Annotated in this window: 58 protein-coding genes and 2 tRNA genes (2 of these 60 only partly in view); 33 read left to right on the top strand and 27 right to left on the bottom strand. The window is 67.5% G+C overall.

Translation table 11 applies throughout. The features are described from left to right. Together nrdI and nrdH are read right to left on the bottom strand one after the other, a co-directional pair. Positions 1–273, bottom strand: partial view of a class Ib ribonucleoside-diphosphate reductase assembly flavoprotein NrdI gene (nrdI, locus tag ACIQTX_RS07725; RefSeq protein ID WP_028503263.1) — the 5' portion only. It extends 189 nt beyond the left edge of the window; 273 of the gene's 462 nt are visible here — the first part of the coding sequence; the start codon lies at positions 271–273; its stop codon lies beyond the left edge, outside the window. 6 nt (positions 274–279) lie between these two features. Next, positions 280–513, bottom strand: a complete 234-nt coding sequence (gene nrdH, locus ACIQTX_RS07720; RefSeq protein WP_028503264.1) for a glutaredoxin-like protein NrdH — start codon at positions 511–513, stop codon at positions 280–282. A gap of 435 nt (positions 514–948) precedes the next feature. Here nrdH and ACIQTX_RS07715 point away from each other — a divergent pair, with 435 nt between their 5' ends. The 6 genes from ACIQTX_RS07715 to ACIQTX_RS07690 all read left to right on the top strand — a co-directional run bounded on the left by ACIQTX_RS07715 (position 949) and on the right by ACIQTX_RS07690 (position 6,966). After that, positions 949–2,112, top strand: coding sequence for an MFS transporter (locus ACIQTX_RS07715; RefSeq protein ID WP_051251191.1), 1,164 nt, complete (start codon positions 949–951; stop codon positions 2,110–2,112). After that, positions 2,109–3,029, top strand: a complete 921-nt coding sequence (locus tag ACIQTX_RS07710; RefSeq protein ID WP_402970838.1) for a sugar kinase — start codon at positions 2,109–2,111, stop codon at positions 3,027–3,029. Before ACIQTX_RS07715 ends, ACIQTX_RS07710 begins: the two co-directional genes overlap by 4 nt. A gap of 65 nt (positions 3,030–3,094) precedes the next feature. Further along, positions 3,095–3,853, top strand: a complete 759-nt coding sequence (locus tag ACIQTX_RS07705) for an alpha/beta fold hydrolase (RefSeq protein ID WP_402970831.1) — start codon at positions 3,095–3,097, stop codon at positions 3,851–3,853. After that, positions 3,850–5,025, top strand: coding sequence for an acyl-CoA dehydrogenase family protein (locus ACIQTX_RS07700; RefSeq protein ID WP_402970828.1), 1,176 nt, complete (start codon positions 3,850–3,852; stop codon positions 5,023–5,025). Before ACIQTX_RS07705 ends, ACIQTX_RS07700 begins: the two co-directional genes overlap by 4 nt. An 82-nt stretch (positions 5,026–5,107) precedes the next feature. Continuing rightward, positions 5,108–5,575, top strand: a complete 468-nt coding sequence (locus ACIQTX_RS07695) for an Lrp/AsnC family transcriptional regulator (RefSeq protein WP_028503269.1) — start codon at positions 5,108–5,110, stop codon at positions 5,573–5,575. Further along, positions 5,572–6,966: an aspartate aminotransferase family protein gene (locus ACIQTX_RS07690; RefSeq protein WP_028503270.1), complete on the top strand. Its 1,395-nt coding sequence runs from the start codon at positions 5,572–5,574 to the stop codon at positions 6,964–6,966. Before ACIQTX_RS07695 ends, ACIQTX_RS07690 begins: the two co-directional genes overlap by 4 nt. Positions 6,967–6,984: 18 nt before the next feature. On the opposite strand, the gene ACIQTX_RS07685 is transcribed toward ACIQTX_RS07690, so the two are convergent. Further along, on the bottom strand, positions 6,985–8,529 hold the full coding sequence (locus ACIQTX_RS07685) for a PucR family transcriptional regulator (protein ID WP_402970825.1): 1,545 nt from the start codon (positions 8,527–8,529) through the stop codon (positions 6,985–6,987). 98 nt (positions 8,530–8,627) lie between these two features. On the opposite strand from ACIQTX_RS07685, the gene ACIQTX_RS07680 reads away from it, so the two are divergent. Both ACIQTX_RS07680 and ACIQTX_RS07675 read left to right on the top strand, forming a co-directional pair. Continuing rightward, a complete protein-coding gene (locus ACIQTX_RS07680) occupies positions 8,628–10,112 on the top strand; it encodes a CoA-acylating methylmalonate-semialdehyde dehydrogenase (RefSeq protein ID WP_028503272.1) in 1,485 nt (494 codons plus the stop codon). An 18-nt stretch (positions 10,113–10,130) separates the two neighbouring features. Further along, on the top strand, positions 10,131–11,519 hold the full coding sequence (locus ACIQTX_RS07675) for an aspartate aminotransferase family protein (protein ID WP_402970822.1): 1,389 nt from the start codon (positions 10,131–10,133) through the stop codon (positions 11,517–11,519). A gap of 76 nt (positions 11,520–11,595) precedes the next feature. Here the strand turns inward: ACIQTX_RS07675 and ACIQTX_RS07670 are convergent, their stop codons facing one another. The 5 genes from ACIQTX_RS07670 to ACIQTX_RS07650 are packed head-to-tail and all read right to left on the bottom strand — an operon-like array spanning position 11,596 to position 17,365. After that, positions 11,596–13,257 carry an amidohydrolase gene (locus ACIQTX_RS07670; RefSeq protein WP_402970819.1) on the bottom strand — a complete coding sequence of 554 codons (1,662 nt, stop codon included), beginning with the start codon at positions 13,255–13,257 and terminating at the stop codon, positions 11,596–11,598. 2 nt (positions 13,258–13,259) lie between these two features. After that, entirely contained in the window at positions 13,260–14,150 is an 891-nt protein-coding gene (locus ACIQTX_RS07665; protein WP_402970816.1) for an ABC transporter permease, read from the bottom strand. Further along, the gene (locus ACIQTX_RS07660) at positions 14,147–15,031 is read right to left on the bottom strand and encodes an ABC transporter permease (protein ID WP_105527014.1); all 885 of its coding nucleotides are present in this window, start codon (positions 15,029–15,031) and stop codon (positions 14,147–14,149) included. The genes ACIQTX_RS07665 and ACIQTX_RS07660 overlap by 4 nt, the downstream gene beginning before the upstream one ends. Continuing rightward, entirely contained in the window at positions 15,024–16,202 is a 1,179-nt protein-coding gene (locus ACIQTX_RS07655) for a spermidine/putrescine ABC transporter substrate-binding protein (protein WP_402970812.1), read from the bottom strand. Before ACIQTX_RS07655 ends, ACIQTX_RS07660 begins: the two co-directional genes overlap by 8 nt. Further along, the gene (locus ACIQTX_RS07650; protein ID WP_402970809.1) at positions 16,199–17,365 is read right to left on the bottom strand and encodes an ABC transporter ATP-binding protein; all 1,167 of its coding nucleotides are present in this window, start codon (positions 17,363–17,365) and stop codon (positions 16,199–16,201) included. Before ACIQTX_RS07650 ends, ACIQTX_RS07655 begins: the two co-directional genes overlap by 4 nt. 204 nt (positions 17,366–17,569) lie before the next feature. On the opposite strand from ACIQTX_RS07650, the gene ACIQTX_RS07645 reads away from it, so the two are divergent. Then, positions 17,570–17,938, top strand: coding sequence for a hypothetical protein (locus ACIQTX_RS07645; protein ID WP_402970806.1), 369 nt, complete (start codon positions 17,570–17,572; stop codon positions 17,936–17,938). Between the two features lie 34 nt (positions 17,939–17,972). Here the strand turns inward: ACIQTX_RS07645 and ACIQTX_RS07640 are convergent, their stop codons facing one another. From ACIQTX_RS07640 to ACIQTX_RS07620, 5 genes are read right to left on the bottom strand one after another with little or no spacing between them, the layout of a single operon-like run. Beyond that, positions 17,973–18,701 carry a FadR/GntR family transcriptional regulator gene (locus ACIQTX_RS07640; RefSeq protein ID WP_402970803.1) on the bottom strand — a complete coding sequence of 243 codons (729 nt, stop codon included), beginning with the start codon at positions 18,699–18,701 and terminating at the stop codon, positions 17,973–17,975. A gap of 33 nt (positions 18,702–18,734) precedes the next feature. Next, the gene (locus ACIQTX_RS07635; RefSeq protein ID WP_402970800.1) at positions 18,735–19,514 is read right to left on the bottom strand and encodes a 3-oxoacyl-ACP reductase; all 780 of its coding nucleotides are present in this window, start codon (positions 19,512–19,514) and stop codon (positions 18,735–18,737) included. 39 nt (positions 19,515–19,553) lie between these two features. Beyond that, positions 19,554–20,915: an aldehyde dehydrogenase family protein gene (locus ACIQTX_RS07630; protein WP_402970797.1), complete on the bottom strand. Its 1,362-nt coding sequence runs from the start codon at positions 20,913–20,915 to the stop codon at positions 19,554–19,556. Next, positions 20,912–21,664, bottom strand: coding sequence for a gamma-glutamyl-gamma-aminobutyrate hydrolase family protein (locus tag ACIQTX_RS07625; RefSeq protein WP_402970794.1), 753 nt, complete (start codon positions 21,662–21,664; stop codon positions 20,912–20,914). The genes ACIQTX_RS07630 and ACIQTX_RS07625 overlap by 4 nt, the downstream gene beginning before the upstream one ends. Further along, on the bottom strand, positions 21,645–23,000 hold the full coding sequence (locus ACIQTX_RS07620) for a glutamine synthetase family protein (protein ID WP_402970792.1): 1,356 nt from the start codon (positions 22,998–23,000) through the stop codon (positions 21,645–21,647). The genes ACIQTX_RS07625 and ACIQTX_RS07620 overlap by 20 nt, the downstream gene beginning before the upstream one ends. Positions 23,001–23,156: 156 nt before the next feature. Between ACIQTX_RS07620 and ACIQTX_RS07615 the strand changes: the two genes are divergently transcribed. Continuing rightward, positions 23,157–24,707, top strand: coding sequence for an amino acid permease (locus tag ACIQTX_RS07615; protein ID WP_105527022.1), 1,551 nt, complete (start codon positions 23,157–23,159; stop codon positions 24,705–24,707). Positions 24,708–24,768: 61 nt separating this feature from the next. Here the strand turns inward: ACIQTX_RS07615 and ACIQTX_RS07610 are convergent, their stop codons facing one another. Then, positions 24,769–25,041 (bottom strand): metal-sensitive transcriptional regulator, encoded by a 273-nt coding sequence (locus ACIQTX_RS07610; protein ID WP_028503286.1) that lies wholly within the window; start codon positions 25,039–25,041, stop codon positions 24,769–24,771. A gap of 105 nt (positions 25,042–25,146) precedes the next feature. On the opposite strand from ACIQTX_RS07610, the gene ACIQTX_RS07605 reads away from it, so the two are divergent. The 6 genes from ACIQTX_RS07605 (at position 25,147) to ACIQTX_RS07580 (ending at position 30,194) form a co-directional block, all read left to right on the top strand. Next, positions 25,147–26,424 (top strand): DUF445 domain-containing protein, encoded by a 1,278-nt coding sequence (locus tag ACIQTX_RS07605; protein ID WP_028503287.1) that lies wholly within the window; start codon positions 25,147–25,149, stop codon positions 26,422–26,424. Between the two features lies 1 nt (position 26,425). Then, the gene (locus ACIQTX_RS07600) at positions 26,426–27,358 is read left to right on the top strand and encodes an agmatinase family protein (protein ID WP_402970787.1); all 933 of its coding nucleotides are present in this window, start codon (positions 26,426–26,428) and stop codon (positions 27,356–27,358) included. Positions 27,359–27,416: 58 nt separating this feature from the next. Further along, the gene (locus tag ACIQTX_RS07595) at positions 27,417–27,965 is read left to right on the top strand and encodes a hypothetical protein (RefSeq protein WP_402970784.1); all 549 of its coding nucleotides are present in this window, start codon (positions 27,417–27,419) and stop codon (positions 27,963–27,965) included. 120 nt (positions 27,966–28,085) lie between these two features. Further along, positions 28,086–28,655, top strand: coding sequence for a hypothetical protein (locus tag ACIQTX_RS07590; protein WP_402970781.1), 570 nt, complete (start codon positions 28,086–28,088; stop codon positions 28,653–28,655). 64 nt (positions 28,656–28,719) lie between these two features. Further along, entirely contained in the window at positions 28,720–29,241 is a 522-nt protein-coding gene (locus ACIQTX_RS07585; RefSeq protein ID WP_402970778.1) for an SdpA family antimicrobial peptide system protein, read from the top strand. Further along, positions 29,238–30,194, top strand: coding sequence for a sporulation-delaying protein SdpB family protein (locus ACIQTX_RS07580; RefSeq protein WP_402970775.1), 957 nt, complete (start codon positions 29,238–29,240; stop codon positions 30,192–30,194). Before ACIQTX_RS07585 ends, ACIQTX_RS07580 begins: the two co-directional genes overlap by 4 nt. 346 nt (positions 30,195–30,540) lie before the next feature. Here the strand turns inward: ACIQTX_RS07580 and ACIQTX_RS07575 are convergent, their stop codons facing one another. From ACIQTX_RS07575 to galU, 5 genes are all read right to left on the bottom strand, one after another. Continuing rightward, the gene (locus ACIQTX_RS07575; RefSeq protein WP_402970772.1) at positions 30,541–31,125 is read right to left on the bottom strand and encodes a DUF3887 domain-containing protein; all 585 of its coding nucleotides are present in this window, start codon (positions 31,123–31,125) and stop codon (positions 30,541–30,543) included. Between the two features lie 187 nt (positions 31,126–31,312). Next, positions 31,313–31,385 (bottom strand) — tRNA-Ala (locus ACIQTX_RS07570). Between the two features lie 52 nt (positions 31,386–31,437). Beyond that, on the bottom strand, positions 31,438–32,283 hold the full coding sequence (locus ACIQTX_RS07565; protein ID WP_402970769.1) for a hypothetical protein: 846 nt from the start codon (positions 32,281–32,283) through the stop codon (positions 31,438–31,440). Positions 32,284–32,376: 93 nt separating this feature from the next. Continuing rightward, a complete protein-coding gene (locus ACIQTX_RS07560; protein WP_036274542.1) occupies positions 32,377–32,988 on the bottom strand; it encodes a GNAT family N-acetyltransferase in 612 nt (203 codons plus the stop codon). A gap of 43 nt (positions 32,989–33,031) precedes the next feature. After that, complete coding sequence (galU, locus tag ACIQTX_RS07555; protein WP_028503291.1) at positions 33,032–33,919, bottom strand: UTP--glucose-1-phosphate uridylyltransferase GalU; 888 nt, start codon at positions 33,917–33,919, stop codon at positions 33,032–33,034. Positions 33,920–33,960: 41 nt separating this feature from the next. Here galU and ACIQTX_RS07550 point away from each other — a divergent pair, with 41 nt between their 5' ends. Genes ACIQTX_RS07550 through mscL form a run of 3 tightly spaced genes read left to right on the top strand, consistent with a single transcriptional unit; the run spans position 33,961 to position 35,279 of the window. Continuing rightward, entirely contained in the window at positions 33,961–34,557 is a 597-nt protein-coding gene (locus ACIQTX_RS07550) for a 5-formyltetrahydrofolate cyclo-ligase (RefSeq protein WP_402970764.1), read from the top strand. 14 nt (positions 34,558–34,571) lie between these two features. Further along, positions 34,572–34,844, top strand: coding sequence for an FmdB family zinc ribbon protein (locus tag ACIQTX_RS07545; RefSeq protein WP_028503293.1), 273 nt, complete (start codon positions 34,572–34,574; stop codon positions 34,842–34,844). 27 nt (positions 34,845–34,871) lie between these two features. Next, positions 34,872–35,279, top strand: a complete 408-nt coding sequence (gene mscL, locus ACIQTX_RS07540; protein ID WP_402970761.1) for a large conductance mechanosensitive channel protein MscL — start codon at positions 34,872–34,874, stop codon at positions 35,277–35,279. 88 nt (positions 35,280–35,367) lie between these two features. On the opposite strand, the gene ACIQTX_RS07535 is transcribed toward mscL, so the two are convergent. Together ACIQTX_RS07535 and ACIQTX_RS07530 are read right to left on the bottom strand one after the other, a co-directional pair. Further along, positions 35,368–35,574, bottom strand: coding sequence for a hypothetical protein (locus ACIQTX_RS07535; RefSeq protein WP_402970758.1), 207 nt, complete (start codon positions 35,572–35,574; stop codon positions 35,368–35,370). Continuing rightward, entirely contained in the window at positions 35,567–39,289 is a 3,723-nt protein-coding gene (locus ACIQTX_RS07530) for an AAA family ATPase (RefSeq protein ID WP_402970755.1), read from the bottom strand. The genes ACIQTX_RS07535 and ACIQTX_RS07530 overlap by 8 nt, the downstream gene beginning before the upstream one ends. Before the next feature lie 180 nt (positions 39,290–39,469). On the opposite strand from ACIQTX_RS07530, the gene ACIQTX_RS07525 reads away from it, so the two are divergent. The 3 genes from ACIQTX_RS07525 to ACIQTX_RS07515 all read left to right on the top strand — a co-directional run bounded on the left by ACIQTX_RS07525 (position 39,470) and on the right by ACIQTX_RS07515 (position 41,382). Then, positions 39,470–39,982 carry a methylated-DNA--[protein]-cysteine S-methyltransferase gene (locus ACIQTX_RS07525; RefSeq protein WP_402970752.1) on the top strand — a complete coding sequence of 171 codons (513 nt, stop codon included), beginning with the start codon at positions 39,470–39,472 and terminating at the stop codon, positions 39,980–39,982. Positions 39,983–40,104: 122 nt separating this feature from the next. After that, on the top strand, positions 40,105–40,962 hold the full coding sequence (locus ACIQTX_RS07520; RefSeq protein WP_105527030.1) for a LuxR C-terminal-related transcriptional regulator: 858 nt from the start codon (positions 40,105–40,107) through the stop codon (positions 40,960–40,962). A 75-nt stretch (positions 40,963–41,037) separates the two neighbouring features. Further along, positions 41,038–41,382, top strand: coding sequence for an Lsr2 family protein (locus tag ACIQTX_RS07515; RefSeq protein ID WP_402970749.1), 345 nt, complete (start codon positions 41,038–41,040; stop codon positions 41,380–41,382). A gap of 29 nt (positions 41,383–41,411) precedes the next feature. On the opposite strand, the gene ACIQTX_RS07510 is transcribed toward ACIQTX_RS07515, so the two are convergent. Then, entirely contained in the window at positions 41,412–42,062 is a 651-nt protein-coding gene (locus ACIQTX_RS07510; RefSeq protein ID WP_402970746.1) for a MarR family winged helix-turn-helix transcriptional regulator, read from the bottom strand. Positions 42,063–42,150: 88 nt separating this feature from the next. On the opposite strand from ACIQTX_RS07510, the gene idi reads away from it, so the two are divergent. From idi to ACIQTX_RS07465, 9 genes are all read left to right on the top strand, one after another. Beyond that, complete coding sequence (idi, locus tag ACIQTX_RS07505) at positions 42,151–42,672, top strand: isopentenyl-diphosphate Delta-isomerase (protein WP_402970744.1); 522 nt, start codon at positions 42,151–42,153, stop codon at positions 42,670–42,672. A 3-nt stretch (positions 42,673–42,675) separates the two neighbouring features. Next, positions 42,676–43,758: a polyprenyl synthetase family protein gene (locus tag ACIQTX_RS07500; RefSeq protein WP_402970741.1), complete on the top strand. Its 1,083-nt coding sequence runs from the start codon at positions 42,676–42,678 to the stop codon at positions 43,756–43,758. Then, on the top strand, positions 43,755–44,663 hold the full coding sequence (locus tag ACIQTX_RS07495) for a phytoene/squalene synthase family protein (RefSeq protein ID WP_402970738.1): 909 nt from the start codon (positions 43,755–43,757) through the stop codon (positions 44,661–44,663). Before ACIQTX_RS07500 ends, ACIQTX_RS07495 begins: the two co-directional genes overlap by 4 nt. After that, complete coding sequence (gene crtI / locus ACIQTX_RS07490) at positions 44,660–46,261, top strand: phytoene desaturase family protein (protein WP_402970735.1); 1,602 nt, start codon at positions 44,660–44,662, stop codon at positions 46,259–46,261. The genes ACIQTX_RS07495 and crtI overlap by 4 nt, the downstream gene beginning before the upstream one ends. Continuing rightward, positions 46,261–46,608, top strand: a complete 348-nt coding sequence (locus ACIQTX_RS07485; protein ID WP_402970732.1) for a lycopene cyclase domain-containing protein — start codon at positions 46,261–46,263, stop codon at positions 46,606–46,608. Before crtI ends, ACIQTX_RS07485 begins: the two co-directional genes overlap by 1 nt. Further along, on the top strand, positions 46,605–46,949 hold the full coding sequence (locus tag ACIQTX_RS07480; RefSeq protein WP_402970729.1) for a lycopene cyclase domain-containing protein: 345 nt from the start codon (positions 46,605–46,607) through the stop codon (positions 46,947–46,949). Before ACIQTX_RS07485 ends, ACIQTX_RS07480 begins: the two co-directional genes overlap by 4 nt. Continuing rightward, positions 46,946–47,839, top strand: a complete 894-nt coding sequence (locus ACIQTX_RS07475) for a prenyltransferase (RefSeq protein WP_402970726.1) — start codon at positions 46,946–46,948, stop codon at positions 47,837–47,839. The genes ACIQTX_RS07480 and ACIQTX_RS07475 overlap by 4 nt, the downstream gene beginning before the upstream one ends. A 32-nt stretch (positions 47,840–47,871) precedes the next feature. Next, positions 47,872–50,058, top strand: a complete 2,187-nt coding sequence (locus tag ACIQTX_RS07470; RefSeq protein WP_402970723.1) for an MMPL family transporter — start codon at positions 47,872–47,874, stop codon at positions 50,056–50,058. A gap of 40 nt (positions 50,059–50,098) precedes the next feature. Then, positions 50,099–50,171, top strand: a tRNA-Arg gene (locus ACIQTX_RS07465). A 220-nt stretch (positions 50,172–50,391) separates the two neighbouring features. Here the strand turns inward: ACIQTX_RS07465 and ACIQTX_RS07460 are convergent. The 3 genes from ACIQTX_RS07460 to ACIQTX_RS07450 form a co-directional block, all read right to left on the bottom strand. Next, on the bottom strand, positions 50,392–50,889 hold the full coding sequence (locus ACIQTX_RS07460; RefSeq protein WP_028503307.1) for an HNH endonuclease: 498 nt from the start codon (positions 50,887–50,889) through the stop codon (positions 50,392–50,394). Between the two features lie 309 nt (positions 50,890–51,198). Further along, complete coding sequence (locus ACIQTX_RS07455; RefSeq protein ID WP_036274530.1) at positions 51,199–51,948, bottom strand: M23 family metallopeptidase; 750 nt, start codon at positions 51,946–51,948, stop codon at positions 51,199–51,201. A 361-nt stretch (positions 51,949–52,309) separates the two neighbouring features. Further along, positions 52,310–53,011, bottom strand: coding sequence for a metal-dependent transcriptional regulator (locus ACIQTX_RS07450; RefSeq protein WP_028503309.1), 702 nt, complete (start codon positions 53,009–53,011; stop codon positions 52,310–52,312). A gap of 101 nt (positions 53,012–53,112) precedes the next feature. Between ACIQTX_RS07450 and serC the strand changes: the two genes are divergently transcribed. Beyond that, positions 53,113–54,225, top strand: coding sequence for a phosphoserine transaminase (serC, locus tag ACIQTX_RS07445; RefSeq protein ID WP_402970718.1), 1,113 nt, complete (start codon positions 53,113–53,115; stop codon positions 54,223–54,225). Between the two features lie 10 nt (positions 54,226–54,235). Here the strand turns inward: serC and ACIQTX_RS07440 are convergent, their stop codons facing one another. Together ACIQTX_RS07440 and ACIQTX_RS07435 are read right to left on the bottom strand one after the other, a co-directional pair. Further along, positions 54,236–54,841 carry a DUF3027 domain-containing protein gene (locus ACIQTX_RS07440; RefSeq protein ID WP_402970715.1) on the bottom strand — a complete coding sequence of 202 codons (606 nt, stop codon included), beginning with the start codon at positions 54,839–54,841 and terminating at the stop codon, positions 54,236–54,238. Continuing rightward, on the bottom strand, positions 54,825–55,205 hold the full coding sequence (locus ACIQTX_RS07435) for a cold-shock protein (RefSeq protein ID WP_028503312.1): 381 nt from the start codon (positions 55,203–55,205) through the stop codon (positions 54,825–54,827). The genes ACIQTX_RS07440 and ACIQTX_RS07435 overlap by 17 nt, the downstream gene beginning before the upstream one ends. A gap of 118 nt (positions 55,206–55,323) precedes the next feature. On the opposite strand from ACIQTX_RS07435, the gene ACIQTX_RS07430 reads away from it, so the two are divergent. Then, positions 55,324–55,420: the 5' end (the start) of a multidrug ABC transporter ATPase gene (locus ACIQTX_RS07430; protein ID WP_105527042.1), read on the top strand. The gene runs 179 nt beyond the window's last position; only the first 97 of its 276 coding nucleotides appear in the window; the start codon lies at positions 55,324–55,326; the stop codon falls past the right edge of the window.

Here is a 55,420-nt window from a genome sequence, read left to right as displayed (position 1 = left end):
GATCACGCCGCGGATGTGACGCCGGTTGCGCTCGTCATTGAGAAACCGGATCACCTGTTTGGGAACGGACCCCTTCTCGACGCCGCGACCCTCTCCCCCGCCGTAGGTGGGGGTGACCAGCACGAAGGGCTCGTCGATGACGAGTTCTTCTTCGTTTCGGTGGAGGGGTATGCGCCGGGCCGGGAGCCCGAGCTTCTCGATGAACCGCGCGGTGTTACCCGACACGCTCGAGAAGTAGATCAGGAGCGGCGCTGCGGTCGCGACGGCGCTCATGGGGCGTCACGCCAGACGGGAGGCGAGCTCGTCGATCTTGTCGGGACGGAAGCCCGACCAGTGTCCCTCGTCGGTGACGACGACGGGCGCCTGCAGGTAGCCGAGCGCCTTGACCTGCTCGAGCGCCGTCGGGTCTTCCGACAGGTCGAGGATCTCGTACTCGATGCCCTTGGCATCGAGGGCGCGGTAGGTGGCGTTGCACTGAACGCAGGAAGGCTTTGTGTAGACCGTGATCGACATCTTTTCGTAACCCCTCAAATCTCTGGCCTGCATCTCATCAGGCTGTTTCCCGGTAGACCCCCTGCCGGGACTTCAATACTACATATGGGGACCGACATTGGGGGCGACCACAAGGGGTAGTAGTTACATCCATGTAGTTATCCACCGTTCTCCACCGTTACAACACAGGTTCTCCACCGTTTCTTCCACAGGCCGAGCCTCCTCGGAGAGACACTCGAACCGCATGAAATCGCGGCTGGGAAGCCCCTGTGAGCGATCCATCCACAGGGGGCACGCTACGCCGGGCATCCGACATTCCGATTCCTGTGGAAATCGCCTTTCGGCGTGTCGTGGGCGTGTCGCCTCGGCACCTCTTCGACGGCCGACCCCGAGGCCCGGTACCGTTGTCTGGTGGCGGGATATCGGGATCTTCTTCGCACGCCTGGAGTGGCGCGCATGATCGCGGCTCAGCTGACCGCGCGCTTCCCCAACGGGATGATGTCCTTGGCCATCCTGCTGCACGTCGAGCAGCAGACCGGGTCGTACGGATTCGCCGGTCTCGTCCTCGCCGCGACCAGCGTGGGGCAGGCCGTAGCCGGCCCCATCACGAGCCGGTGGATGGGCGTCTGGGGTATGCGGCGCGTGATCACCCTCACACTCTCGGTGTGCGTCGTCGCTGTGCTGTGCCTCGCCACTCTTCCTCTCGACGTGCCGGGCTACATGGCGTTCGGGATGGTCGCCGGCCTGTCGACCCCGCCGATCCAGGCCGCCGTCCGCACGATCTACCCGAAGCTCGTGAACTCCTCGAACCTCACTCCGCTGTTCTCCCTCGACGCCTCGCTGCAGGAGATCATCTGGGTCCTGGCCCCGGTCGTCATCACTCTCGTCTCCACCCAGATCGGCACGACGGAGGGCCTGCTGCTGGTGGCGATCGTCCTCGTCGGCGGCGGCGCCTGGTTCATCCTCTCCCCCGAGGTCGGCCGGGTGCGGATCCCGCGCAGCCGCAATGCGCTCGGCAAGGTCGTACTCAAACCGCCCGTGCTGCTGGCGACCGTGATCGGCTTCCTCCTGATCGGTGCGTGCTCCGCCGTGGAGGTCGGTGTCGTCGCGACCTTCGAGCACGGAAGCCTCACGGCCGGTCTCGTGCTCGCCGTGTTCTCAGCGGGAAGCCTCGCCGGAGGTCTGGCGTTCGGGCACATCCCCATCGGCCCGTGGGCCATGGCGCGCCGGCTGCTGATCGTCACGATCGGACTCGGCCTGACGATGGTCATGCTCAACGTCTTCTGGCTGGGCGGCACTCTGATCCTCGCCGGCATCGGCATCGCTCCGGCTCTCGCCGTGCTCTTCGCCATCACCTCGGCGAGTGTGAAATTCAGTGAGACGGCGGAAGCATTCGGCTGGGCAGGCACCGGCCAGCTCATCGGTGCCGCCGCCGGATCCGCCGTGGCCGGCTTCCTCGTCGACGTCGGCGACTGGCGCGGCGCCTATCTCGCCGCCACGATCTTCGCGGCGGTCGGATTGCTCGTCTCCATCGTCTTCGTACGTTCCTTCCCCGACCTGCGGCACCGCGACGCGAGCCCGCATCCCGACACCGAACCCTTGGCGGTCACACCTTCATGAGCTCTCCTTCTTCTCCGGCCTCTGCCCCCGCGATCGTCTGCATCGGCGAGACCATGGCGCTGATCACCCCCACAGACGCCCGCCTCGCCGACGCCGCAGAGGCGACGATCGGTCTCGCCGGCGCGGAGTCCAATGTGGCTGCCGGCGTGGCATCCAGCGGACACCGCGTCGCCTGGGCATCGCGTGTGGGCGCCGACCCGCTCGGCGAGCGAGTCGCCTCGGAGCTCGATCGTCGCGGCGTCGAGCTGTGGGTCGAGCGGGATGATGCCGCCCCGACCGGAGTCATGTTCAAGGATCCGGGAGCCGAGTCGTCCTCGGTCTACTACTACCGCCGAGGGTCAGCCGCCTCACGGATGGAGCCTGGTTTCCTGACTGCGGAGCGGCTCACGGGCGTGCGGATCGTGCACACCACCGGTATCACCCCCGCCCTCTCCGCATCCTGCCGCGAGATGGTCGATCGGCTCTTCGCCGACGCGCGCGAGGCGGGCGCCCTCGTGTCGTTCGATGTGAACGACCGCCGCCCGCTGTGGAGCCGGGAAGACGCCGCAGAGACTCTCGCCCGCCTCGCAGACGCCGCCGACATCACCTTCGTCGGCCGCGACGAGGCCGAGCGCATCTGGGGAACCGAGACACCTGCCGAGATCCGTGCCTTCCTGCCGAACTGCGCCTTGCTCGTCGTCAAGGACGGTGAGGTCGGTGCGACCGCCTTCGACGGCGACGCCGAGCCGGTGTTCGTTCCAGCCCCCGTGGTCGACGTCGTCGAACCGGTCGGCGCAGGTGACGCGTTCGCCTCCGGGTTCCTGGCGGCGACGCTCGACGGAGCCGACCTCGCCGCACGTCTCTCCGCCGGTCACGCGGCCGCAGAGCGCGTGCTGAAGATCGCCGCCGACCTCCCACCGCTGGCGCCGCTCGGCTGACAGACCGCACCGCACCGCACCGCCCCGCAAGGGCTCGTGTGTTCGACCGGTCGTAGGCTGGTGCCATGCCTGCACCGCTCACACTCCCGCGCATCTCATGGGGTTCCCCGTCGGCACCTCGTCGAGCTCTCCTGGTTCACGGTCTCGGCTCGTCCGGCGCGTTGATGTGGCGCCTCGGTGACGCGCTCGCCCAGGCAGGATGGCAGGCGACGGCGGTCGATCTCAGAGGTCATGGCGACGCCCCGCGCTCCCTCGACTACTCGGTCGGCGCATACGGTGCCGACCTCGCCGTCACACTCCCGGAGGGCGGCGGAGCCTGGGACGCGGTCATCGGCCACTCGCTCGGCGGCGCCTCCAGCACGGTCGCCGCGGCCGCCGCCCCGCAATGGACCCGGCGTCTCGTGCTCATCGACCCGGCCATCCACGTCGACGGGCGCGATGCGGCGATCGTCCGCCGGAGCCAGGAGCGCGCATTCGCCGACACGAGGCTCGAGGTCGTGCAGCAGGAGCATCCGCACTGGCACCCGGAGGATCAAGAGCTCAAGGTCGATGCCGTGCTGCGGGCGAGCGCCTGGGCAGTGGAGCAGACCAGCGTCCAGAATCAGCCGTGGGACGTACGTGCCGAGGCTGCGCGCCTGACCGTGCCCACGCACGTGATCGGCGCCGATCCCGCCGTCTACAGCATCTTCACCGGCGACCTCGCCGACGAGGTTCTCGCCGCGAATCCGCTGATCACCCTGTCCATCGTCGAGGGTGCGGGACACTCCCTTCATCGCGACCGGCCGGACGAGTCGATCCGTCAGCTTCTGGAGGCACTCGTATGAGCACGTTCGACCCCGCACAGTTCGACCCCGCGGCTTTCCTTCCCGACGACCTTCTCGAGCGCATCCGCGAGCGTGCACCGATCCACGACCGCGAGAACACCTTCCCCCAGCAGGATCTCGACGAACTGCGGGCGGCCGGCTACCTGTCGATCCTGGTCCCGACCGCGCGCGGTGGTGCAGGGCTCGGCCTCGCCGAGGCCGCGATCCTGCAGCAGCGTCTCGCCGGGGCAGCCCCGGCGACGGCCCTGGCGATCAACATGCACCTCGTGTGGACCGGAGTGGCGAAGGTCTTCTCCGATCGAGGCGTTCCCGGTCTCGAGTTCGTGCAGGACGGCGCGGTGGCGGGCGAGGTCTTCGCCTTCGGCATCAGCGAGGGCGGCAACGACCTGGTGCTGTTCGGCAGCGACACCGCGGCGGTGCCGGACGGCGAAGGCGGCTATGCGTTCACGGGCACCAAGATCTTCACCTCCCTCGCTCCGGTCTGGACGCGACTGGGCCTGCATGGCCTCGACACCACAAGCCCCGACGGGCCGAAGCTCGTCTTCGCCTTCGTGGAGCGCACGGATGCGGTCACGACCGCCGACGACTGGGACACCCTCGGCATGCGGGGTACGCAGAGCCGGACCACCCGACTGAACGGCGCTGTGGCGGATAGCGCTCACGTGGTGCGGCGCATCGATCCGGGCCCCAGCCCCGATCCGATCGTGTTCGGCATCTTCTCGGTCTTCGAGATCCTTCTCGCCTCGGTGTACACCGGCATCGCCCGACGCGCGCTGGAACTCGCGGTGGCGACGGCGCAGAAGCGGCATTCGAAGAAGACGGGCCTCGCCTACAGCCAGGACCCCGACATCCGCTGGCGCATCGCCGACATGGCCATCGCCTACGACGCTCTGCCTCCGCAGATCGCCGCTCTCGCGTGTGATGTCGACGACCGCATCGACCACGGCGCGCTCTGGTTCCCGCAGTTGTCGGGGGTCAAGCACCGGGCGATCACGATGGCCAAGCATGTGGTCGACGAGGCGATGCTCGTCGCGGGCGGTGGCTCCTACTTCTCCGCCAACGAGCTCTCGCGTCTCTACCGCGACGTGCTGGCAGGCGCGTTCCATCCCTCCGACCCCGAATCCGCGCACTCGACCGCGGCGAGCGCCTGGTTGGGACCACTCGAGTCCTGATCTTCTGCCGATTCCGCTGGATGAATAGCTCAATTCTGCGAAATCGGTTGCCGGGAGCCTCGCGGAGTGCCAGGATCGCACCATGAGCCCGGCGAAGAAACACCCTTCCCTCGATGCGGTCTCGAAGACGATCGTCGAACTCCTTCAAGAAGACGGTCGTCGTTCGTACTCCGACATCGGCCGCACCGTCGGGATGAGCGAGGCCGCCGTGCGCCAACGGGTGCAGCGGCTGACCGAGTCGGGGGTCATGCAGATCGTCGCGGTCACCGATCCGATGCAACTGGGCTTTCACCGCCAGGCCATGATCGGCGTCCGCGTCTCCGGCGATGCGCGTCGCGTCGCCGAGGCCATCGCCGCGATCGAGGCCGTCGACTACGTCGTGATCACGGTCGGCTCGTTCGACGTGCTCGCCGAGGTTGTCTGCGAAGACGACGACGACCTGCTCGCGCTCATCAACGACGTCATCCGCCCCATCGAGGGCGTCCTCTCCACCGAGACCTTCATCTACGCCAAGCTGCAGAAGCAGCTCTACAACTGGGGGACCAGATGAGCACCGCACGCACCATCCCGTCGGAGTCCGAGCTGCAGAAGATGGCGAAGGACCATCTCTGGATGCACTTCACCCGGCAGTCCACGATGGCCGAGTCCGGTGTGCCCATCATCGTCAAGGGCGACGGACACCGGATCTGGGACGCGAAGGGCAAAGAGTACTTCGACGGTCTTGCGGGCCTCTTCGTCGTGAACGCCGGCCATGGTCGGCGTCGACTGGCCGAGGCCGCGGCGGCGCAGGCATCCGAGCTGTCGTTCTTCCCGCTGTGGTCCTACGCGCACCCGGCGGCGATCGAGCTGGCAGACCGTCTTGCAGACGAAGCCCCCGGCGACCTCAACAAGGTGTTCTTCTCCACCGGCGGCGGCGAGGCGGTCGAGACCGCGTTCAAGCTCGCCAAGCACTACTGGAAGCTGCAGGGCAAGCCTGCCAAGCACAAGGTCATCTCTCGTGCTGTGGCCTACCACGGCACTCCGCAGGGGGCTCTGGCGATCACCGGCATCCCCGCGATGAAGTCGATGTTCGAGCCGGTCACCCCCGGCGGCTTCCGCGTGCCCAACACGAACTTCTATCGCGCAGCCGAGATGGGCGGACCGTCCGACGACCTCGAAGCGTTCGGCCGCTGGGCAGCCGACCGCATCGAGGAGATGATCCTGTTCGAGGGCGCAGACACCGTCGCCGCGGTCTTCCTGGAGCCTGTGCAGAACTCCGGCGGCTGCTTCCCGCCCCCTCCCGGCTACTTCGCCAGGGTGCGCGAGATCTGCGACCGCCACGACGTGCTGCTCGTCTCGGACGAGGTCATCTGCGCGTTCGGCCGCCTCGGCCACACCTTCGCCTGCACCGGTCTCGGGTATGTGCCCGACATGATCACGTGCGCCAAGGGCATGACGAGCGGGTACTCCCCGATCGGCGCCACCATCATCAGCGACCGCATCTACGAGCCGTTCTCGAAGGGCGACGTCTCGTTCCCGCACGGCTACACGTTCGGCGGACACCCGGTGTCGGCCGCGGTCGCGCTGGAGAACCTCGCGATCTTCGACGAGGAGGGGTTGAATGCGCATGTGCGCGAGAACTCCCCGTTGTTCCGCGCCGAGCTCGAGAAGCTGCTCGACCTGCCGCTGGTCGGAGACGTGCGTGGTGACGGGTACTTCTTCGGCATCGAGCTCGTCAAGGACAAGGCCACGAAGGAGACCTTCGACGACGCCGAGTCCGAGCGGCTGCTGCGCGGATTCCTCTCCCCTGCGCTGTTCGAGGCCGGGCTCTACTGCCGCGCCGACGACCGCGGCGACCCCGTGATCCAGCTCGCACCGCCGCTCACCGTCGGCCCTTCGGAGTTCCGCGAGATCGAGCAGATCCTGCGCGATGTGCTGTCCCGCGCCCAGTCCGTTCTCTGACCGACGCGCGACGCGCGGTCACCCCAGGGAGGCCGTGCTCCGCTTCGCCAGCAACGCGAGATGGAGAGCCGCGAGCGTCTCGCCGTCGTCGAGGTCGACCTCGAGCAGATCGCCGATCAGCGTGAGGCGCTGATAGAAGACCGATCGGGAGAGGTGGCTCGCGGCCGCCGCCGCGGAGCGATTGCCGGGATGGGCGACGAGCGCCGACAGCACATCGAGCAGGTCGCCGCGACGATCCCGGTCGTATGCCACGACCGGCGCCAGCATCCGCTCGCTGTGGGCGAGCAGTCGCTGATCGTCGCGCAGCGAGGCGACGAAGCGCTCCAACGGACGGTCATCGACACGGCGCACACGCGGACCGTTATCGGAGCGATCGCTCGCCGCCAGGTCTCTAGCTGCTCGCAGTGAGGCGAGCAGACCCAGCACATCCTCGGCAGGAGGGCCGACGAAGACCGTCCGGTCAGGGCCGGCTATGCGCACGGCGAGCGCATCGGTGAGTACGACGGATGCCGGGAGCGACAGCAACGCGACGTCGTCGTCGCCCACCCGCGCGGCGACCACAGCTCCCCCGGCCTGCCGCGCCCGGTAGGCGAGCTCGCTCGGCGAAACCGCACCTCGGGCGACGATGCCGTGGCAGTGGCGGCCCGGCACTGTGAAGCCACCGGTCGCGAGACGTGCCGCGATGTCGTCCGGATTCGCGAATCGCGCGCCGAGCAGGTCGTCGATGATTCCGCGCTGCGCGAGCAGCGACCACTCGGCATCACCGCCGTCCGCAAGACATCCGAAAGCGAGAGCCGTGGCCCCCTGCTCGAGGACGGTGAGACGACCTGCCGGATGCGCGGGCCCCGGCAGGGCGAGCAGGGTTCCCCACCGCACCCCTCTCGCCTGCACCGGAACACGATCGGCGGAGTCGAGCTGTGCCAGCGCCTGGGCGACCGGCATCCGCATCGTCTCCTGCGCGATCACCTCGTGTGCGAGGTTCTCCAACACGACGGGCGCGCCGAGTGCTCGCGCCGTCTCGGCCACGACGACATCGGCCGGCGCACCCTGCAGGCTCAGCGCGGTGAACAGCTCATGCAGGTGCTGACGCTCGCGCAGCGCATCGGTCTGCGCCGCGATCAAAGCTCGGTGCACCGTCTCGGTCACGGCGACGAACTTGATCTCACGGGTCAGGGCGATCAGAGCGAGTCCCACCTGCCTGCACACCTCCGTCATGGCCTCCGGGATCTGCGTCTGACCGGAATCGAGCTCGACGACGATTCCCGCGACCCCCGCGCGATGCAGCGCCCTCGCGAAATCGCGCAGTGCCTCCGGAGCAGTCGGCCACCCCGCACCGGTGCTGAGCAGCAGCTCTCCGCCGTCGAGGAGGCGGGCGACTCCTGCGCTGTCGGAGACGTGCACCCAGCGCACCTCTGCGTCGAGCGCCTCGCCACCGACGATCACCTCGGGCGCACCGGCCTGCACCACCGGTTCGCCGAGCACATCAGCGACCGTGAGCAGCGCGTCCGACCGTGTCGGACGATCTGTCCGATTCCACTCGAAGTCCTGACGATCTGACATCATGCTTCGCTCTCCTGCTCTGTGATCATTGAGGAGTATCAGCGTATCGAACCTCGGTCAGAGTGTTCGAAACCGCATTCTTCAGCCCTCGGAGGAACATCGTGGACATTGTCCGTCACGTCATCAACGCAGCGGAGACCGCGGAAGCTGCCCGCACCGGCCAGGTCTTCGATCCCGCCACCGGCCAGGTGTCGAAGCACGTCGCCTTCGCATCGACCGCCGAGGTCGATTCCGCGATCGCCGCCGCCGCAGCCGCTCTCCCCGCCTGGCGCGAGACGAGCCTCATCAAGCGCGCCGACGTCTTCTTCCGTCTGCGTCAGCTGCTCAAGGAGCGCACACCCGAGCTCGCGGCGATCGTCACCTCCGAGCATGGCAAGGTGCTCTCGGATGCCGCCGGCGAGGTGTCGCGCGGCATCGAGAACGTCGAGTTCGCGGCCGGACTCGTGCACCTGCTCAAGGGCGAGCGCAGCGAGCAGGTCTCCCGCGGCGTCGACGTGCACTCGGTCAAGCAGCCGGTCGGCGTCGTCGCGGCGATCACGCCGTTCAACTTCCCGGTCATGGTGCCGCTGTGGATGGTCGCCTCCGCGATCGCGTGCGGCAACACCGTCGTCCTCAAGCCCAGCGAGAAGGACCCGTCAGCCGCCGTATGGATCGCGAAGCTGTTCTCCGAAGCCGGCCTCCCCGCCGGGGTGCTGAACGTCGTCAACGGCGACAAGGAAGCCGTCGACGCTCTCCTCGAGTCGCCGCGGGTCGACGCCATCAGCTTCGTCGGTTCCACCCCGATCGCCCGTTCGATCTACCAGCGTGCCTCGGCCGCCGGTAAGCGTGTGCAGGCTCTCGGCGGCGCCAAGAACCACATGGTCGTGATGCCGGATGCCGACATCGATGGCGCTGCCGACGCCGCGGTCTCCGCAGCCTACGGTTCCGCTGGCGAGCGCTGCATGGCCGTCTCGGTGCTGGTCGCGGTCGGCGACATCGCGGATGACCTCGTCTCTGCGATCGCCTCGCGTATCGACGGGCTGAAGATCGGCCCCGGTACCGACGCCGAGAGCGAGATGGGTCCGCTGATCACCCGAGAGCACCGCGACCGCGTCGCCTCTTACGTCACGGGCGCAGAAGCCGAGGGCGCGAAGGTCGTCGTCGACGGCACGCTGAAGCAGTTCGACTCGGAGGGCTTCTTCCTCGGAGTCAGCCTGATCGACCAGGTCGCCCCCGGCATGAAGGTCTACGAAGACGAGATCTTCGGCCCCGTGCTCACGGTCGTCCGCGTCGAGACCTACGCCGAGGCGGTCGCCCTCGTGAACGCGAACGCCTACGGCAACGGCACGGCGATCTTCACGCGCGACGGCGGCACGGCGCGACAGTACGAATTCGACATCGAGGTCGGCATGGTCGGCGTGAACGTGCCGATCCCGGTTCCGATCGGCGCCTACTCGTTCGGCGGCTGGAAGGATTCGCTGTTCGGCGACTCGCACATCTACGGCCCGGAGTCGGTGCACTTCTACACTCGTTCCAAGGTCGTCACCACCCGCTGGCCCGACCACACGCCTTCCCAGATCGACCTGGGCTTCCCGAGCAACCACTGATCAGGAGCGATGACGACGATGACGAACTTCACCGACCGGCACGGCCTCTCCCACCCGCTCCCCGCTCCTGAGGCCGAGGCACAGGTGCGCGCAGACGACCGCGGCCACGTGTTCCACTCCTGGAGCGCGCAGGGCCTGATCGACCCGCTGCCCGTCGCCGCGGGCGAGGGATCGACGTTCTGGGACTACCAGGGCAACGCCTACCTCGACTTCTCCAGCCAGCTCGTGAACCTGAACCTGGGGCACCAGCATCCGGATCTCGTCGCGGCCATCCAGCAGCAGGCTGGTCGCCTCTCGACGATCCAGCCGTCGATCGCGAACGACGTGCGCGGAGAGCTCGCGCGCCTGATCGCCGAGGTCGCACCGGAGGGCCTCGAGAAGGTCTTCTTCACCAACGGCGGCGCCGAGGCCAACGAGTACGCCGTGCGCATGGCCCGGCAGTTCACCGGCCGCCGCAAGGTGCTCTCGATGTACCGCAGCTATCACGGCTCCACCGCGACCGCGATCTCGCTGACCGGCGATCCGCGGCGCTGGGCGAACGACACCGTCGACTCCGGCACCGTGCGCTTCTTCGGTCCGTACCTCTACCGTTCGCCGTTCCACGCCGAGACCCTGGAGCAGGAGTCCGAGCGGGCGCTCGCACACCTCGAGCAGACGATCCAGCTCGAGGGGCCGCAGACGATCGCGGCGATCATCATCGAGACCGTCGTCGGCACGAACGGCGTGCTGGTGCCGCCGCCCGGCTACCTGCAGGGAGTGCGCGAACTGTGCGACCGCTACGGCATCGTGTACATCGCCGACGAGGTCATGGTCGGCTTCGGTCGGCTGGGCGAATGGTTCGGCATCGACGCGTTCGACGGAAAGCCCGACCTGATCACCTTCGCGAAGGGCGTGAACTCGGGCTACGTGCCGCTGGGCGGCGTGGTGATCTCCGACCGCATCGCGAGCGCGTTCGATACGATGCCGTTCGCGGGCGGACTCACCTACTCGGGCCACCCGTTGGCATGTGCAGCGGGAGTGGCGACGTTCGAGGTGTTCCGCCGCGACGGCATCCTGGAGCGCGTGCGCGACCTCGGCGCGCGCATCGTCGAGCCGACCGTGCGCAGCTGGGCCGAGAAGCACCCGAGTGTGGGTGAGGTGCGTGGGCTCGGACTGTTCTGGGCGATCGAGCTGGTGCGCGACCAGGAGACCCGCGAGCCGCTCGTGCCGTTCAACGCCTCGGGCGCGGACGCCGCCCCCATGGGCGCCTTCGCTGCGGCAGCCAAGAAGGCCGGGGTCTGGCCGTTCACGCACTTCAACCGCATGCACGTGGCCCCGCCGCTCGTGATCAGCGAAGAAGACCTGGTGCGCGGACTCACCGTGCTCGACGAGGCACTGTCTGTGGCCGACGAGGCCGCCGCCGCCTGACACGAGCGCACGAACAGATGAAGCCCCGGCGACGCGAGGTCGCCGGGGCTTCTTGCATCCGGGGTCGCCTGCGCGCTCAGCCCGCGGAGTCGTACACCCGTACTCCCCCGACCCAGGTGCCCCGCACCTCGGTCAGGCCGATCTCGTCGACGGGATGCTCGAACGGGTCTCGGTCGAGCAGGGCGAGGTCGGCACGCATCCCCACCGCGATCGTGCCGGTGTCGTCGAGGTGGTTCACCCGCGCTGAGCCCGCCGTGTACGCGACGAGCGCGGTGGCCAGGTCGATCGCTTGCTCGGGGAGGAACGCCTCGTAGTCGCCCTCCCACTCGGTCGGCGCAGAACGACGGTTGACCGCCACGTGGATCGCGGCGAGCGGGTTGGGTGTGCTCACCGACCAGTCGCTGCCTGCGGCGAGCGCGGCGCCGGAGCGCAGCAGGTCGCCGAACGGATACTGCCAGGTGGTGCGCTGCTCGCCGAGGAACGGGATGGTGAGGTCGACCATCTGCGGCTCCAGCGTCGCCCACAGCATCTGCATGTTGGCGGTGACGTCGAGCGCCCGGAACCTCGGGATGTCGTCGGGATGCACGACCTGGATGTGCGAGATGTGGTGCCTGTTCCCGCGCGGCCCGTTGTGCACGAGCGCCGCTTCGACCGCGTCGAGGCATTCCCGCACCGCGCGGTCACCGATCGCATGGAAGTGCAGCGTGAACCCGAGGGCGTCGAGCCGGGTCGCGGCCTCCTTGAGCAGCTCGGGTTCGACGAAGGAGATGCCGGAGTCTTCGCGCGGATGCCCGTGCCCGTCGCAGTAGGGCTCGAGCATCGCGGCGGTGAAGTTCTCCGCCACGCCGTCCTGCATGATCTTCACGCTGCGCGCCCGGAAGCGCCCGACCGTGCTCTCGTCGCGACGCCGGACGATGTCGTCGATCTGCTCCAGGCCGCGCGAGCGGTCCCACCACAGCGAACCGACGACGCGGCCGGTGAGCGCACCGGATGCCGCGGCCGTCAGGTAGGCCGGGAGCGGATCACCCGCATCCCCGTACTCGGTGCCGACGATCGCATCCTGCCAGGCGGTCACGCCGTAGGAGTGCAGATGCCGTTGCCCCTGCAGGAGCGCCTCGACCAGCCGCTCAGGCGGCTCGACGGGGAGGAGCCGGTTCACCAGACCCATCGCGCCCTCATGCAGCGCGCCGCTCGGGGCACCGGTCGCATCGCGTTCGATCCGGCCGTCGGCGGGGTCGGCCGTCTCCCGGGTGATGCCGGCGAGCGCGAGCGCACGGGAATTGACCCAGGCGCCGTGTCCGTCGCGGTTCGGGAGGAACGCCGGCCGGTCGGGTACCGCCGTGTCGAGATCCGCCGCGGTCGGAGTCCCGCCGGGGAACGCCGACATCTGCCATCCACCGCCGAGGATCCACTCGTCGTCGGGGTGCGCCCTTGCGTACTCGGCGATGCGCGCCAGGTACTCGTCCCGCGTCGACAACGCGGAGAGATCACAGCGCAGCATGTCGAGTCCGCCCCAGACCGGATGCACATGGGCGTCCTGGAAACCAGGTACGAGCAGTCCGCCGTCGAGATCGACCACCTCGGTGTCCGGACCGATCAGCGCCGAGACGTCGTGCCCCACCGCGCTGATGCGTCCGTCCGTCACAGCCACGGCGTGTGCGGTGGCGCGCGCGGCATCCGCCAGGAACACCCGACCTCCCCGTCCCCCGCCGGTGAAAGCCAGATCTGCGTACGCCACGATCAGCCGCCTGCCATCGTTCGGGCGATATCGGTCGCCGAGTCTCCCGCCCGCTTGAGCACCACCGCCACCAGCGCGAGCGCGAGGAGCGTCAGCACGAGCATGATCGTCGACACCGCCGCGATCTCCGGTCGCAACCCGCTGCGCAGAGCGCTGAGCACGTACACCGGCCAGGGAGTCGTACCCGAGACCTGCACGAACGCCGACACGACCGTGTTGTCGAGACTCAGCGTGAACGAGAGCAGGAACCCGGCGAGTACGGCCGGCATCGCGAGCGGAAGTGTGACCTTGAAGAACGTGCGGACGGGTGGCGCGTACAGGTCGGCCGAAGCCTCCTCCAGACGGGCATCGAGTCCCACCAGCCGTGCCCGCACGATGTACGACACGATGGCGATCGAGAACAGCGACTGACCCACCACGAGTCTCATGGTGCCGTCGTTGAATATGCCGATCCCGGCATCCTGTCCGAGGAAGACCAGCCACGGCAGCAGGGCCACGGCATCCACGATCTCGGGAGTGACCGAGACGAGCAGCAGGAGTCCGAGGAACCACCACACCCATTTGCCGGGGTTCCGGGCCATCGCGATACCGGCGAGCGTGCCGAGCGCCGTGGCGAGCAGGGCGGCCAGCAGCCCGGTGCGCACCGAGACGAGCACCGCGTCGCGGATCGCGGGCTTGTTCACGATCGCGAGGAACGAGTCGAAGCCGAAGTGGTCCCACGAGACCAGCAGGCGCCCGACGTTGAAGGAGTACGCGATGATCACGAGGATCGGCAGGAACAGGAACAGGAACACCAGCCCTGCCCAGATCGGAAGCACGAAGCGTCCGGCTCCCCGGCGAACGCGCGGCGCGGGCGCTGCGGTCTTCTTCGGTGCATCGGTCACGGCGGTCATGATCCCTCCCCCAGGACGAGACGGTTGCGTTGTCTGAGTGGCAGCGTCACGAGCCAGAGGAGGCCTGCAGCGACCGCGATCGAGATCATGATGACGATGATCAGCAGCACCGCCATCGCGGAGCCCAGCGCCCAGTTCTGCGCGGTCTGGAACTGACTGGCCACGACCTGCCCGATCATGTTGCCCTTCGCCCCTCCCAGCACCGTTGCCGTGATGTAGTCGCCCATGAGCGGGATGTAGACCAGCAGCACCCCGGCGATGATGCCGGGCCTGGCCAGCGGCACCGTCACGCGGAGGAAGGTCGTCACGCTGTTCGCGCCCAGATCCTTGCTCGCCTCACGCAGTGGCCCCGACACGCGATCGAAGGCCACGAACAGGGGCAGGATCATCAGCGGCAGGTAGTTGTAGACGACCCCGAGGAGCACGGCACCGCGCGAATAGAGCAGATCGAGCGGACCGGGGATGACCCCGATGCCCTGTAGCAGCTGCGAGAGCCACCCCTCGGGGGCGAGGATCACCTGCCAGCCGATCGTGCGCACCAGGAAGTTTGTCCAGAACGGCACCATCACGAGCGCGAGCAGGAGCCCGCGCTTCGAGGGCGGCGCCTTCACCGCGATCCAATACGCGACGGGACCGCCGATCACCAGGCACAGGGCCGTGCCGAGGATGCCGATCCACAGGGTGTTCAGGAACGTGCTGAAGAACGTCGGCGACAGCGCCTCGACGTAGCGGTCGAACGAGAGGTGGTCGAGCGCGTGCGTGGCGAAGATGCTCGGCTTGTAGCCGAAGCTGAACACGATCACCATGAAGATCGGGGCGACGAAGAAGACGAGAAGCCAGACCCAGGCGGGGATCGCGAGACCGAACTTGAGCTTAGGCACCGGCGGCCGCCTTCATCGAGTTCCAGATGGAGACGACGCGATCCTGTGCTTCCGTCAGCTTGCCCTCGTGCATCGTGGCCACCTGCTCCTCGTCGAAGAACACCATGTCGAGTCGTTCGAGCCCCGCGGCCTCCGCCTCGTCGCGGATGCCCGAGATGCCGGTGTCGTAGCCGATGTAGTCGACCTGCGCGAGCTGCACGTCCGGCTGCAGCACGAAGTCGATGAACGCATGCGCCGCCTCGGGGTGCGGGGCGCCCGCGGCGATCGCCCAGTTGTCCATCCACAACTCTGTCGCCGGGCTCCCGAGCACCCACTGCCAGCGGTCGGGATCGTCGGATTCGAAGATGCCGAGACGCGCGTCGCCGTTGTAGGACTGCAGCAGCGCGTGCGAGGCCTGCGGGATCGATGATCCACCGGGATACGAGTCGAACGCCGAGACGTGGGGTGCGAGGTCTTTCACCAGGAACTTCTCGACCGCGTCGAGGTCGGCGGGGTCCGTGGTCGTCCAGTCGATGCCGTTCGCCCAGAAGTAGATACCCAGCAGCGGTGCCGGGTCGTCGAGCACTGAGGTCGAGCCGGACGCCTCGTTCTGTGCGGCGTCGATGAAGTCGTTCCACGTCGTGAGCTCTCGCGAGATCACCCGTTTGTCGTAGACGAACCCGGTGGTCCCCCACGCCTTGCACACCGAGTACTCGTTGCCCGGATCCCACGAGCGTCCGCGGAACTCGGGCGCCACGTACTTCATGTTCGGCAGCAGGTCGAGGTTGAACTTCTGAAGGAGTCCGTTCTCGGCCATCGGCCCGACGAACACACCGGTCGGCACGACGATGTCGTAACCCGAGGTGCCGCGAGCCGCCACGAGCTTGGCGATCAGCTCCTCGTTCGAGTTGAAGGCGTCGAGCACGATGCGCGGGCCGCTCTCAGCGGTGAACTGCTCGAGCACCTCTGGGGCGTCGTAGTCGCCCCAGCTGTAGATCGAGAGCTTGTCCTCGAGCGGGCCACCCTTGGCGTGCACGGCCGCAGCATTCTGCGCCGGTGCGCAGGCACTGAGCACGACCGCGCCGCCCGCCATGATCGCGGTCGCGAGGAACCCGCGCCTGGTCAGCTCGGTGCGGATCACGCGCGCGGCACTCCGATGCGCGAGAACGCGCACCGGGGGCCGGCCCGTCACAGGCCGCCGTCCTTGGGCAGGGTGATCACGTGGGTCGCGGTGGTGGGGATGCCCTCTGCCGCGAAGAGCCGCGCGTCCGCGGGGCTCCAGACACAGCGGACGGCGTCGTCGACTCCCACCGACGGAGCAGTCGGCGCCGGCATCCGCGAGAGGAACGTGGCATCCTCGCCGATGCGGACCGCGACCTGCAGGGTCTCACCGAGGTGGGAGACTCCGAGCACGCGTCCGGGCACCCCTTTCCCTTCGCCCTGCTCGAGGCGAACGTACTCGGGGCGAATCGCGGCGACGGCAGTCTGCCCCGCGGCGACCCGTTCGCCGCCCCAGCGTCCGGAGATCACACCGATCGCGGTGTCGACCGCGGCGCCGTCTGCGCGCACCGTGCCGTGCACGAAGTTCTGCTGACCGATGAACGAGGCGACATACGCCGAGGCGGGTTCCGCATAGATCGCAGCCGGTGCGTCGAGCTGCTCGATCCGTCCCGCGCGCATCACGGCGATCCGGTCGCTCATCGACAGCGCCTCGGCCTGGTCGTGGGTGACGAACACGAAGGTCGTACCGAGACGCGCCTGCAGCAGCTTGAGCTCGAGCTGCATCTCCTCGCGCAGCTGGCGGTCCAACGCCGCGAGTGGCTCGTCGAGCAGAAGCACGCTGGGCCGGTTGATGAGCGCCCGAGACAGGGCGATGCGCTGCTGCTGGCCGCCGGAGAGCTGCGTCGGCTTGCGATCGGCGAACGCACGCAGCTGCACCATGTCGAGCGCTTCGCGCACCCGCTCACGCTGCTCGGCCTTGGGCACCCGCCGCTGCTGCAGACCGTAGGCGACGTTCTCCGCGACCGTGAGGTGCGGGAACAGCGCGTACGCCTGGAAGACGGTGTTGACCTCGCGCCGATAGGGCGGAAGGTTCAGGACGCTGCGACCGGAGATGAGGATGTCGCCGGCATCCGGATACTCGAAGCCCGCGATCATGCGCAAGGTCGTCGTCTTGCCGCAGCCCGAGGGGCCGAGGAGGGAGAGGAACTCCCCCGGCTGCACGTCGAGACTCAGATCATCGACGGCGGTGGCGGTGCCGTAGCGCTTGGTGACGCCGTCGATGCGGACCGCGCCGGTGGGTGAGGGGGTGGGGGTGTCAAGCGTCGACGTCGACGCGCGGGTGGTGCCGGGCATGGAGCCTCCCATTGAGTTTCGCTTGCGGTGATTCTGACACAGGAAAGTTCCCAGGTATAGCGAAATCGGAAGCATCTTCGTCGATACGCAACGGTATCCGTTGTCATTTCCTCAACCTGCGACCGATTGGGTTCGTTCAGACCGAGGAAGACCGATACCGGATCGTGACGACGAGATCCGGCCGCGATCCGTATGCTCGGCGACATGGTCCAGGTCGCCTCCCCACCGCGCGCGACGTTCGAGCGCGCGACGTTCGAGGCGGTCGTCGTCGTGGGCTGGTCGATCGCCGCGGCGTTCGCGGCCCTCGTCGCATGGGTGCTGGTCACCGAGACTGCACGGTCCGCCCTGGGCGCCCGGGGCGAACTCGTCGAGGGGATGCCGGTCCTCTCGATATGGTTCCTGAGCGCGGTCTTCGCTCTCGTCGGCGTCGCCGGTGGCGGAGTGTGCCTCGGCCTGTCGACGAGAGTCCGCGGACCGCGCGCCGGCCGCATCGGGGCCTACACCGTCAGCGGGCTCGCGCTCGGGTGCTCCATCGCTGCACTCGCTGCAGGCTTCGTGGCATTCTCCCTCTGAGCAGTCCGGATCCGTCGTCGGAGGTGGTGGATGCTCAGATCAGGAAGCCTCGCAGCAGCGCCTCGGAGCCGGCGAGGTGATCGCGCATCGCGGATTCTGCCGTATCGGGGCGTCCGGCGAGGATCGCGGAGACGATGCTCTCATGCTGCTCCCCCGAATGCTGGATGTTGCGCGGCATCAACGGAAAGGTGTCGAGCCAGACGTTGACGTCGGCGCGGTTCTCCGCCACGAGTGCGACGAGGGAGGGGATGCCTGCGGCCTCGGCGATCGCCAGATGCAGCAGCGTGTCCAGGCGTCGATACTCGTCCGGCCCGGCAGGAAGCGCCGCCTCGTGCCGCGCCCAGAGGTCGGCACGGGTCGATGCATCCAGCGATCGGCTCGCCGCCGCGCGCACGGCTCCGGTCTCCAGCACTCGACGCAGCCCGAGCACGTCGTCGATCTCCTCCGAGGTCACGGTCCCCGTCACGGTCGGGTGCGGCAGCGGATCGGCGACGAACGTCCCTCCGTACCGGCCACGTCGCGCGACGAGGTAGCCGGTGTCAGCCAGCTCGCGGATCGCCTCGCGCACTGTGTCACGGCTCACCCCGAACGACGCCGCGAGCTCTCGTTCGGGAGGCAGCGATTCCCCCGGAGCGACCACGCCGAGGCGGATGGTCTGCACGAGCCGGGCGACGGCGTCCTCGAGGGCGTTGCCGCGCCGCAGCGGCCGGTAGACCGCTTTGCGCACCTCGACGAGATCGCCGTCGTGGGGGTGCTCGCTCATGTCATCACCCTGTCACAGCGACGTGTGGGGCGTTCACAGCGGGGTGACGTAGGCGTTCGTGATTCCGCCGTCGACCACGAATGCACTCGCGGTGATGAACGACGAGTCGTCGGAGGCGAGGAACGCCACGGCCGCCGCGAGCTCTTCCGGCTCGGCGAAGCGTCCCATCGGCACGTGCACGAGACGCCGCTGCGCGCGCTCCGGGTCTTTGGCGAACAGCTCCTGCAGCAGTGGGGTGTTCACCGGCCCGGGGCACAGCGCGTTCACACGCACCCCTTGACGCGCGAACTGCACCCCGAGCTCCCGCGACATCGCCAGCACGCCCCCCTTCGAGGCGGTGTAGCTGATCTGCGAGGTCGCAGATCCCAGCAGCGCGACGAACGACGCGGTGTTGATGATCGACCCACGTCCCGCCGGCACCATGTGTCGCAGTGCCGCACGGCTGCACAGGTACACGCTCTTGAGGTTCACATCCTGCACCCGATCCCACGCGGGGAGCTCGGTGGTCTCGATGGAGTCGTCGTCGGCCGGCGAGATGCCCGCGTTGTTGAAGGCGATGTCGATGCGGCCGAACTCCTCGGCGATCCCGTCGAACAGGGCATTGACCTTGGCCTCGTCGGCGACGTCGACCGGACGGAACACCCCGCCGACCTCCGCAGCCGCTGCCTCGCCTGAAGTGGGATCGACATCAGCGATCACGACGAAGGCGCCCTCCGCCGCGAAGCGCTGGGCGGTGGCGAACCCGATGCCGCTCGCGCCACCGGTGATGATGGCGACACGGTCCTTCAGTCGCTGGGTCAGGTCGATGCTCATGTGGGTTCTCCGTTCCGGATGGGGTGGGTTGCGACGTGATCAGAGTGCATCGGTCGCGAAGAAGACGTTCTTGGTCTCGGTGAAGTGCTCGGCGGCGTCAGGGCCGAGCTCGCGCCCCAGGCCCGACGCCTTCATCCCGCCGAACGGGGTCGCGTACCGCACCGAGGCGTGCGAGTTCACCGACAGCACCCCGCTGCGCACACCCCGGGCCACGCGCACACCACGACCGAGGCTCTCGGTCCACACGGAGCCCGCGAGCCCGTAGGCGGTGTCGTTGGCAAGACGGATGGCATCGGCCTCGTCCTCGAACGGCATAACGGCGACGACCGGTCCGAACACCTCCTGCTGGGCGATGCGGTCGGCGGGGTCTGCGAGCACGACGGCCGGCGCGAACCAGAACCCGTCGCCTTCGGGCGCACTGCCGCGGAAGGCGATGTCGGCGCCGTCGAGGAAGGAGGCGACCGTGTCGCGGTGCCCTGCCGAGATGAGCGGTCCCATGTCGGTGTCTTCCCGCGCAGGGTCGCCCACACGCCAGGCGGTCACGGCGGGTTCGAGCAGCTCGAGGAAGCGGTCGTACACCGATCGCTGCACGAGCAGGCGGCTACGCGCACAGCAGTCCTGGCCGGCGTTGTCGAACACCGAGCCCGGCACCCCCGCTGCCGCGCGTTCGAGATCGGCGTCGGCGAAGACGATGTTCGCGCTCTTCCCGCCGAGTTCGAGCGTGACCGGCTTGAGGGCACGTGCGCAGCCGGCCGCAACCTCGATCCCGACCTCGGTCGAGCCGGTGAAGACCACTTTGCGCACGTCCGGATGCTCGACCAGACGCTGCCCGACAACCGACCCCGACCCCGTGACGACCTCGAAGAGCCCCTCGGGGAGTCCGGCTTCGAGGGCGAGTTCACCGAGGCGGATCGCAGTGAGCGGGGTGAGCTCGGCAGGCTTCAGCACCACGGCGTTGCCCGCGGCGAGCGCCGGTGCGAACGCCCACGAGGCGATCGTCATCGGGAAGTTCCACGGCACGATGACACCGACCACGCCGTAGGGGTCGTGGAAGGTGACGTCGAGGCCGCCGGCCACCGGGATCTGCTTCCCCGACAGCCGCTCCGGATCGGCGGAGTAGTAGTTCAGCACCTGGGCGACGTGCCCGGCCTCCCAGCGGGCGGAGCCGATCGGATGCCCGGAGTTGAGCACCTCCAACTGGGCCAGCTCCTCGGTCGCCCCTTCGACGGCACGGGCGAACGACCGGAGCGCATCAGCCCGGGCGACCGGCGCAAGCGCTGCCCATCTGCGCTGCGCGGTGACGGCGCGGGCGATCGCGGCATCCGTCTCTCCGACATCGGCGCGAGAGACTTCACGGATCGCGGCTCCGGTGGATGGGTTGATGACTGTGAACGCACTCATCGGGCGTCCTCCTTCCGACGCGCGGCGAACGCGCGAGCCTGTGAGACGAGATCTGCGAAGAGACGCCGATCCTCGGCGTTCTCCTCCGGATGCCATTGGATGCCGACGACGTGGCCGGCCGAGGTGTCGACGAATGCCTGCACGAGTCCGTCTTCGGAGCGTGCGGCCACGACCAGCCCCTCCCCGAGGCGGTCGATGCCCTGATGGTGATAGCTGTGCACCCGCACGTCGCCCGCACCGAGGACGCCGGCGAGCGCGGTGTCGTCCGCGACCTCGATGTCGTTCTCGGCGAAGACGCCTCCGCCGAGGCGGTAGCGTTCGGTGCCGAGCGACTCCGGTAGGTGCTGCTGGAGAGTTCCGCCGCGCGCCACGTTGACGAGCTGCAGGCCGCGGCAGATCGCAAGCACCGGGATGCGGCGCCGCTCGGCCGCCCGGAACAGCGCGAGCTCCCACGCGTCGCGGTCGACGCGGGCGGGGTCGGTGAGCGGATGCCTTTCCTCGCCATAGAGCTCGGGCGCGACGTCGGCCCCACCGGAGAGGATCAGTCCGTCCATTCCGGCGATGGCCGCATCAGCCGCCTCCGGGTTCTGCGGTGGCAGCAGCAGTGCGATGCCGCCGGATGCTGTCACTCCGGTCAGATACTGCTCGGGCAGGAACGCCGCCCGCACATCCCACACCCCCTGCTGAGCGCGCTCCAGATAGGTCGTGACACCGATCAGCGGTGCCGGGTCAGAGACGCTCGAAACCACGGATGCGCTCCCAGTCGGTGACGGCGGCATCGTAGGCCTCGACCTCGATGCGCGCCTGGTTCAGGTAGTGGTCGACGACGTCATCGCCGAAGGCGGCTCTCGCGATTGTCGACTCGCTGAACAGCTGCGCCGCCTCCCGGAGGGTGGTGGGCAGATGCTCGACGCCGGCCTCGTAGGCGTTGCCGGTGAAGCGCTCGGGCAGCGGCAGCTCGTTCTCGATGCCATAGAGGCCACCGGCGATGATGGCGGAGATGCCGAGGTACGGGTTCACGTCGCCGCCGGGCACCCGGTTCTCGACCCGGAGGCCGGAGCCGGCGCCGATCACGCGCAGTGCGCAGGTGCGGTTGTCGATGCCCCAGGCGACACCGGTCGGGGCGAAGCTGCCCTTCGCGAACCGCTTGTACGAGTTGATGTTGGGTGCGTACAGCAGCGTGAATTCGCGGAGCGTCGCGAGGATGCCGGCGATCCAGTGCTCCATCACCGGGCTGAAGCCGTGCTCACCGTCTCCTGCCATGACCGGAGTGCCGTCGTCCGCACGCAGCGAGAGGTGGATGTGGCAGCTGTTGCCCTCGCGCTCGTTGAACTTGGCCATGAAGGTGAGCGCCTGTCCGTGCTGCTCCGCGATCTCCTTCGCGCCGTTCTTGTAGAGCGCGTGCTGGTCGGCGGTCTCGCGCACCTCGGCGTAGCGGAACGCGATCTCCTGCTGCCCGAGGTTGCACTCCCCCTTCACGCCCTCGCAGTAGAGACCGGCACCGTCCATGCTGTTGCGGATGTCACGCAGCAGCGGTTCGAGGCGCGTGGAGGCGAGCAGGTTGTAGTCGACGTTGTAGTCGGTCGACGGGGTCAGCCCCTCGTACTTGCGAGCCCAGGCGTCGCGGTAGGTGTTGTCGAAGACGATGAACTCGAGCTCGGTGCCGGAGAACGCTGTCCAGCCGCGTTCGGCGAGACGGTCGCGCTGGCGGTCGAGGATGGCGCGGGGCGATGGCCCCACCGGCTCGCCGTTCTGCCAGACCAGGTCGGCCATCACGAGCACCGTGCCGTCGAGCCAGGGGATGTTGCGAAGCGTCTCGGCATCCGGTCGCAGCACCATGTCGCCGTACCCGCGGTCCCACCCCGACATCGCGTAGCCGTCGACCGTGTTCATGTCGACATCGACCGACAGCAGGTAGTCGCAGGCCTCTGCACCGTGATGCAGGATGTCCTCCTGGAACAGCCGCGCCGACACCCGTTTGCCGACCAGTCGTCCTTGCGCATCGGCGAAGGCCACGATCACCGTGTCGATCTCGCCGGCGGCGATGCCGGCATCCAGCTGCTCGATGCTGAGGTTTCCCGACATCTTCTCGCTCCCGTCGTCGTGGTGAAGCGATCGACCGACCGGCTTCGCCCTCAGAGTAGATCACCTCGACGTTTAAAGGTAGACGAAACCACCATTGACTGTCACAATCATCCGCAAGGTGCACCCGGCGCCTGTGTGCATGCGAACGGAGAGCGGATGTCTGAGCAGAGCAATGAATCCCGCAAGGTCGCTGGGGCGACCTATACACGTGCCGGGAGTGAGTACTTCGAGAAACGGACGCTGAAGAGATCGGCGGGCGTCTGGGGCCTGTGGGGTCTCGCGGTCGCGGCCGTCATCTCCGGCGACTTCTCGGGCTGGAACTTCGGCATCGACTTCGCGGGCTTCGGCGGGATGCTGATCGCCTTCGTGATCCTCGTCCTGATGTACTACGGCATGATCTTCGCGATCGGCGAGATGGCGGCGATGATGCCGCACACCGGTGGCGCCTATTCCTTCGCACGGTCCGCGATGGGTCCATGGGGCGGCCTGGTCACGGGAGCAGCAGAGACGATCGAGTACGTCGCGACCACGGCGGTGATCGTCTACTTCTCGGCATCGTATGCGAACGGGATCACCAGCGAACTGTTGGGGATCGAGCTGCCGGGGTGGCTCTGGTACCTGATCCTCTACATCGTCTTCATCGCGCTGAACTCCGCGGGAGCTGCGATCTCCTTCCGCTTCGCGATCATCGTCTCGATCATCTCGATCGGCATCATCCTCGTGTTCTCCCTCATGGCGATCTTCTCCGGAGCCTTCAGCTGGGACGCCCTGTGGGACATCGCCCCCGATCCCGGCCAGACCGAGTTCCTCCCGCACGGCGTGCTGCCGATCCTGTTCGCGCTCCCGTTCGCGATGTGGTTCTTCCTCGGCATCGAAGAGCTGCCGCTGGCCGCCGAGGAGTCGCACAACCCGACGCGCGACATCCCGAAGGCCGGATTCTGGGCTCGTGGCACGCTCATCGTCACCGGACTCCTGGTGCTGTTCCTGAACACCGGCGTGATCGGCGCCGAGGCCACGGGCACTGCCGGCGAGCCGCTGCTCGACGGGTTCCGCGCGATCGTCGGCGACCAGCTCGCCGCAGTCCTCGCCCTCTTCGCCCTGATCGGGCTCCTCGCCTCGCTGCAGGGCATCATGTTCGCCTACGGCCGCAACATGTACTCGCTCTCGCGTGCGGGTTACTACCCGCGGTTCCTCTCGCTCACCGGCAAGCGGCAGACGCCGTGGGTCGCACTCGTGGTCGGTGCGGCCATCGGCTTCATCGCCCTCATCGTGCTCGACGTGCTCGCTGCGGTCGACGCGAAGGGCGCCGGATCCGTCGCCGGTGCGATCGTGCTGAACATCGCCGTGTGGGGTGCGGTGCTCGCCTACGGTCTCCAGTTGATCTCATTCATGATCCTGCGCAAGAAGTACCCGAACGTCGACCGCCCGTACCGCAGCCCCTGGGGCATCCCTGGTGCGGCTGTGGCGCTCGTGATCGCGGCGCTCATCTTCGTCGGATTCCTGCTGAACCCGACTTTCGGCCCGGCGATCATCGCCATCGCGATCGTGTACGTCGTGATCCTGCTCGGATTCGGACTGTTCTTCCGTCACCGCCTGGTGCTCTCCCCCGAAGAGGAGTACGCGCTCTCCGGCGGCTCCCACGGAGACCCGCAGGCCGAAGGATATGACGCCATGGAGGGTGAGGTCTTCGACGACAGCGGCAGGTGAGCCGCCACGCAGCGCCTCGACGACTCCGTCGGGGCGCTGCGTCGTGCTCGGCCCGGAACGCCTACTTGCGGTCGAAGTCGAAGGCCTTGAGCAGCTCGACGACGGCCTTGTCCCGCTCCTCGCCACCCTCTTCGAACATGTGCGTGACGTGCGTCTGCAGGTGGTTCTCCAGCAGCAGCCGGTTCAGGGACTCGAGGGAACGCTGGATCGCGCGGGACTGCGTGATGATGTCCATGCAGTACTCCTCGTTCTCGATCATCCGCGCGACGCCGCGCATCTGACCTTCGAGGATGCTGGTGCGGTGCAGAGCACGCTTCTTGATGTCTTCGATCACGTCTCGAGGGTACTCGTCCCGTGACCCATCAGGCTGTCTGAGCGCCGAGACACCCCACGTCGGGCGGTCGGCGACGCCAGGGCACCAGCGTGAAAGGATGACGTCATGCCGCGAACACCGATGACGCAGCTCTCGCCCGCCGACCAGGAGCGTCTCCGCGCGCTCCGACGTATGAAGGCCGTCGCCCTCGGAGCTCTGGTGTTCATGGCCGTCGTGTTCGTGTTCGCCTTCGCTTTCCAGCAGCGGTTCGACTGGCTCGCCTATGTCCGTGCTGCCGCCGAGGGGGGCATGGTGGGCGCGCTCGCGGACTGGTTCGCGGTGACCGCGCTCTTCCGCCGCCCGCTCGGACTGCCCATCCCGCACACGGCGATCATCCCGAACCGCAAGGACGAGATCGGCCGCACCCTCGGGGAGTTCGTCGAGACCAACTTCCTCGCGGCCGAGGTCGTGCGCACCAAGCTGTCGAGCACGCAGATCGCGCTGCGCGCCGGCGAGTGGCTGCGCGAGGCTCCGCACGCCGAGCGGGTCGGCGCCGAGGGCGCGACGATCGCCACCGCGGTGCTCAATGCGCTCAGCGACGACGACGTGCGAGACCTCATCACCGATCTCGCCCGCGAGCACCTGGTGGATCCCGAGTGGGGCCCGCCCGCCGGCGCCTGGCTCGAGAAGATCGTCGAGGCGGATGCCCATCACGGCGCCGTCGATCTCGCCGCCGACAGCATCGCGCGATGGCTCGACGCGAACGCCGAGTCGTTCACCGGACTCGTCTCGCGGCGACTGCCCGGCTGGGTGCCGAAGCTCGCTCATCGCTTCGTCGACGACACGGTCTACCACGAGGCCGTCAAGTTCGTGCATGCCGTGCAGGCAGATCCCCGTCACCCGGCTCGCCTCGCGGTCGACGGCTACCTGGCGCGTCTGGCGGACAGCCTGCAGAACGACCCGGCGACGCGCGCGAAGCTCGAGAACGCCAAGGCCTCGCTCTTCGACAGCCCCCGAGTCGGTGCCCTGGCCGCCGAGGCCTGGAACACCGCGAAGAACGGACTGCTCACCGCCCTCGCCGATCCGGAGAGCGGTCTTCGGCGACGCGCCGTCCAGGCGCTGCAGGAGGTCGGTGAGCGCCTGACGACCGATGCCGCGCTGCAGCATCGGGTCGACACCTGGGTGTCCGACGCGGCAGTCTTCCTCGTCGACCGCTACCGGCACGACATCGCCTCGATCATCACCGACACCGTCGAACGCTGGGACCCGGCCGAGACGACGGAGAAGATCGAGCTCATGGTCGGCCGCGACCTGCAGTACATCCGCCTGAACGGCACATTCGTCGGGGCGCTCGCCGGTCTCGCCATCTTCTCCATCGCCCACGCCCTGATCCCCGGAGTCTGACATGGCACCCACTTCTCGACAGCTGAGCCAAGACCCGCTCTGGCCACGCGCCGGCGCCTGGCCGGCCTTCGACGGCTCGGCCGACGCCGTGCTGCTGGGCGTGCCGACCTGGCGTACCTCGCTGTCGCCGACGGGAGCACACGCGACCCCCGCGGCCATCCGCGAAGCCCTGCCCCGCTATGGGACGACGCTGATGGGGCCACCCGCCGTCGACCTCGACGAGGTGCTGCGCATCGCGGACGCAGGAGACGTGACCGACCCCGACGGCTCCGCGGGCGAGGCGAGAGTCATCTCCCGTGTGCGCGAACTCGCCGATGCGGCGAAGCTCGTGATCGCGCTAGGTGGCGACAACTCACTCACATACCCCGTGGCGTTGGGTGCGGAGGCGACCGGACTGATCACCTTCGACGCGCACTTCGACCTGCGAGACGGAGTCTCCAACGGCACGCCCGTGCGACGCCTCGTCGAAGACGTCCCGGCGGCATCGCCGCTGAGCACGTCCCGGATCGATCCGACACGGATCGTGCAGATCGGTATCGCCGACTTCGCGAACTCCGCCGCCTACGCGCGGCGCGCGGCTGAATGGGGCATCCGCGTCATCACCCTCGACGAGCTGCGCCGCCGCGGTATCGACGACGTGGTCGCGGAGGCGGTGGAGGTCGCGGGCGCAGGAGCCGATCCACGCATCCACCTCGACATCGATGTGGATGTGTGCGACCGGTCCGTGGCTCCCGGCTGCCCCGCAAGTGTCCCCGGCGGCCTGCAGGCGTGGGAGCTGCGCGCGCTCACGCGCACCGTGGCCGCGGATGCCCGTGTCGTCAGTGCCGATCTGGCCGAAGTCGACGCGACGGCCGACGCCGACGATGCACGTACAGTGCGGCTGGCGGCGCTGTGCGTATTGGAACTGCTCGCAGGACTCGCCTCACGCGGTTGAGGATCGTGGTGCCGGGACGCACGCCACCGGCAAGAACACGCTGATCTCGGACTTCCACGTGATCCACCCCGAGTTCCGCCTCCTTGCCGATCCCATCGAAGACCTCGACATCGACGAGCCGACGGGTGAGCGCAGATTCACCCGGCAGCTGCGCGTCACCGCCGCACGGCTCAAGGAGTCGGCCGCATGGCCCTCTGTCATCAGCGAACGCGGACCCCTCGACTTCCTCGCCTACCTGACGGCCTTGGGGAGGCTCGGCCGCAGCGACGGCGTGCTCCTCGCGCGTGCAACCGAGCTCGTGGAGCCGTCGATGTCCGAGATCGACCTCGTCGCCATCGTGCCCCTGGACGAACGCCGATCCATTCATGTGAACGGTAAGGAAGATCCGGCTCTGCGCCTCGCGATGGACGAAGCGCTGCGCGATCTCATCGTGACCTCGAGCGGGGCGGTGGCGCCCCACACGCGGTCACGATCGTCGGGAGTCCCGAGGCGCGACGCCGCCTGCTGGTCGAGGCGAGCCAGCGCTGAGCACCGGTCACCACACCGAGAAACCGCGACTGCGCCGTTGCGTGATTGTCCTTCTGATCTGGAAATCTACGCTCGCTAAGTGGATGTCTCTCATTGCGAGACAGGAGCTGTAAATAGTTGCGCTACTTGTAAAGCATACCGATACACTCGCGTTCAGCGACTCCATATGGAGCCGCTTCCTCGTTTACAAGGAGATTGCATGAACAAGTTCTTCAAGGCCTCTCTGGGAGTGGTCACTGGCGCCGCCCTGGTGCTCGGCGCCACGAACATGGCGTCCGCCGCGCCGCTGCCCCCGGAGAAGCCAGCAGCCGCCACGACGGCGGGTGAACAATACACAGACGCAGACGTCGTCGAGTTCCTCGTCTTCGGCAGTGGCGACATCGCCGAAAACAATCCGGAGCAGGTGGAGAAGCTCGGCTTGAAATCGGAGACGGTGGCTGCGGACGCGGTCGAAAGCGCTACGGAGCAGATCGTCGCCGCCGATCCCGACTTCCACACGCACGTCACCGAGGCCGTCCTTTCCGGCAACCCGTACCAGGTGCGCGAGGGACTCGCATCACTGAGCGACACGCTCGAAGACGTTGCTCAGGACCAGATCCCGGGCGACGTATCCACCAACTGCGTCGTCTGGGGCGTCATCAACGTCCTCGTCGCCATCGAGCTCGTCGTCGCCGGCGCATTGGTCATCGTTGTCGCGTATCGCGGAGATGACACCGCGTCACGGTTCACTCAGGACGAGGTTGCGGCGTCGCTGACGGCGCTGAACTGACAAAGCCATGACGCCTGCTCTCTCACGAGAGCCCGCGGCTACTCAGGCTCGCCGTTACTTCTGGGTGACGGCGAGCCTGGTCGCCCTGGCTCTCATAACCACTGTCGCCGCAGCCTTCCCCGCGAACGTGCTCAAGCCCAGCAACTCCGAAGCGCTGACGGTTGTGAGCAAACTCGCGCCCCAGGGGTGGGCATTCTTCACGAAAGACCCCCAGGACATTGAGCTTGTCGCGTATCAACGAACCACGGGCGGACTCCGCTCCCTGCAGATGACGCCGCAGTCTCGAGTCGAGAACGCTTGGGGTCTCACTCGTACGCAGCGCGCGCAGGGACCGGAGATTGCTGCGCTCAGCAACGAGCTGACCTGGGTGGAATGCGTCCCAGGGGAAGTGGCGGAGGCGTGCGTCGACGCGACTGCCTCGTTCGAAACGGTCACGACGCCCGTCCCGCACCCATCGCTGTGCGGACGTGTCATCGTCGTGCAGGAAAAGCCGGTCGCGTGGAGCTTCCGCGAGTTCGTGGACGGCACCCACACGGCGGAACGAATCGCCTACGCGTTCGTGGACTGCGAAGGAAAGACTGAGTGAACCCGTTCAATCCGAAGTTCTACACGCCCTTCTCTGCCAGCACCTACGCCTACGGCCGGGCGGCCCTCGCCCTCGCCCAGCTGACCGTTCTTCTGTTCACCCCTGAATGGGCCCTCACCGTCCCCGTCGGCGGGACTGGTGGAACGACATGTGCGGGCCTCGAAAACTTGTCGGCCTACTGTGTCGGCGGTGATGAATCGGGTTTCTGGGTCGGCCGCGCGATCTCCGTCGTGGTCCTGCTGGCCGTGATCTCCGGTTGGCGTCCGAGGTGGACCTCCATGCCACATGCGTGGGTGACGGTATCGTTCCTCCACGCCATATCGCTCCCCGACGGCGGCGAGGCAGTCCTCGCTACCATGGCCATGCTGCTAATCCCTCTGTGCCTCGCGGACAGTCGGAGGTGGGCATGGCCGTCCGCGTCGCCCAACGACGGCGTGCGTGATTGGGGGCGCCACGATGGCGTCGCCGCCGCCGTGCAGTGGGCCCTTCGTGCTCAGGTCGCAGGCATCTACTTCCACAGTGCCCTCGCAAAGCTCGCGGTCCCCGATTGGGTGAACGGTAGTGCCATGTACTACGTAACCCGGGAACACTTCTTCGGCGCGACAGGGTTCGTCGGAGACATCATGCGAGCGGTCACCGACACCGCGCTGGGAACCGCGGTCCTCACATGGGGCACCGTTCTCGTCGAAGCTCTCATCGCTGTGTGTATTCTCGGAACAGTCCGCTTGCGCCAGATCGCCGTCATCCTCGCGGTCGCGCTGCACGTCGGGATCATTATCGTGCTCGGTCTGTGGAGTTTTGGCATCGTCATGTGCGGCGCCGTTTTCGTCGCGGCGTCGCTTCCCGCGTCAGCGTTCCGCCTGCCGCGGCGTCGCGTGAGACCTCAGGCGGCCTCCGCACTCGCATCAGCACCCGGGTCCGAGCTCCTGAACAGTGCACCCGCTCCCGAGTAGATGGCGAGTCCGGCGACCAACGCGCCCCCGACAGCGAGGAGAACTGAGAAATCCGGAATCCTTTGGAGGCCGGCGAACACGATGAACGCGACGCCCGCAGCGCAGTCAATGCGAAGCGGGCGTTGCGCTCTTCCGGCACCTGCGTTCACGACGGAGAGGATGATGCGCCCGAGCACGAAAACGATCACCGAAACGACAAAGGCATAGGTCACCGGCGGTGCGAGCCAAGGATCAGTCTCCTCGGGGTTCCAGTGAACCTGGACCCCGTTGGACGGAGCGGCTACGAACGAGAGCACCCCCGTCACAACGGCGGCCCCGATCTCCAACCTCAGCGACGTGACAGCTCTCACTCCGATACCGGGACGAAGAACAGGCCGGCGAGCTTGCCGTCAGCGCTCCACGAACTCCGGAACGTCACGGCCCCGGCCTCGAATTCCAGTCGAGTCTCGGCGACGACGTATTCTCCCGCCACGACAGCAGTCTCAGCGCTGAAATTCTCCCACTGACCGAACGAGGTCGTGAGGTCACCCCACGCCTTGGTCAGCTTCTCCTCCGTGAGCAACGCTGCGGCTTCGATTCCGAAGTACGCGTCTATGGCAGCTTGCGCACGAGACCCTGAGATCGCGCGGACCACATCCTTGGCCCGCTCCGGAGCCTCGACCAACAGCGTTCTCTGCATCACTTCACCTCTCGCATCGACTTCTTTGCCCTTCGCTCCGAACCGCTGGAACGCCGCTTGCCGCGTGACACCCAACGCCTGACCGATAGATGCCCACGTCACGCCCGCGGCGCGCGCCTCAGCCACTTCGGCATGCAGCGTCGATTCCGACAGCGATCGCAGCGCTTCCAGCGCCGCGATCCGGCCCACGCTCGCATCCTTCGCGCCGGTGACGGCATCGAGGGCCAGTCGCAGCAGGTCATCGTTGGGCATGTGTAAAGGATACCTTTACACATGCCCAACGGTCAAACTTCCACCAAATATCCGCGAGCGGCATCGAGTGCTCCGCGACGCGCCTCGAGAGCATCGCCACGAGCGCGGTCCAGATCTCTCACGCGCCTGACGAAACAAAGACGGCCGACCAGAACGATTTCTCGTTTCTGATCGGCCGTCTTCTCGGTGGACCTAAGGGGATTCGAACCCCTGACCTCCTCGATGCGAACGAGGCGCGCTACCAACTGCGCCATAGGCCCTTGAACGACATCTACGCTATCACGGCCGAACAGCTGTTCGCGTCGCCGACGGTCATCCTGCGGCGCGACGCGAGAGCATCTCGCGCACGTGCGCCTCGATCTCGGCGTCGTCGACGAATCCCATCCGCGCGTACGGCGAGGATGCGGCCGGAAGCGCGACGGGCGCCTCGGGAGCCATCTGCTCGGCACGCTCGCGCAGGGCTGCGACCCGTGCGGCCTTGCGACGCTGCTCCTGCGCCTCCAGCTGGGCCTGGGCGGCCTGCGCACGGGACCCAGCCACCGACACCAGCGGCTCCGGCAGCGGCCGCGGCGTCCATGTCGCCCGTCCCTGGTCGTGCAGCTCGGGAGCGACTCGCGGAGCAGCGGGAGCAGCCACCGCGTGCGTCGCACGGGCGACTCGACCGGCGACCGCGGCCATCCGCTGCAGGGCGACGGCGGCGAGCAGAATCGCGGCGCCCCCCATCCAGAGCATCACCGAACTTCCTGTGGCGAGAAGCTGCCACACACCGAGGCCGGCGACGACGAGCCCGAGCACGAGCGTGCTCGTCGCTGTCACGCGCACGCGTCGACGTGAACGCGCACGGCGGATCACCGGATCAGCCCTGGTCGCCGCGAGTTCTTCCCGAAGCGTCTCGAGTTCGGCGGCCTCACGTTCGGACTGCACCCGCTTGGCCAGCTTCTGCTGCGCAAGGGCGGTGCGGGCGTTCAACTCGAAGCGCACTTCACCCGGTGTCTCGCTCGTCTCTGCGAGGACGCGCAGAGCCTGGTTCAGTCGCACGGCGTTGCGTTCAGAAGCGTTGTACTGGAAGCGGCCCCGCCAGGACGGCAGCAGGTAGAGCATCCAGAGGAGCACGGCGACGAGCACGATCACTCCCCCACTCAGCACCGGCCCGTCCATATCGACAACGCTAAGGGCTGAGAGCTGGCTGCGCCGTACAGACGGGCGCGTGTCGCGGCGAGTCCGTCCGGATCAGCGCCCGAAGACGAGGTTTCAGTGGGTGATGCGGTCGGACGGCGGCACGGTCGCGGCGTCCGGCGGCACCTGCCCGCTGAGCCAGCGTGCGAGCACTCCCTGGGGAACGTCGTCCCTGGTGAGGGCGAACGCATAATGATCGCGCCAGTCCCCATCGATGTGGATGTAGCGACGACGCAACCCCTCGTAGCGGAAGCCCAGTTTCTGCACGATGCGCAGGCTCGCGGCGTTCTCGGGGCGGATGCAGATCTCCATCCGATGGAGTCCGTACTCGGTGAAGCACGCGTCGGTGGCCAGTGCGACCGCCGTCGGTGTGATCCCCCGCCCGGCGAATCGTTCGCTCACCCAGTACCCGATGGTGGCAGAGCAGAGCGACCCCCGCGACACACCCCACACGTTGAGCTGCCCCGCGACCTCGCCGTCGTACTCCATGACGAACGGATAGCCCGAGCCATCGCGATACTGCTGGAGCAGCCGTCGGATGCTGAGCCTCATGTCGAACGACACGGAGCCGTAGGGAACCGTCGCCTCCCAAGGCTGCAGCCACGACCTGTTGGCGAGCAGCTCGTGCTGCAACGGTCGCGCATCCTTCGTGCGGACGAGCCGCAGTTCAATGGGTCCGTGTCGCATCCCCGCCGCCAGATCCATACCGCACCGACGCCCGCAGAGTCGCCTAGAGGCGTTCCGCGAAATCCTTGAGCCAGGGGCGCAGCTCGGGGCCGAGGTCGTCCCGGTCCGCTGCCAGCTGCACGATCGCCTTGATGTAGTCGACTCGATCGCCCGTGTCATAGCGACGTCCGCCGAAGATCACTCCGACGACACCGGGGCCGTCAGGATCGGTCGCGAGTTCCTGCAGCGCATCAGTGAGCTGGATCTCGCCGCCCTTGCCGGGTTCGGTGTGCTCGAGCACCCCGAACACAGAGGCCGGGAGCACGTATCGACCGATGATGGCGAGGTTGGAGGGGGCGTCCTCCTGCGCGGGCTTCTCGACCAACCCGGTCACCCGGACGGCGTCGGATCCCTCGAGCGGCTCGACTGCCGCCGCACCATACAAGTGGATGCTCGCCGGGTCGACCTCCATCAACGCGATGACAGCAGCGCCGGTGCGCTCGTGCTCGGCGATCATCTCGGTGAGAAGCGGGTCGCGCTCATCGATGAGGTCATCACCGAGGAGCACCGCGAAGGAGTTGTCGCCGACGTGGGTGCGTGCACGCAGGACGGCGTGCCCGAGCCCCTTCGGCTCGCCCTGGCGAACGAAGTGGATATCGGCGAGATCGCTGGACTTCATCACGCGTTCGAGGCGACCGGTGTCGCCCTTCTCCATGAGCCGCACCTCGAGCTCCGGCACGGAGTCGAAGTGGTTGGAGATGGCGTTCTTGTTGCGGCCGATGATGACGAGGATGTCATCGATGCCGGCGTTCGCGGCCTCCTCGACGACGTACTGGATCGCCGGCTTGTCGACTACGGGCAGCATCTCTTTCGGCATCGCCTTCGTCGCCGGCAGGAATCGCGTCCCCAGGCCTGCGGCAGGAATGACGGCTTTGATCGTGTGGTGAGCCATCCTCTCAGCCTAGCGGTGAGCATCGACGTAGACTCGGAGCCATGTCGAACGACGTCGAACACGCGAAGCGCGCACTCCGCGCCGAACTCCGCGAACGACGCCAGCTCCTCTCGGACACGCAGCGCGAGACTGCAGCCACTGCGATCGGCGCGCGCCTCGACGCCCTGGTCGACGAACTCGGCGCACGCTCCGTGTCGTGTTTCCTCTCCACCACCACGGAGCCTGGCACACGCGACTTCGTGACGAGGGCTGTGCGCCGCGGCATCCGTGTCCTCCTTCCGGTCACTCGCGCCGACGGCCTGTTGGACTGGGCCGTCGCGACAGATGACGACGAGGTCGCCGAAGGACTGTTCGGCCTTCCGGAGCCGACGGGTGAGGTTCTCGGCCCGATCGCTGTCAACGACGTCGACCTGATGATCATCCCGGCTGCCGCTGTCGATCGCAGCGGGATGCGCATGGGCTGGGGGCGCGGCTACTTCGACAAGACGATCGGCTCGATGGAGAAATGCCCGCCTGTCTACGCCGTCATCTATGATTCCGAAATACTCGATGAACTTCCGCGAGAGGTGCACGACCAGCCGGTGAACGGCGTCGTCACCCCGTCGCAGACCCTCACCCTGTCGCCGCAGCGACGCTGACCGCAAGGACCCCCATGCCCACCTACGCCTATGCCTGCACGTCGTGCGGACACAAGTTCGACGCCGTGCAGAGCTTCGCCGACGACGCTCTCTCGGTGTGCCCCGAGTGCGGTGGCACCCTGCGCAAGCAGTACGGCTCGATCGGCGTCACCTTCAACGGTTCCGGCTTCTATCGCACGGACTCGCGCGCCAAATCCGGAGGATCGAAGGATGCTTCGGCATCATCGAAGACGGAATCGACGACAAGCGCCAAACCGGCGGCTGCGTCGACTCCGGCCTCTTCTTGAGGCCGAACACACAACTTGGGGGTTCCCGTGATCCAGGGATTCAAGGAATTCATCCTTAAAGGCAATGTCATCGACCTGGCAGTCGCTGTCGTCATCGGCGGCGCATTCACCGCGATCGTGAACGCGGTCGTCGCCAGCATCATCAATCCATTGGTGGCGCTCTTCTTCGAGGCAGACAAGGCTGGCAAATTCGGCCCGACCATCACCGGGATCTACGGCCAGGAAGTCACCTTCCCGCTCGGCGACCTGATCACCGCGATCATCAGCTTCCTCGCCGTCGCCGTCGTCGTGTACTTCGCATTCGTCATGCCGATGAACCACTACAAGGCACGTCGCGCCGCGAAGAACCCGGTCGCCGAAGAGGCTGCGGCCGCCACCGAGTCCGAGCTCCTCGCGGAGATCCGCGACCTGCTGAAGGCGCAGCGCGGGGCCTGATCGTTTTCCACTCGCACCACGAGACGCACGGCTTCCTCCTCGGAGGGCCGTGCGTTTCTCGTTGACCGGGATCAGTGCCGGGCGGTGATCAGTAGTGCGGCGGCACGTCCTGGATGAGCTGGGCGTCGTTCGGTCCCCTGGCGCCCTTCGGGCGGGCGGGCGGCGGCGACGCATCAGCCGGACCGGATTCCGGCTCCGGGTCGCTCCCCGGAGCGGGCGTCAGGCGCGCCCGCCGAGAGCCGGCGACCCGCACCACTCGTTGACGCGGCACCGAGGAGTCGGACTCGTCAGTCATTCTGGGTGTCGGCGATGTCGATCGGCTGGGTGTCGTTCTCAGCACGAGGGGCTGAATCGGAGATGCCGAGCACAGCAGCGATGCGCGTCGCTGCCGTCACCGGGTCGCTGTAGAGATCGAACGCGTGCACGCGCACGTAGTGCCAGCCGAGGCGACGGAGCACGTGCGGCCGCAGGCGCAGCGTCTCTCGCAACGACTCACCCCGCGAGGACTCAGGGTCGGACTCGATAACGACCGCTTTCCCACCGTGTTGCGCGACCAGCGGCAGCAGCCCGCGATAGTCGACATCGACGGATGCTCCAAGGCGGCGCAGTTCGCGCGCCAGAGCGAGAGTCAGGGGGTCGGCAAGATCCTCGAGGCGTGCGTCCCTGCTACGCGTGGCGAGGCCGCCGAGGATCGACATCATCGTGGCGGCGCCGTGCTCGAGACGCCCTTCATCGAACGACGACGGGCGGATCGACGAGACGATGACCATCGACCGACGGGCCCTCGTCATGCCCACTGTGAGCAGTCGCTCTCCGTCCGGGGTGGAGAGGTCGCCGAAGTCGCTCAAGACACGGCCGTGCTTGGTGAGGCCGAAGCCGAGCGAGAAGATGACACGGTCACGACTCTCGGCGACCGACTCCTCGAGTGTCAGCACCGCGAAAGGCTCGACCGTATCGCGGCCGACGAAGTCCGCCACGTCGGAGCGTCCGGCGAACGCCGAGGTGACGGCGGCGCGCACGCGTTCGGCATGCCGGGCGCTCGCGGTCACGACCATGAGCGACTCCGCCGGGCGGTGCACCGCATGCTCGACCACAAGGGTCACGACCCTTGCGACCTCGGCATCCGGGCTCTCGACTGCGCCCGAGATCGGGTCGGGTGCGCCGGTTCCACCCTCGACGTAGTCGACGGTGAGGCTGCCACGACCGAGGTACGAGCCCGCCCAGGGAAGCGAGACGATCTCGCCGCCGTAGAACGCGTCGTTGATGAGCTCGGCCAGGTCTTCTCCACCCGCGCGGTAGCTGCGCGTGAGGGTCATCACCGGCAGGAGTTCGGACAGCCGCTCGAAGGCCGAGACGTCGTCGAACGGTACCTCGGCCTCCCACGACTCCGCAGGGTCCACCGCGATGCGGAAAGGAGTCGGGCGCTGGGTCACGGGGTCGCCGAAAGCCACGATCTGGCGTGCCCGCCGGATCGCAGGCGCAGCCTCCGCGAGGTTGATCGCCGCGGCGTCGACCAGGAGTACGGTGTCGAATTCCACGGAGTCGGGGATCTCCGGCACCAGGTACGGCGAGGAGATCCAGACGGGCGCGAGCACGTCGACGAGCGTGGGAGCGGAGCTGACGACCTGCGCCGTCGTGGTGGTGGGCTGGGTCAGCGCGCGGCGGAGGTGCTGCGACTGCTGAGGCTCGTCCACGATCGCGATCCGCCACTGGTTGGCCAGTTGCCACGCGAGCAGCGGGCCGGCCATCGCGGCATGCGCCTCATCGACCAGCCGGAAGTCCCGCTCGAGGCGGTCGACGACGGCGGTGTTCGCGCCCAGAAGAGCGCGGTTGTCCTGCAGCGCGCGTTCGAGGAGCGACTGCCACCAGGCGAACTCGAGCTCCTCGCCAACCTGCGACTCCGAGACATGGCGCACCGAAAGCTCGGTGAGAAGAGGCTCCAGTCCGAGGAGTGCGAGCCGGTCGCGCAGCTGCGCGCGTTCGACGAGGTTCTCGAAGACGTCCGACTTGGCGGCGAGACCTGCGAGTGTGCGCACGAGTCGCGCCACCGGCAGAGAGGCCAGCGGTTCACGGCGTCCGAGAGCCACATCGAGTTCGGCGAGCTCAGCCTCGACCCGCTGCCAGGCCACGTAGACATCCGCCAGACCAAGCGGAATCTCGGGTGCGACGCCGGCCTCGACGCAGCGCTGCCACTGTGTGCGCTGAGTCTGGATCCGCAGCAGCGCCTCGTGCATCTCGGTGACGTGCACGCCGGGGCGGACGTACTCCTTCGCGAGACGCCGCAGGCGCCGCCTGTTCGCTCCCGAAAGACCCGGCGCATCTCGGCGCGAACCGTGCGCTTGGATGAGCTCGCCGAGCGGACGCTCGAAGACCGTGGGACTGAACCGATCGAGCGAGTCGCGGATCCCCTGTAGCAGCCGCAGGTACTCACCGAGCTCGTCGATGGTCGCGAACGGCCGCATGTGGGTCTGCGCGATGAGCTCGTAGCCGCGTTCCAGGAGGGCGGGCACGCTGTTCGAATGCAGTCGACCGGCCAGTTCATGGGCCGCGCGTGCCGCCTCGGTGCTGGAGAAGGTCACCCCGTACCAGGGCGAGTCATCGGGACCGAAGCGGAACTCACCGAGACGGGCCGCCTGCGCGAGCGCTTCCGCGGCCTCAGTACGGTCGACAGCGAGGCGGCGGAGCGCATCGACGCCGAGTCGTGCCGTCGTAGACGGGGGAACCGGGAGGGAGGCGAGCCTGGTGAGCTGTCGCGTCGCTTCGAGAACCGAGGCATCCATACCGGCGACGGGGGCCGTGAGAGCCTGTCGGTAGTCTCGGAGCACCGTTCGCAGTCGCACGAGAGCGTCGTCGACCTCGCCGACCTTGGGAGCGGTGGCCTTCTCGTTGCGACCGATCGCCCTGACCAGATCCCGGCGCACGGTCGCGGGAGAGATCGCGAGGCTGTCGAGCCCGATCCCGGCAAGACGATGGCGCACCCCGTCCAACGTGGAACGACGTGCCGAAACCACCAGGACGCGCTTGCCCCCGCGCACCAGCTCGCCGAGCGCATTGATGACGGTCTGTGTTCCACCGGTACCGGGAAGAGTCGCGACGGTCAGTGAATGGCCGGCGGAGATGCGGGCCAGCACGGCCTCCTGCTCGGCATCCGCATCGAGAAGGAGATTGTCGGAGGCCGGGGCTCGATCGTCGGGACCGGTGTGATGCGGCGTGGCACGCGGCGCGGTCACCCGCTCGCGGTCGCCCACATGACCGCCGAGCGCGTTCAGGACCGGGTGATCGAGGCTCCCGCCATCGCGCGACATGACGCCCGACACATCGGCGAAGGTCGACACGACCAGGCGCGGCTCCACCGAGAACGTGTCGATCGAGCGCGTCATCCCGCGCAGGCTGTCGATCACGGGTTGCGGCTTGAAGATGCCGCCGTCGTAGGCGAGGGCCGCAAGGGCTGCCGCATCGATCGTGAGCCCGAAGTGGTCGCGCGCGATCCGCACGAGTTCAGGGTTGACCTCGAAGGTGCCCTGGAGCTTGAGCTCGAAATCAGAGTGATGGCGTCGGATCGCGAGCGGGCGCAGCAGCACCGGCGCGGAGAACCCCGCTCCCCCGATGCGCCATCGCGCGACGCCGACGGCGAGATGCACTGCCTCGATGCCACGGACGGTGCGCAGTTCGGTGTTCTTCGCGGTGATCCGCTCCGCTGCGAGTCGCGCCGTACGCAGCCCCACTTCGTCGCGGTAGAGGTTCGACAGAAGCGTCGACTTCCCTGTGATGAACTGCGGGAGGCTGCCGGGGTGCGCCTTGGAGATGTCGATTCCCGACTCCGGGCTGTCGCGGAAGCTGACCAGCGGAGAGGGGCCACCGAGGTCCGCTGCCTCTGCCCTCAGCCGCGTACGTTCCGCTTCGGCGGCGTGCGCTATATCGATGCCGGTCGTGGTCCCGTGCAGATCGCTGATCGACACAGCAGCATCCACCGCTGTGTCATCCGCAGACTTGTCTTCACGTCGCCACACATAGACACCCTAGGCGCGCGACAGGGCGAGACGGAGTATCCCGGGCGGGTTTCCGCCGAATTTCCGCCCTCCGAGGGGTGATCTGCACTCTTCCTGCCCTGCGCCCCGCCCACTCGCGTTCTCCACCCGCCGCGGTCAGCACGAGCTCTGACGTCGACCAGTACGGGTCAGGATGGTGGCATGACCTTCCGCTACGACTTCGCTCCGACCCCGTTCGGCGATGCACTCGCGGTGTTCTCCGACGAGGGCATCGTGCGCTTCGACCTGTCCGAATCCGAAGACCCTCGCGTGCCATGGCTGCTCGAAGGTGTGTCGCGGCAGCTCCGGGCGGTACCGGAGCCCGATCCCGGAGCCGCAGACGAACTGGCCCACCTTCTCGCCGAATACTTCGACGGCGGGCAGGTGCATTTCGAGGAACATCTGCGACTCGACTGGCAGCTCGTCGACGGATTCGCCCTGAACGCGCTTCAGACGATCTGCGGCATCGAATGGGGAGAGACGATGAGCTACGGGGAGGTCGCGATCCTCGCCGGCCACCCCGGCGCGGCGCGCGCCGTCGGAACCGCATGCCGCATCACCCCGTTCTCGATCATCGTCCCGGTACATCGTGTCGTGCGATCGGACGGCAGCGCAGGGCAATACGGCGCACACCCCGAGCGCAAGCAGTTCCTCCTCGACCTCGAGGCGGGCTGAGCGGCCCGACGGCGTGGGCCCGGCGAGTAGGCCGCCGGGTCCACGCACGGCGGGACCGCGCGAGTGATATCGTCGACGCTACGAAACGGGGAACTGCGTCGTCGCCCCGGAAGTAGGTAGTCGTGAGCTCACCCGTCACCCGCGAATCCGAGGCGGACCTCGTCGCCAATGCCGTGCGCGAGCTCGCCAGGCGTACACGTTTCCCCGTCGCCTTCGGCGGTCTCATCGAAGAAGGGGTCGTGAGCGTCACCAGCATCGTCGGCGCACGAACCCGATCGTTGGACGGGCTGCGTGTACGGCCGGAACGCGGACTCGGCGGACGGGCGATGATGGAGCTCCGGCCCCGGATGACGAGCGACTACGGCTCATCCCAGCAGATCACGCACGACTATGACGTGTTCGTCCTCGGCGAAGGGTTGCGCACACTTCTCGCACTTCCGATCATCGTCCAGGGGCGCTCCCGTGGAGTCCTCTACGCAGGCGGGTGGGAAGAAGAGCAGGTCGGCGGCGTGACCACAGCGCCTGCCATGCAGGTGGCGCAGTCGGTCGCCGACGAACTTCGCATCCGCGACGAAGTGCAGCGACGCCTGCATGCCACCCCGCCCGGCGGTGACGTCGTCGCACCCGCGCAGCGCGAAGAGCTGCGGGAGAGCTTCGCAGAGCTGCGCAGCATCGCGGCCTCCGTGGATGACGTCGATATCCGCGCTCGGATCGCCCAGGTCGAAAGACGGCTCATGGTGCTCGCCGGCGAGGCGACCCCGCCCACGACGGGCCCGGTTCCGACCATCCGCCTCTCCCCTCGCGAGACCGACGTGCTCGCCTGCGCTGCGCTGGGCTCGACCAACGCGCAGATCGCGACACAGCTCGGCCTGCGCGAAGGCACGGTCAAGGCATATCTGGGCACGGCCATGTCGAAATTGGATGCCTCCACCCGCCACGCCGCCGTCGCCAGGGCACGTCGCGCGGGGGTTCTCCCCTGAATCCTCTGGATTGAATTGTTACATCGCGTCATTCTCGCCTTGTCGCATTTCACATCGGGGAGTAAAGTCGCATCCATGGCGAGACGAATTGTGCATCAGCTGGTCGACGACATCGACGGCAGCATCCTGGAAATCGGCGAGGGCGAGACAGTGCATTTCTCGCTCAATGGCGCCGCCTATGAGATCGATCTGAATTCGGCGCACGCCGACGAATTGCGCAAGGCGCTCGAGCCCTATATCTCCGGGGGGCGACGGGCTGGCTCCTCCAGCACGTCGCGCACATCGGCGCCGCGCAAGCGTCAAGCACGAAACCCCGAAGTCGCTGCCATCCGCGCGTGGGCCAACGAGAACGGTCACACCCTCTCCGAGCGTGGCCGCATTCCTGCGTCAATCCTGGAGGCATACAGCGCAGCACATTGATCTCAACCTGAGCCTGCTCCGGTTGAAGACTATTCCGTGCTCTCCTGCAGCCACGGTTCGTCGCGCAGGGTGATCTCCTCCGTCATATCCGTGAGGAATCGGATAACGACATCCCGTTCGGTTGGCGTAAGCCGCGCGGCGGCATAGAAGCGTTTGGCCTGCTGACGACCGACGGTCTCCATAGCCGCGTGCCGGGTTTCCGAACTGATGCTTATCTGCAGCGCCCGGCGATCGGTCGGATGCGGGGCCCTTTTGATGTGCCCGCCCTGCTCCAGCCTGTCGAGGAGCTTGGTGGTGGCGGCGGTCGAGACGCCGAGGTGGTGGGCGATCCCGCCAGGCGTCGCCACCAGGTCGCGGTTCGCGCACACGATCAGGTAGTGCAGCGCACGCATGTCGGTCTCGTTCAGGCGCATGTATCGCCGGGAAGCCTGTGAGAGAGTCTGCTCCGCCTCGCGAAGGCCCGCGAGCGACTCCATGAGCCGAGCGATCTGTCGCAGTTCCTCCGGCGGGACCCCGGTCCGATCGATCAGCGTGCTCCGAGGATCGCTGGCTTCGACATCGTAGATGGCTGCGTGGATAAGGCCGTCCGGAGCGTCAGCCGTCCGACTCGATCCCCCCTCCACGGCGGGGGGCGATTCCTTCGCGCCCGCTCGCGGGGTGGTGCCGGGCTCCGTGTCCATGCGATCATGTTACACACCAACAGTTTCATGCTAAGTTGACTACTCACCAAGTTAGCTAATTCTGAGAGGCTCGAGACAAGGGGATCCCATGGACGACGTGACCCTCCTCGCCGAAGACGGGACTGTCGTCGGCACACTGCCGAAGAGCGAAGTCCATACGAGCGAGACTCCCCTGCATCTGGCCTTCTCCTGCTATGTCCTCGATTCTCAGGGCCGGCTTCTTCTGACCCGTCGCGCACTGGCGAAGAAGACCTGGCCAGGCGTGTGGACGAACAGCTTCTGCGGGCACCCACGACCCGGTGAAGAGATGGCCGATGCCGTGCGTCGCCGTGGTCTGGATGAGCTCGGCATCCGACTCACCGACCTGCGCCTCGCTCTCCCCGTGTATCGCTATCGCGCCGTGGATACGAGCGGCATCGTCGAGAACGAAGTCTGCCCGGTGCATGTCGCGATCATCGACGGTCAGCCCACCGCCAACTCCGACGAGGTGTCCGAGTGGACGTGGGTCGACGTCGACGGGCTTATCGAGGCCGTCACGCACGCACCGTTCGCGTTCAGCCCCTGGCTCGTCGAGCAGCTTCCGCTGCTGCGACAGCTCGGCGAGGTCTGAGCGATGGAAGCCACGACGACCGAGGAAGCGCTCGGAACACGGATCGAAGAGGCACTTCGACGCCGCTTCTCGGAACGGAGCGTCGCTGCAGAGCGGTATGGGAGCGAGTTCGTAGAGCTCTGGCAGGCAGCCGCGGAGCATGCGCTCGGAGGCAAGCTCATCCGTCCACGGCTGCTCGTGGATCTCGTGAATGCGCTGGCGCCCGCGCCGCTCTCGGCAGACGAGACCCGCCGCGCGATCGATGTGGCCGCCCATGTCGAACTTCTCCATTTCGCGTTCCTGCTGCACGACGATGTCATCGACGGAGATCTGACGAGACGACGACGACCGAACCTGATCGGCGCACTCGTGGCAGGACGCCCCGCGGAGCCGAGCGAGCCCGCTCTGCACTGGGCTCGCTCGAGTGCGATCCTCCTCGGAGATCTGCTGCTGTCGTCGGCCGTGCTGGGATTCGCTCGCACCGATATCGCGGCCGAGGCGCGCGAGCGTCTGCTCGCCCTGCTGGAACAGACGATCTTCGAGACCGTGGCGGGTGAGCACGCCGACGTCGCGCTGAGTGATGGCATCATCGCCCCTGACCTGCGAACGATCCTGTCGACGAGCGCCTACAAGACGTCGACCTACTCCTTCGTCCTCCCTCTGCGTGCAGCAGCGGTGCTCACCGGTTCATCTTCCGCGGCTGAGGAACGGCTCGCCACGATCGGCCGACACCTCGGCCTGGCCTATCAGCTGCAGGATGACCTGTTCTCGGTGTTCGGCGACCCTGACGAGCACGGCAAGGACGCCTTCTCCGATCTCCGCGAGGGCAAGGAGACCGCGATCATCGCATATGCCCGCATGACGAGCCACTGGGACAGCATCGAACTGCACTTCGGCCGTTCCGATCTCGGCCCGACCGATGGTGCGCACGCCCGGGACCGACTGCGCGAGTGCGGCTCAGAGAGCTTCGTTCGCGGTCTCGTGCAGGAGCATCTCGATGCAGCGACCACCGCTGTCGAGGAGGCCGAGACCGAGGGCATGCTCCCGGGAGCGGCCGGGCACGCTCTCCATGCGCTCATCGCCCGCGTCGAAGGCCGCAGCCGATGAGCGCGGACTCGTCCGACCGCACCGACCACACGGCGCTCCGCCGCTTCAACCGGACAGCCGAAATCGCGACGACCGACGTCATCCGCACCTACTCGACATCATTCGGGCTCGCCACGCGCCTTCTCGGAAAGCGCCATCGACAGCACATCCGCAACATCTACGCGATGGTGCGAATCGCTGATGAGATCGTCGACGGCGTAGCCGCGGAGGCGGGCCTCGACGTCGCAGCCCAATCGGCAGCGCTCGACTCATACATCGCCGAGACGCATCGCTCGATGCGCAGCGGATACAGCAGCGACCTGATCCTGCACGCATTCGCCCGCACCGCGCGTCAATGCGGAATCGGCGAAGACCTCACCCGACCCTTCTTCGATTCGATGCGCGCTGACATCTCGGGCGATGCCGGCTTCGCCGCATACGACGCCGACGCACACGCCACCTACGTCTACGGCTCTGCCGAAGTCGTCGGGCTCATGTGCCTGCAGGTGTTCGTGCGCGGAACCGAACGCACGCCGGCCGACGTCGAGACGATGCGACGCGGTGCACGCCAGCTCGGAGCCGCCTTCCAGAACGTGAACTTCCTCCGCGATCTCGCCGATGACACCGACCGCCTGCACCGCGGCTATCTCGGCGGCTCCGACCGCCTGACGGATGCCGACCGCGATGCCTGGGTCGACACCATCTTCCAGCAGCTGGCCGAGGCCCGCACCGCTATCCCGCTGCTGCCGAAGGATTCACGTGCAGCTGTGCGCAGCGCACTGTCGCTGTTCGACGCGCTCACCCGTCGCGTGGCCAAGACTCCCGCCGACGTTCTCTACCACCGACGCGTGCGCGTCCCCGATCCGATCAAGGCCGCACTCGCCGCTCGGGCACTCGTCGTCACGGCGATGGAACGCGACCGATGAGCCGGGTTGTGGTCATCGGCGCCGGCGTCGCCGGTCTCGCGACCGCGGGTCTGCTCGCGCGGGACGGACACGAGGTCGTCGTCCTCGAGAAGAATGACCGCGTCGGCGGACGGGCGGGAACGATCGAACGCGACGGTTTCCGCTTCGACTCCGGCCCCTCCTGGTACCTGATGCCCGAGGTCTTCGACCACTTCTTCGCGATGATGGGCACCACGACCGAAGAGCAGATCGACCTCACGCGCCTCGACCCGGGGTACCGCGTGTTCAGCGCACCGAAGACGGCAGACGCCGCGGCCGATTCGGTGACCGTTCCCGCCGGCCGGGATCGGGTGACCCAGTTGTTCGAGTCCCTGGAGCCGGGTTCCACACGAACCCTCGACAAGTACCTCGACTCCGCCCACCACGCCGACGTGATGGCGCAGAAGTACTTCCTCTACAACCCGTTCACCCGGATGCGGTCGCTCCTCGCCCCGGAGGTTCTTCGGGCGTTGCCGCGTCTGGCCGCGCTGCTCGGCACGCGTCTTCAGTCCTTCGCCGCACGACGCTTCCGGCACCCGGTCGTGCGCCAGATCCTCGGCTATCCGGCGGTGTTCCTCGGCACCGATCCGCGAACCGCGCCGGCGATGTACCACCTGATGAGCGCACTCGATCTCGATCAGGGCGTCAGCTATCCGCAGGGCGGCTTCTGGCGCGTGGTCGAGCGGATCGAGGCGCTCGCCCTCGATGCGGGCGCTCGGATCGTGACCGGCGCCGACGTGACCGGGATCCGCACCCAGGACGCGGATGGCGACACGCGGGTCACGGGTGTGGGCTGGGTCGACGGCTCAGGCACCTCGCACGTCGAGAGCGCAGACATAGTGGTCTCGGCAGCAGACCTGCACCACACCGAGACGGCGCTTCTTCCTCGATCTCTGCAGACCTATCCGGAGTCCTGGTGGGCACGGCGCACCAGCGGCCCGGGCGGTGTGCTCCTGATGCTCGGGGTTCGTGGGGCGCTCCCCGAGCTCCCGCACCATTCCCTGTTCTTCACCGATGACTGGGACGCGAACTTCGATGCGATCTTCGGGCCGTCACCGTCTGTCCCGGCCCCGGCATCGACCTACGTGTGCAGGCCGAGCGCGACGGATTCCGATGTCGCGCCGGCCGACCACGAGAACCTCTTCGTACTCGTCCCTGTACCGGCTGATGTCGCTCTCGGCCACGGCGGATCCGACGGCGCGGGGTCACCCGAGATCGAGCGTGCGGCCGACGCCGCCATCGACCAGATCTCAACCTGGGCTGGAGTCCCCGACCTCCGCGAACGCATTGTCGTGCGAGAGACGAAGGGCCCGGCGGACTTCCGCGACGACTACCGCTCCTGGCGGGGCGGAATGCTGGGGCCCGCACACATCCTCACGCAGAGCGCCATGTTCCGCGCGCAGAACGCGTCCAAGCGCGTACGAGGCCTCTTCTACGCCGGCGCCACGACCGCGCCGGGTGTCGGGGTTCCGATGTGTCTGATCAGCGCCGAGATCGTCCTCAAGCGCATCCGCGGCGATCATTCCCCCGGCCCTCTTCCCGTTCCCGGGCGGTCGGTTGTCGGGACGGAGACGTCGTGATGGGCGCGCTGTACCTGATCGCCCTCCTGCTGTCACTGGGCTGCATGCTGCTGCTGGACTGGCGTTTCCGCCTCTTCTTCTGGCGTGACGCGATGTCGGCCCTGGTCGTGACGGCCGTCGGTCTCGCCTTCTTCCTCGTGTGGGACATCGCGGGCATCGCCAACGGCATCTTCCTCCGCGGTGATGCCGCGATCGCGACCGGAATCGTGCTGGCGCCCGAGCTGCCGCTTGAGGAGCCGGTGTTCCTGCTCTTCCTCGTGGTGTGCACGATGGTGATCTACACCGGCTCGGCGCGCATCCTCTCTCGGCTCCGTGAGCAGCGCCGCGCGAGGGGTGATCGTCCGTGACGTACATCCAGCTCTCCGCCTGTTTCCTCGTCGTCGCGGTACTGGGCGGTATCGGGTTCGCACTCGCATCACGCCGACAGGGACCACGTCCCGGCGCAGTACTGCTGACCGCGCTCGCGCTCTTCCTGCTCACCGCGGCATTCGACACCGTGATGATCGCGAGCGGCCTCTTCCACTACGCGCAGGATCCGCTGCTCGGACTGCACATCGGTCTGGCTCCGATCGAGGACTTCGCCTATCCGCTCGCGGGTGCGCTGCTGCTTCCCGCCGTGTGGACGGCGATGCGCGCACGCCGGCGAGCGCGGGATCGCCGATCCACCGACGACGAGGACCTCGGATGAGCGCCGCCTCCTCCCCGACGCGCTCGTTCGGGCGTGACCTCGCTCAGATCGTGCTGTCGTCGAGACCGATCAGCTGGATCAACACCGCCTTCCCGTTCGCCGCCGCTTACCTCCTCAGCACACGCGAGATCGACATCACGCTCGTGATCGGCACCCTGTACTTCCTCATCCCCTACAACCTCGCTATGTACGGGATCAACGACGTCTTCGACTACGCCTCCGATCTGGCGAACCCGCGCAAGGGCGGTCTCGAGGGCGCGCTCCTGGCTCCCCGCATCCATCGGGCGACCCTGTGGGCGGCAGCGGCGACGAACATCCCCTTCCTCGTCTATCTCGTGATCGTCGGCAACCCGGCATCCTGGTTCTGGCTTGCGGTCAGTGTCTTCGCAGTGATCGCGTACTCGGCTCCCGTCCTGCGGTTCAAGGAACGCCCCTTCCTCGACTCCGTCACCTCGAGCACCCATTTCGTGAGCCCCGCGATCGTAGGACTCGCCCTGGTCGGAGCGCCGGTCACCACCGGCACGGTCCTCACACTCGGCGCCTTCTTCCTCTGGGGCATGGCGGCTCATGCCTTCGGGGCCGTGCAGGACATCGGCCCCGACCGCGAAGCCGGGATCTCCTCGATCGCAACCGTCATCGGAGCGCGGACGACCGTGCGTCTGTCGCTCTCGCTGTGGGCCGTCGCGGGAGCGGCGATGCTCCTGACTCCGTGGCCGGGCCCGCTCGCCGCGGCCCTCGCACTGCCGTACCTCGTGAACGCCGCCCCCTGGTGGAACGTGACGGATGAGACCTCCGCATCCACGAACCGCGCCTGGCGACGATTCATCGCCCTGAACTACTTCGCCGGTTTCCTCGCGACGATGATCCTCATCCTCGCGTGGACCTCCTGACTCCCGAACCGCTTCTTCCCGAGAGGAACCCGATGTCCCGCCCCCTCCCCACGCCGACTCCGCCCATCAGGAAACGTTCGCGGCGCCACTCCTGGGTCCGCGTCCTTCTTCCTGTGGCGCTGATCCTCGTGTGGCTGGTGGGCGCGTCGCTGGGCGGGCCGCTGTTCGGCAAGGTCGACGAGGTCTCTTCCAACGAGCAGACGACCTACCTGCCGGAATCCGCCGACGCAACCCAGGTGCAGAAGCTGCTCGGCGAGTTCAACGACAGCGACTCGATCCCGGCCATCGCTGTGTTCACCTCCGATGAGAAGCTCACCCAGACTCAGCTGGATGCGATCTCGGATGCCGTCGCCGCCGCCCCGGATGTGGAAGGTGTCGGCGACGACGTCTCGCCCGCGCTCCCCTCCGACGACGGGCGAGCGGTCCAGGCGTTCATCCCGATCGACAGCGATGCCGAGCTCGCCGACACGACCGCCGCACTCGGAGACGAGCTCGGCACCGGTGTTCCCGAGGGGATCACGGTCTACATCACGGGACCTGCCGGATTCAGCGCCGACCTGGTCGCCGGATTCGCCGGAATCGACGGCCTGTTGCTCGGCGTTGCGCTTCTCGCGGTGCTGGTCATCCTGGTGCTCGTCTACCGCTCGTTCCTGCTGCCGCTCGTCGTGCTCTCGACGAGCCTCTTCGCGCTCTGCGTAGCTCTCCTCGTGGTGTGGTGGCTCGCGAAGTTCGAGGTGCTGCTGCTCAGCGGCCAGACACAGGGCATCCTCTTCATCCTCGTCATCGGCGCCGCCACCGACTACGCCCTGCTGTTCGTCGCTCGGTTCCGTGAGGAGCTGCGCGTCTCGCAAGACAAGGGCACGGCGGTCCTCTCGGCCTGGAAGGGCTCGGTCGAGCCGATCGTCGCCTCGGGCGGCACGGTGATCGCGGGGCTCCTGTGCCTTCTGCTCAGCGACCTGAAATCGAACAGCACCCTGGGCCCAGTCGCGGCGATCGGCATCGTGTTCGCCATGCTCTCGGCGCTGACCCTGCTCCCTTCACTGCTGCTGCTCTTCGGCCGCGCGGTGTTCTGGCCTCGACGGCCGCGTTTCGAACCGGAGCTCGTCGCCTCCGAGCACGGTATGCGCACGACAGGGCTGTGGGCGCGCCTCGCCGGCCTCATCAAGCGCCGCCCGCGTACCATCTGGATCGTCACGACCCTCGTGCTCCTGGTCGGAGCGGCGGGGATCACCCAACTCGATGCGGACGGGATTCCGCAGTCCGATCTGGTGCTCGGCGCCTCCGAGGCGCGGGACGGTCAGGTGGCGCTGGGCGAGCACTTCCCCGGTGGATCCGGCAGCCCGGTGTATGTGGTCGTGGCCGAGGATGAACTGCAGGACGCCGCCGACGTCCTGCTCGCGAACGACGGCATCGATGCGGTCTCGGTCACCGCCGCCGACTCGCCCAGCGGCACTGCTCCCGTGACCGCAGACGGCATCACCGCCGTCGGCGCACCTGGCACGCCTGTGCCCGACCCCACGACGGTCGATGGCGACGTGCTCCTTCAGGGCACGCTCACCGATGCCGCAGACTCGGATGCCGCGGCATCCACCGTGCGCGAGCTCCGCAGCGAACTCGATGGGCTGGATGCGCTCGTGGGCGGGGTCACCGCGACCTCGATCGACACCAACGACGCCTCGATCCACGACCGGAACCTCATCATCCCGGTCATCCTCGTCGTGATCATGTTCATCCTGATGCTGCTCCTGCGCTCCGTCCTCGCGCCGGTGCTGCTGATCCTGACGACGGTGCTGTCCTTCGGCACGGCGATGGGAGTGTCGGCGCTCGTCTTCAACGGGATCTTCGCGTTCCCCGGCGCCGACCCGGCCGTTCCGCTCTTCGGGTTCGTGTTCCTGGTCGCGCTCGGCATCGACTACAACATCTTCCTGATGACGCGAGTGCGCGAGGAGTCGAAGGCTCACGGCACGAGAGAGGGGATCCTGCGGGGGCTGTCGATCACGGGTGGGGTCATCACATCGGCAGGCCTCGTCCTCGCCGCGACCTTCGCCGCATTGTCGGTGATCCCGATCCTATTCCTCGTGCAGTTGGCGTTCATCGTCGCCTTCGGTGTGCTGCTGGACACGTTCGTCGTCCGTTCGCTGCTGGTTCCCGCCCTGACGTATGACATCGGAAAGGCCATCTGGTGGCCATCGAAGCTGTGGCGGCGCGGAGAGGACTGAGACGCGGCGGCGCGTGCCCGGTCGCTTAGACTGGATGCGCGCCCTCGTAGCTCAGGGGATAGAGCAGCCCTCTCCTAAAGGGCAGGTCGCAGGTTCGAATCCTGTCGCGGGCACGACGTGCAGAAGGGGAGCCGCCCGGAGGGTGGCTCCCCTTCTGCACGTCTCAGGCCCCCGTCAGCGGGCCCCCGCCGGCCCGAGGCTCCGCGCGCCGGCCTGCGTGGTCGCTGTTCCTCGCCTCGTGATCTCGCGGCGCGTGGAGTGGCCGGTGGCGGAAGCGCGGGCACGACGTGCAGAAGGGGAGCCGCCCGGAGGGTGGCTCCCCTTCTGCACGTCTCAGGCCGCCAGTGCGAGGTACGGCTCCCATCGCGGGTCGCTGCGTTCGGTTCCGCGCACGGTCCAGGCAGTCCCGTGCGGAGGTCGCGGGGTGAACCGAAGCTGCCAGCGCATCTCCTGCGGAGTGCGGTTGCTCTTGACGTTGTTGCAGCGCAGGCAGCAGGCGACGAGGTTCTCCCAGGAGTCCGCTCCCCCACGCGAGCGTGGCAGCACATGATCGATCGTGGATGCCGCCTTCCCGCAGTAACCACAGCGGTGATTGTCTCGGCGGAGGACACCGCGACGTGTGACCGGCGCACGTCGGCTCGTCGGCACCCGGACGTACCGGGCCAGGATTATCACCGCCGGGCGATCGTAGACGCCATGGGTGCCCCAGACGGGGTCTTCTTCCATGCGTTCGATCACGGTCGCCTTGTCATTCATCACGAGCACCAAGGCTCTCTTGAACGACACGATCGCGAGCGGCTCGTATCCGGCATTCAGGACCAGTGTGCGCATTCGTCATCCTCTCGATCCGCCGGGACGGCTTCCCGGCACTCTCGACTCACACGAGGTCGTGCAGGAGGCAGAGCGATCGCGGGGACGAAAAAAGGCGCCGTCTAAAGACAGCGCCTTTCGCGCACGGCAACGCCGTGGCATCCCTGCGGGCTATGCAGAAGGACGTGACGACCGAGGGCATCCATGGTTCGGATGCTCGGTATTCGCTCCATCAGCCTCTCCCACCTGTACGACAACGGGTTCAGGCTAACCCATCACGCTGTGTGCAAGGCGAAACAGCAGATGAATGAAAAGAGGCGTGTCCGAAGATCAGCCGGCGTTGACCGAGAGCCACGACATGGGCTCGACGAGCCCGCCGTTGATCCAGACCTCGAAGTGGAGGTGGTTGGCGGTCGAGCGGCCGGTGCTGCCGACGTAGCCGATCAGCTGACCCGCCGAGACGGTCTGACCGGTCTGCACCTGTCGCGAGTTGTAGAGCATGTGACCATAGGTCGTCTGCACTCGCTGACCACCGACGACGCTGTCGAGCATCACGGCAACACCGTAGCCGCCGATGCTCTCTGCGGAGGCGCGGACGACTCCACCGGCGGCCGCGTAGATCGGCGTACCGGCCGGAGCGAGCATGTCGGCACCGTTGTGCCCACCGCCCACCGTGCGGCTGACGTTCCACGAGCCCATCGGCAACGGGTAGCGCACCTCGCCGGACCCCGGTGAGGTGAGGGCGTATCCCGCAGTGTTGAACCGGGAGGAGGTGGAAGCTGTCGCGGTGCTGGCAGCAGCGGCGGCGCGAGCGGCGGCCGCCTCTTCTGCCTTCTTCTTCGCGATCTCCTCGGGAGTCGTCGCGCTGAACGTGCCGCGAGCGAGCGGTGCTGCGGTGGCCTGCGAAGCGACGACGAGCGACTGCGCGTCGACGGCTGCGAGCTGCTGCACCGTCGTGGGGGCTGCTTCGCTCGGCTTCGACGATGCGAAAGCAGGCAGAGCGATTCCGGCGACCAATGCACCGACGGCCCCGAAGATGGCAATGGATCGGAGTGGCTTGACAGCCTTTCGAGCACTCATACGCGCGCCGACTCGGCGGGCGGGTACTCGGTCTTCAGATGTCTTCTTCGCGGGCTGTTCGATGTCTGCGGCCAAAACTTGGTCCTCCTGGGCCCTCGCGCTGTTCGGGTAGCGCTGGCTCGTCGGCACTCTGCTCTCGTGGCACGAATGTAGCTCGGGTACTTTGTGCGTTCCTGCCGTGAAGACGACGAGCCTGGAAGGCAAATCTTCGCGGGTTCATCTCCAGCGGGCTTCTTCGCTGGCGACCTGACCGAGGCTACCGGAAGATAACGATCATGTCACCCCAGGAAACTGACAATCGCCGCAGAAGCTCGCGACCGCGCACCTCCGCACCGGTGTCAGGCCCGGATTTCAGGCCGGATCAGGCCGGTTCACCCACCAGGAAGATATGCGACGCCAGCTCCACGGGGAGCTCCAGTCCATCCTCTTTGCCGTCCATCTGGATGAGGACGTAGCCCTCGCTGAAGCGGAAGTCGCCGTGCGCGCCCGGAACCACTCCGGCATCGCGGAGCTGCTCGAGCAGCTCCGGATCGACCTGCGCCGGCTCGGCGAGACGACGCACGGTTCCCTCGACGGGTTCACCCGCCGCGTTCAGTCGTTGGACGAGACCGATGACGCCTTCATCGAACGTACGAGCGGGCACGTCGCCGAGCTGGTCGAGCCCGGGGATGGGGTTGCCGTACGGCGACTCCGTCGGGTGCCCGAGCAGTTCGACCAGGCGGCGCTCCACCTGCTCGCTCATCACGTGCTCCCAGCGGCATGCCTCTTCGTGCACGAACGCCCAGTCGAGCCCGATCACGTCGGAGAGCAGACGCTCGGCGAGACGGTGCTTGCGCATCACGTCGACGGCCTTGCGACGACCGGCCTCGGTGAGCTCGAGCGTCCGATCCTCCGAGACGATGACGAGACCGTCGCGCTCCATGCGGCCGACGGTCTGCGAGACGGTCGGTCCGGAATGGCCGAGACGCTCGGAGATACGCGCACGCAGCGGCACGATGTTCTCTTCCTCGAGCTCGAGGATGGTGCGGAGATACATCTCCGTGGTGTCGATCAGATCGGTCATGTGCAGGCCCTCCGAGGTTCTTAGGCAAGCCTACATTCCCGCGGCGACATCGGACCCGCTCCCGGTCCGGCGACATGCCGAGCGCCCCCTAGAATCGACGCATGGCGATCGAGATTCCCCGTGACCTCCTGCCCGCTGACGGCCGCTTCGGCTGCGGTCCCTCGAAGGTGCGCCCGGCGCAGCTCGAGGCGCTGATCTCGTCGGGAGCGACGATCCTGGGGACGTCGCACCGCCAGGCCCCGGTGAAGAACCTCGTCGGCAGCATCCGAGAGCAGCTCGCCGCGCTGTTCCGAGTGCCCGAGGGGTATGAGATCCTCGTGGGCAACGGCGGCTCCACGGCATTCTGGGACGCAGCAGCCTTCGGGCTCATCGAACGGCGCAGCCAGAACCTCGTGTTCGGCGAGTTCGGCGGGAAGTTCGCGGCCTCGTCCGCAGCACCCTGGCTCGAGGCGCCCGATGTGCGCAAGGCCGAGCCGGGCTCCCTGACCGTCACGGAGGTCGTTCCGGGCATCGACGTGTACGCCTGGCCTCACAACGAGACCTCGACCGGCGTCGCGGCACCCATCCAGCGCGTCGATGCCGATGGTGCTCTGACCGTCATCGATGCGACCAGCGCTGCGGGCGGCATCGATTTCGATGCGGCCCAGGCAGACGTCTACTACTTCGCACCGCAGAAGAACCTCGGCTCGGACGGCGGCCTGTGGTTCGCCGCGGTCTCCCCCGCCGCGATCGAGCGCATCGAGCGCATCGCGGCATCGGGTCGCTACATCCCGGAGTTCCTGAGCCTGAAGAACGCGGTCGACAACTCGCGGCTCAACCAGACGCTCAACACTCCGGCCCTCACGACCCTGCACCTGCTCGACAGCCAGCTCAGCTGGATCCTCGACAACGGCGGTCTCTCCTGGGCCGCGGCCCGCACGTCCGAGTCATCCTCGGTGCTGTACGACTGGGCCGAGGCCTCTTCGGTCGCGACGCCGTTCGTCGTCGACGCGGCGCACCGCTCTCCCGTGGTCGCGACGATCGACTTCGACGACAGCATCGACGCCGCCGCGATCGCGAAGACGCTCCGCGCCAACGGCATCGTCGACACGGAGCCCTACCGCAAGCTCGGCCGCAACCAGCTGCGCGTGGCGACGTTCGTCTCGATCGAGCCGGACGATGTGCGCCAGCTGACCCGATCGATCGACTACGTGCTGGAGAACCTGGGCGGCTGACCGCCCGAGGTCACTCCTCTTCGTCGACCTCGCCGGCGTCCGCATCCAGGACGTCGGCGTCGTCGTCGTCGTCGGCGTCTTCGTCGTCGTCTTCGTCGTCGGACTCGTCGTCTTCGGAGTCGTCGAGCTCATCGATGTCGACACCGTCGAGATCGCCGGCGTGCAGGATATCGGCTTCGCCGTCGTCCAAGTCGTCATCATCGTCGTCGTCGTCATCATCGAGAACATCGTCGTCGAGGACATCATCGCCAGCAGCCGCACCGTCATCGGCCGCAGCCGCTGCCTCGGCGAGTTCGACCTGGTGCGCCCGATAGTCCGCCAGACGCTCGGCCCACGGCACCCAATCCGGGGCGAGAAGTGCACCGTCTCCGGGAAGGAGCTCGACTTCGAGCACAGTCGGCTCTTCGTCGTCCACCCGGGCGACCGTCACGGTCCAGTACCACCCGGGGTAGCCGGGGAGCCGGTTCGCGAATCGCAGCGAGACCGAGCCGTCTTCTTCGGCGAGGTACCCGGCGGCAGGGCCGACGGTCGACGCGGGCGTGATCTCACGCAGAGCGGCCAGCGCGAGGTCGTGTGCGTCGACGAGACGGGCGTCGGCGTCAGGCTTCGAGGTCATCAGCGACCTTGCGTAGGACGGCCGCGATCTTGCGGCCGTGTGCGGAGGAGGGGTAGCGCCCACGGCGCAGGTCCCCGCCGATGCCGTCGAGGAGCTTCACCAGGTCTTCGACGATGATCGCCATGTCGTCTGCCGACTTGCGCTTCGCCTTCGACAGGCTCGGCGGCGCCTCGAGCACACGCACCGACAACGCCTGCAGGCCGCGCTTCCCATCGGCCACGCCGAACTCCACGCGCGCACCGGCCTTCACCGCAGCGCCTGCTGGCATCGCGGAGGCGTGCAGGAAGACGTCCTGGCCGTCATCGCTGGCGATGAAGCCGAAACCCTTGTCTTCGTCGTAGAACCTGACCTTGCCGGTGGGCATGGGAGAACCTCGCTGATATCGATGTGCAGAACAGTGGACGCGCTCATGCGCGTTCCTCCAGCCTACCGGTCGCGGGGTGCGCGGAACCGATGGCCGCGGTGCGAGTAGGGTGAGACGGATGAGCACGAAGAATTCTGACCCGGAGGTTCCCGTCCGCCGGCTGGATCGTATCCTGGCGTTCGGCGCGCTCGGAATCGCCGCGGCATCCGTGGTGT

Source organism: Microbacterium sp. NPDC090281, assembly GCF_044769635.1.
In the GTDB taxonomy this organism is placed as follows: domain Bacteria; phylum Actinomycetota; class Actinomycetes; order Actinomycetales; family Microbacteriaceae; genus Microbacterium.
Note: the sequence above shows the minus strand (reverse complement) of the source record. Positions and strands in the feature narration are given on the sequence as shown.

Coding starts and splice junctions, on each gene's coding strand:
- ACIQTX_RS07640 (WP_402970803.1), bottom strand. CDS start 18,701: ATGAGCGAGCACCCCCACGACGGCGATCTCGTCGAGGTGCGCAAAGCG.
- ACIQTX_RS07565 (WP_402970769.1), bottom strand. CDS start 32,283: ATGGACGGGCCGGTGCTGAGTGGGGGAGTGATCGTGCTCGTCGCCGTG.
- ACIQTX_RS07435 (WP_028503312.1), bottom strand. CDS start 55,205: ATGCCCACCGGCAAGGTCAGGTTCTACGACGAAGACAAGGGTTTCGGC.
- ACIQTX_RS07500 (WP_402970741.1), top strand. CDS start 42,676: ATGGAAGCCACGACGACCGAGGAAGCGCTCGGAACACGGATCGAAGAG.
- ACIQTX_RS07450 (WP_028503309.1), bottom strand. CDS start 53,011: ATGACCGATCTGATCGACACCACGGAGATGTATCTCCGCACCATCCTC.
- galU (WP_028503291.1), bottom strand. CDS start 33,919: ATGGCTCACCACACGATCAAAGCCGTCATTCCTGCCGCAGGCCTGGGG.
- ACIQTX_RS07495 (WP_402970738.1), top strand. CDS start 43,755: ATGAGCGCGGACTCGTCCGACCGCACCGACCACACGGCGCTCCGCCGC.
- ACIQTX_RS07485 (WP_402970732.1), top strand. CDS start 46,261: ATGGGCGCGCTGTACCTGATCGCCCTCCTGCTGTCACTGGGCTGCATG.
- ACIQTX_RS07650 (WP_402970809.1), bottom strand. CDS start 17,365: ATGCCCGGCACCACCCGCGCGTCGACGTCGACGCTTGACACCCCCACC.
- ACIQTX_RS07700 (WP_402970828.1), top strand. CDS start 3,850: ATGAGCACGTTCGACCCCGCACAGTTCGACCCCGCGGCTTTCCTTCCC.
- ACIQTX_RS07515 (WP_402970749.1), top strand. CDS start 41,038: ATGGCGAGACGAATTGTGCATCAGCTGGTCGACGACATCGACGGCAGC.
- ACIQTX_RS07665 (WP_402970816.1), bottom strand. CDS start 14,150: ATGACCGCCGTGACCGATGCACCGAAGAAGACCGCAGCGCCCGCGCCG.
- ACIQTX_RS07535 (WP_402970758.1), bottom strand. CDS start 35,574: ATGACTGACGAGTCCGACTCCTCGGTGCCGCGTCAACGAGTGGTGCGG.
- ACIQTX_RS07695 (WP_028503269.1), top strand. CDS start 5,108: ATGAGCCCGGCGAAGAAACACCCTTCCCTCGATGCGGTCTCGAAGACG.
- nrdH (WP_028503264.1), bottom strand. CDS start 513: ATGTCGATCACGGTCTACACAAAGCCTTCCTGCGTTCAGTGCAACGCC.
- serC (WP_402970718.1), top strand. CDS start 53,113: ATGGCGATCGAGATTCCCCGTGACCTCCTGCCCGCTGACGGCCGCTTC.
- ACIQTX_RS07525 (WP_402970752.1), top strand. CDS start 39,470: ATGACCTTCCGCTACGACTTCGCTCCGACCCCGTTCGGCGATGCACTC.
- idi (WP_402970744.1), top strand. CDS start 42,151: ATGGACGACGTGACCCTCCTCGCCGAAGACGGGACTGTCGTCGGCACA.
- ACIQTX_RS07455 (WP_036274530.1), bottom strand. CDS start 51,948: ATGAGTGCTCGAAAGGCTGTCAAGCCACTCCGATCCATTGCCATCTTC.
- ACIQTX_RS07675 (WP_402970822.1), top strand. CDS start 10,131: ATGACGAACTTCACCGACCGGCACGGCCTCTCCCACCCGCTCCCCGCT.
- ACIQTX_RS07705 (WP_402970831.1), top strand. CDS start 3,095: ATGCCTGCACCGCTCACACTCCCGCGCATCTCATGGGGTTCCCCGTCG.
- ACIQTX_RS07600 (WP_402970787.1), top strand. CDS start 26,426: ATGGCACCCACTTCTCGACAGCTGAGCCAAGACCCGCTCTGGCCACGC.
- ACIQTX_RS07715 (WP_051251191.1), top strand. CDS start 949: ATGATCGCGGCTCAGCTGACCGCGCGCTTCCCCAACGGGATGATGTCC.
- ACIQTX_RS07560 (WP_036274542.1), bottom strand. CDS start 32,988: ATGCGACACGGACCCATTGAACTGCGGCTCGTCCGCACGAAGGATGCG.
- ACIQTX_RS07440 (WP_402970715.1), bottom strand. CDS start 54,841: ATGACCTCGAAGCCTGACGCCGACGCCCGTCTCGTCGACGCACACGAC.
- ACIQTX_RS07470 (WP_402970723.1), top strand. CDS start 47,872: ATGTCCCGCCCCCTCCCCACGCCGACTCCGCCCATCAGGAAACGTTCG.
- ACIQTX_RS07475 (WP_402970726.1), top strand. CDS start 46,946: ATGAGCGCCGCCTCCTCCCCGACGCGCTCGTTCGGGCGTGACCTCGCT.
- ACIQTX_RS07605 (WP_028503287.1), top strand. CDS start 25,147: ATGCCGCGAACACCGATGACGCAGCTCTCGCCCGCCGACCAGGAGCGT.
- ACIQTX_RS07460 (WP_028503307.1), bottom strand. CDS start 50,889: ATGCGCACACTGGTCCTGAATGCCGGATACGAGCCGCTCGCGATCGTG.
- ACIQTX_RS07550 (WP_402970764.1), top strand. CDS start 33,961: ATGTCGAACGACGTCGAACACGCGAAGCGCGCACTCCGCGCCGAACTC.
- ACIQTX_RS07635 (WP_402970800.1), bottom strand. CDS start 19,514: ATGAGCATCGACCTGACCCAGCGACTGAAGGACCGTGTCGCCATCATC.
- crtI (WP_402970735.1), top strand. CDS start 44,660: ATGAGCCGGGTTGTGGTCATCGGCGCCGGCGTCGCCGGTCTCGCGACC.
- ACIQTX_RS07575 (WP_402970772.1), bottom strand. CDS start 31,125: ATGCCCAACGATGACCTGCTGCGACTGGCCCTCGATGCCGTCACCGGC.
- ACIQTX_RS07690 (WP_028503270.1), top strand. CDS start 5,572: ATGAGCACCGCACGCACCATCCCGTCGGAGTCCGAGCTGCAGAAGATG.
- ACIQTX_RS07545 (WP_028503293.1), top strand. CDS start 34,572: ATGCCCACCTACGCCTATGCCTGCACGTCGTGCGGACACAAGTTCGAC.
- ACIQTX_RS07590 (WP_402970781.1), top strand. CDS start 28,086: ATGAACAAGTTCTTCAAGGCCTCTCTGGGAGTGGTCACTGGCGCCGCC.
- ACIQTX_RS07620 (WP_402970792.1), bottom strand. CDS start 23,000: ATGTCGGGAAACCTCAGCATCGAGCAGCTGGATGCCGGCATCGCCGCC.
- ACIQTX_RS07510 (WP_402970746.1), bottom strand. CDS start 42,062: ATGGACACGGAGCCCGGCACCACCCCGCGAGCGGGCGCGAAGGAATCG.
- ACIQTX_RS07710 (WP_402970838.1), top strand. CDS start 2,109: ATGAGCTCTCCTTCTTCTCCGGCCTCTGCCCCCGCGATCGTCTGCATC.
- ACIQTX_RS07630 (WP_402970797.1), bottom strand. CDS start 20,915: ATGAGTGCGTTCACAGTCATCAACCCATCCACCGGAGCCGCGATCCGT.
- ACIQTX_RS07615 (WP_105527022.1), top strand. CDS start 23,157: ATGTCTGAGCAGAGCAATGAATCCCGCAAGGTCGCTGGGGCGACCTAT.
- ACIQTX_RS07645 (WP_402970806.1), top strand. CDS start 17,570: ATGGTCCAGGTCGCCTCCCCACCGCGCGCGACGTTCGAGCGCGCGACG.
- ACIQTX_RS07685 (WP_402970825.1), bottom strand. CDS start 8,529: ATGATGTCAGATCGTCAGGACTTCGAGTGGAATCGGACAGATCGTCCG.